59 protein-coding genes (2 of these 59 only partly in view) are annotated in these 55,072 nt (G+C 65.5%); 36 read left to right on the top strand and 23 right to left on the bottom strand.

Going from position 1 to position 55,072, the window contains the following annotated elements:
* On the bottom strand, positions 1 to 1,200 hold the 5' portion of the coding sequence (locus tag DKT70_RS07065; protein WP_111558545.1) for a hybrid sensor histidine kinase/response regulator. 699 nt of this gene lie to the left of the window's left edge; only the first 1,200 of its 1,899 coding nucleotides appear in the window; the start codon lies at positions 1,198 to 1,200; its stop codon lies off the left edge, out of view.
* 180 nt (positions 1,201 to 1,380) lie between these two features.
* Between DKT70_RS07065 and DKT70_RS07060 the strand changes: the two genes are divergently transcribed.
* The 12 genes from DKT70_RS07060 (at position 1,381) to DKT70_RS07005 (ending at position 15,615) form a co-directional block, all read left to right on the top strand.
* Positions 1,381 to 3,357: an AMP-binding protein gene (locus tag DKT70_RS07060; RefSeq protein ID WP_111558481.1), complete on the top strand. Its 1,977-nt coding sequence runs from the start codon at positions 1,381 to 1,383 to the stop codon at positions 3,355 to 3,357.
* The gene (locus DKT70_RS07055; RefSeq protein ID WP_111558480.1) at positions 3,354 to 4,175 is read left to right on the top strand and encodes an ABC transporter ATP-binding protein; all 822 of its coding nucleotides are present in this window, start codon (positions 3,354 to 3,356) and stop codon (positions 4,173 to 4,175) included. Before DKT70_RS07060 ends, DKT70_RS07055 begins: the two co-directional genes overlap by 4 nt.
* A gap of 48 nt (positions 4,176 to 4,223) precedes the next feature.
* A complete protein-coding gene (locus DKT70_RS07050) occupies positions 4,224 to 5,210 on the top strand; it encodes a branched-chain amino acid ABC transporter permease (protein ID WP_199559546.1) in 987 nt (328 codons plus the stop codon).
* Between the two features lie 69 nt (positions 5,211 to 5,279).
* On the top strand, positions 5,280 to 6,356 hold the full coding sequence (locus tag DKT70_RS07045) for a branched-chain amino acid ABC transporter permease (RefSeq protein ID WP_111558478.1): 1,077 nt from the start codon (positions 5,280 to 5,282) through the stop codon (positions 6,354 to 6,356).
* A 55-nt stretch (positions 6,357 to 6,411) separates the two neighbouring features.
* On the top strand, positions 6,412 to 7,695 hold the full coding sequence (locus DKT70_RS07040) for an ABC transporter substrate-binding protein (protein ID WP_111558477.1): 1,284 nt from the start codon (positions 6,412 to 6,414) through the stop codon (positions 7,693 to 7,695).
* Between the two features lie 58 nt (positions 7,696 to 7,753).
* Positions 7,754 to 8,575 carry an ABC transporter ATP-binding protein gene (locus DKT70_RS07035; RefSeq protein ID WP_111558476.1) on the top strand — a complete coding sequence of 274 codons (822 nt, stop codon included), beginning with the start codon at positions 7,754 to 7,756 and terminating at the stop codon, positions 8,573 to 8,575.
* A 12-nt stretch (positions 8,576 to 8,587) separates the two neighbouring features.
* Complete coding sequence (locus DKT70_RS07030; RefSeq protein WP_111558475.1) at positions 8,588 to 9,808, top strand: phenylacetate--CoA ligase family protein; 1,221 nt, start codon at positions 8,588 to 8,590, stop codon at positions 9,806 to 9,808.
* 93 nt (positions 9,809 to 9,901) lie between these two features.
* Entirely contained in the window at positions 9,902 to 10,666 is a 765-nt protein-coding gene (locus tag DKT70_RS07025; protein WP_111558474.1) for a flagellar motor protein MotB, read from the top strand.
* A gap of 73 nt (positions 10,667 to 10,739) precedes the next feature.
* Complete coding sequence (locus tag DKT70_RS07020) at positions 10,740 to 12,041, top strand: flagellar hook protein FlgE (RefSeq protein WP_111558473.1); 1,302 nt, start codon at positions 10,740 to 10,742, stop codon at positions 12,039 to 12,041.
* A gap of 23 nt (positions 12,042 to 12,064) precedes the next feature.
* A complete protein-coding gene (gene flgK / locus DKT70_RS07015; protein ID WP_111558472.1) occupies positions 12,065 to 13,495 on the top strand; it encodes a flagellar hook-associated protein FlgK in 1,431 nt (476 codons plus the stop codon).
* 3 nt (positions 13,496 to 13,498) lie between these two features.
* Entirely contained in the window at positions 13,499 to 14,512 is a 1,014-nt protein-coding gene (locus DKT70_RS07010; RefSeq protein ID WP_111558471.1) for a flagellin, read from the top strand.
* Positions 14,512 to 15,615 carry a flagellar basal body P-ring protein FlgI gene (locus DKT70_RS07005; RefSeq protein ID WP_111558470.1) on the top strand — a complete coding sequence of 368 codons (1,104 nt, stop codon included), beginning with the start codon at positions 14,512 to 14,514 and terminating at the stop codon, positions 15,613 to 15,615. The genes DKT70_RS07010 and DKT70_RS07005 overlap by 1 nt, the downstream gene beginning before the upstream one ends.
* Here the strand turns inward: DKT70_RS07005 and DKT70_RS07000 are convergent, their stop codons facing one another.
* The 10 genes from DKT70_RS07000 to DKT70_RS06955 form a co-directional block, all read right to left on the bottom strand.
* Positions 15,616 to 16,548 (bottom strand): glycosyltransferase, encoded by a 933-nt coding sequence (locus DKT70_RS07000; protein WP_111558469.1) that lies wholly within the window; start codon positions 16,546 to 16,548, stop codon positions 15,616 to 15,618.
* An 86-nt stretch (positions 16,549 to 16,634) separates the two neighbouring features.
* A complete protein-coding gene (locus DKT70_RS06995) occupies positions 16,635 to 17,198 on the bottom strand; it encodes a hypothetical protein (RefSeq protein WP_111558468.1) in 564 nt (187 codons plus the stop codon).
* Positions 17,199 to 17,209: 11 nt separating this feature from the next.
* The gene (gene flgH, locus DKT70_RS06990; protein ID WP_111558467.1) at positions 17,210 to 17,935 is read right to left on the bottom strand and encodes a flagellar basal body L-ring protein FlgH; all 726 of its coding nucleotides are present in this window, start codon (positions 17,933 to 17,935) and stop codon (positions 17,210 to 17,212) included.
* A 14-nt stretch (positions 17,936 to 17,949) separates the two neighbouring features.
* The gene (flgA, locus tag DKT70_RS06985) at positions 17,950 to 18,363 is read right to left on the bottom strand and encodes a flagellar basal body P-ring formation chaperone FlgA (RefSeq protein WP_111558466.1); all 414 of its coding nucleotides are present in this window, start codon (positions 18,361 to 18,363) and stop codon (positions 17,950 to 17,952) included.
* On the bottom strand, positions 18,363 to 19,148 hold the full coding sequence (flgG, locus tag DKT70_RS06980; RefSeq protein ID WP_111558465.1) for a flagellar basal-body rod protein FlgG: 786 nt from the start codon (positions 19,146 to 19,148) through the stop codon (positions 18,363 to 18,365). The genes flgA and flgG overlap by 1 nt, the downstream gene beginning before the upstream one ends.
* A 10-nt stretch (positions 19,149 to 19,158) precedes the next feature.
* Positions 19,159 to 19,875: a flagellar hook-basal body complex protein gene (locus tag DKT70_RS06975; protein WP_072295731.1), complete on the bottom strand. Its 717-nt coding sequence runs from the start codon at positions 19,873 to 19,875 to the stop codon at positions 19,159 to 19,161.
* Between the two features lie 4 nt (positions 19,876 to 19,879).
* Positions 19,880 to 20,146: a flagellar biosynthetic protein FliQ gene (locus DKT70_RS06970; RefSeq protein WP_111558464.1), complete on the bottom strand. Its 267-nt coding sequence runs from the start codon at positions 20,144 to 20,146 to the stop codon at positions 19,880 to 19,882.
* A complete protein-coding gene (gene fliE / locus DKT70_RS06965) occupies positions 20,146 to 20,430 on the bottom strand; it encodes a flagellar hook-basal body complex protein FliE (protein ID WP_072295733.1) in 285 nt (94 codons plus the stop codon). Before fliE ends, DKT70_RS06970 begins: the two co-directional genes overlap by 1 nt.
* A gap of 14 nt (positions 20,431 to 20,444) precedes the next feature.
* Positions 20,445 to 20,837: a flagellar basal body rod protein FlgC gene (flgC, locus tag DKT70_RS06960; RefSeq protein WP_111558463.1), complete on the bottom strand. Its 393-nt coding sequence runs from the start codon at positions 20,835 to 20,837 to the stop codon at positions 20,445 to 20,447.
* A 12-nt stretch (positions 20,838 to 20,849) separates the two neighbouring features.
* Entirely contained in the window at positions 20,850 to 21,239 is a 390-nt protein-coding gene (locus tag DKT70_RS06955) for a FlgB family protein (protein ID WP_111558462.1), read from the bottom strand.
* An 86-nt stretch (positions 21,240 to 21,325) separates the two neighbouring features.
* Between DKT70_RS06955 and DKT70_RS06950 the strand changes: the two genes are divergently transcribed.
* The gene (locus DKT70_RS06950) at positions 21,326 to 22,648 is read left to right on the top strand and encodes a FliI/YscN family ATPase (protein ID WP_407672195.1); all 1,323 of its coding nucleotides are present in this window, start codon (positions 21,326 to 21,328) and stop codon (positions 22,646 to 22,648) included.
* A 119-nt stretch (positions 22,649 to 22,767) separates the two neighbouring features.
* Positions 22,768 to 23,499, top strand: a complete 732-nt coding sequence (locus DKT70_RS06945; RefSeq protein WP_111558460.1) for a Crp/Fnr family transcriptional regulator — start codon at positions 22,768 to 22,770, stop codon at positions 23,497 to 23,499.
* Position 23,500: 1 nt separating this feature from the next.
* On the opposite strand, the gene DKT70_RS06940 is transcribed toward DKT70_RS06945, so the two are convergent.
* Both DKT70_RS06940 and DKT70_RS06935 read right to left on the bottom strand, forming a co-directional pair.
* Positions 23,501 to 24,250, bottom strand: a complete 750-nt coding sequence (locus DKT70_RS06940) for an extensin-like domain-containing protein (RefSeq protein WP_111558459.1) — start codon at positions 24,248 to 24,250, stop codon at positions 23,501 to 23,503.
* Entirely contained in the window at positions 24,247 to 25,542 is a 1,296-nt protein-coding gene (locus DKT70_RS06935; RefSeq protein WP_233490461.1) for a L,D-transpeptidase family protein, read from the bottom strand. The genes DKT70_RS06940 and DKT70_RS06935 overlap by 4 nt, the downstream gene beginning before the upstream one ends.
* 148 nt (positions 25,543 to 25,690) lie before the next feature.
* Here DKT70_RS06935 and DKT70_RS06930 point away from each other — a divergent pair, with 148 nt between their 5' ends.
* The 11 genes from DKT70_RS06930 to DKT70_RS06880 are packed head-to-tail and all read left to right on the top strand — an operon-like array spanning position 25,691 to position 37,624.
* Entirely contained in the window at positions 25,691 to 26,749 is a 1,059-nt protein-coding gene (locus DKT70_RS06930; protein ID WP_111558457.1) for a C4-dicarboxylate TRAP transporter substrate-binding protein, read from the top strand.
* A gap of 4 nt (positions 26,750 to 26,753) precedes the next feature.
* Positions 26,754 to 27,260 (top strand): TRAP transporter small permease, encoded by a 507-nt coding sequence (locus DKT70_RS06925; protein WP_111558456.1) that lies wholly within the window; start codon positions 26,754 to 26,756, stop codon positions 27,258 to 27,260.
* On the top strand, positions 27,260 to 28,588 hold the full coding sequence (locus DKT70_RS06920) for a TRAP transporter large permease (protein ID WP_111558455.1): 1,329 nt from the start codon (positions 27,260 to 27,262) through the stop codon (positions 28,586 to 28,588). Before DKT70_RS06925 ends, DKT70_RS06920 begins: the two co-directional genes overlap by 1 nt.
* Positions 28,589 to 28,592: 4 nt before the next feature.
* Entirely contained in the window at positions 28,593 to 29,420 is an 828-nt protein-coding gene (locus tag DKT70_RS06915) for an IclR family transcriptional regulator (RefSeq protein WP_111558454.1), read from the top strand.
* Between the two features lie 10 nt (positions 29,421 to 29,430).
* Positions 29,431 to 31,521 carry an FAD-dependent oxidoreductase gene (locus tag DKT70_RS06910; protein ID WP_407672194.1) on the top strand — a complete coding sequence of 697 codons (2,091 nt, stop codon included), beginning with the start codon at positions 29,431 to 29,433 and terminating at the stop codon, positions 31,519 to 31,521.
* On the top strand, positions 31,518 to 32,693 hold the full coding sequence (locus DKT70_RS06905) for an acetyl-CoA C-acyltransferase (RefSeq protein WP_111558452.1): 1,176 nt from the start codon (positions 31,518 to 31,520) through the stop codon (positions 32,691 to 32,693). Before DKT70_RS06910 ends, DKT70_RS06905 begins: the two co-directional genes overlap by 4 nt.
* Positions 32,693 to 33,880, top strand: coding sequence for an acyl-CoA dehydrogenase family protein (locus DKT70_RS06900; RefSeq protein WP_111558451.1), 1,188 nt, complete (start codon positions 32,693 to 32,695; stop codon positions 33,878 to 33,880). The genes DKT70_RS06905 and DKT70_RS06900 overlap by 1 nt, the downstream gene beginning before the upstream one ends.
* Positions 33,881 to 33,884: 4 nt before the next feature.
* On the top strand, positions 33,885 to 34,901 hold the full coding sequence (locus tag DKT70_RS06895; RefSeq protein WP_158529964.1) for an acyl-CoA dehydrogenase family protein: 1,017 nt from the start codon (positions 33,885 to 33,887) through the stop codon (positions 34,899 to 34,901).
* 1 nt (position 34,902) lies between these two features.
* Positions 34,903 to 35,310: a PaaI family thioesterase gene (locus DKT70_RS06890; protein ID WP_111558449.1), complete on the top strand. Its 408-nt coding sequence runs from the start codon at positions 34,903 to 34,905 to the stop codon at positions 35,308 to 35,310.
* Positions 35,307 to 36,104 carry an oxepin-CoA hydrolase, alternative type gene (locus DKT70_RS06885; RefSeq protein ID WP_111558448.1) on the top strand — a complete coding sequence of 266 codons (798 nt, stop codon included), beginning with the start codon at positions 35,307 to 35,309 and terminating at the stop codon, positions 36,102 to 36,104. Before DKT70_RS06890 ends, DKT70_RS06885 begins: the two co-directional genes overlap by 4 nt.
* Positions 36,101 to 37,624: a class I adenylate-forming enzyme family protein gene (locus DKT70_RS06880; protein WP_111558447.1), complete on the top strand. Its 1,524-nt coding sequence runs from the start codon at positions 36,101 to 36,103 to the stop codon at positions 37,622 to 37,624. The genes DKT70_RS06885 and DKT70_RS06880 overlap by 4 nt, the downstream gene beginning before the upstream one ends.
* Here DKT70_RS06880 and DKT70_RS06875 read toward each other — a convergent pair.
* Entirely contained in the window at positions 37,621 to 38,376 is a 756-nt protein-coding gene (locus DKT70_RS06875; protein WP_158529962.1) for a GntR family transcriptional regulator, read from the bottom strand. The two genes, DKT70_RS06880 and DKT70_RS06875, sit on opposite strands and share 4 nt — an antisense overlap.
* 192 nt (positions 38,377 to 38,568) lie before the next feature.
* Between DKT70_RS06875 and DKT70_RS06870 the strand changes: the two genes are divergently transcribed.
* The 5 genes from DKT70_RS06870 to DKT70_RS06850 all read left to right on the top strand — a co-directional run bounded on the left by DKT70_RS06870 (position 38,569) and on the right by DKT70_RS06850 (position 43,857).
* On the top strand, positions 38,569 to 39,774 hold the full coding sequence (locus DKT70_RS06870) for an MFS transporter (RefSeq protein WP_111558544.1): 1,206 nt from the start codon (positions 38,569 to 38,571) through the stop codon (positions 39,772 to 39,774).
* 4 nt (positions 39,775 to 39,778) lie between these two features.
* Positions 39,779 to 41,506, top strand: coding sequence for a glycosyl transferase family 90 (locus tag DKT70_RS06865; protein WP_111558445.1), 1,728 nt, complete (start codon positions 39,779 to 39,781; stop codon positions 41,504 to 41,506).
* Between the two features lie 20 nt (positions 41,507 to 41,526).
* On the top strand, positions 41,527 to 42,006 hold the full coding sequence (locus tag DKT70_RS06860) for an ureidoglycolate lyase (protein WP_111558444.1): 480 nt from the start codon (positions 41,527 to 41,529) through the stop codon (positions 42,004 to 42,006).
* Positions 42,003 to 42,635: a ribonuclease HII gene (locus DKT70_RS06855; protein WP_111558443.1), complete on the top strand. Its 633-nt coding sequence runs from the start codon at positions 42,003 to 42,005 to the stop codon at positions 42,633 to 42,635. Before DKT70_RS06860 ends, DKT70_RS06855 begins: the two co-directional genes overlap by 4 nt.
* A gap of 88 nt (positions 42,636 to 42,723) precedes the next feature.
* On the top strand, positions 42,724 to 43,857 hold the full coding sequence (locus DKT70_RS06850) for a site-specific DNA-methyltransferase (RefSeq protein ID WP_111558442.1): 1,134 nt from the start codon (positions 42,724 to 42,726) through the stop codon (positions 43,855 to 43,857).
* 81 nt (positions 43,858 to 43,938) lie between these two features.
* Here DKT70_RS06850 and DKT70_RS06845 read toward each other — a convergent pair whose 3' ends face one another.
* Positions 43,939 to 44,400: an Lrp/AsnC family transcriptional regulator gene (locus tag DKT70_RS06845; protein WP_072295970.1), complete on the bottom strand. Its 462-nt coding sequence runs from the start codon at positions 44,398 to 44,400 to the stop codon at positions 43,939 to 43,941.
* 136 nt (positions 44,401 to 44,536) lie between these two features.
* Here DKT70_RS06845 and ald point away from each other — a divergent pair, with 136 nt between their 5' ends.
* Positions 44,537 to 45,655: an alanine dehydrogenase gene (ald, locus tag DKT70_RS06840; RefSeq protein ID WP_111558441.1), complete on the top strand. Its 1,119-nt coding sequence runs from the start codon at positions 44,537 to 44,539 to the stop codon at positions 45,653 to 45,655.
* A 57-nt stretch (positions 45,656 to 45,712) separates the two neighbouring features.
* Here ald and mscL read toward each other — a convergent pair whose 3' ends face one another.
* The 4 genes from mscL to DKT70_RS06820 form a co-directional block, all read right to left on the bottom strand.
* Positions 45,713 to 46,147 (bottom strand): large conductance mechanosensitive channel protein MscL, encoded by a 435-nt coding sequence (gene mscL / locus DKT70_RS06835; protein ID WP_111558440.1) that lies wholly within the window; start codon positions 46,145 to 46,147, stop codon positions 45,713 to 45,715.
* 97 nt (positions 46,148 to 46,244) lie between these two features.
* Positions 46,245 to 47,357, bottom strand: a complete 1,113-nt coding sequence (locus DKT70_RS06830) for a CaiB/BaiF CoA transferase family protein (protein ID WP_111558439.1) — start codon at positions 47,355 to 47,357, stop codon at positions 46,245 to 46,247.
* Positions 47,354 to 47,983, bottom strand: coding sequence for a DsbA family protein (locus tag DKT70_RS06825; protein ID WP_111558438.1), 630 nt, complete (start codon positions 47,981 to 47,983; stop codon positions 47,354 to 47,356). Before DKT70_RS06825 ends, DKT70_RS06830 begins: the two co-directional genes overlap by 4 nt.
* Before the next feature lie 26 nt (positions 47,984 to 48,009).
* Positions 48,010 to 48,543 carry a DUF721 domain-containing protein gene (locus tag DKT70_RS06820; protein WP_111558437.1) on the bottom strand — a complete coding sequence of 178 codons (534 nt, stop codon included), beginning with the start codon at positions 48,541 to 48,543 and terminating at the stop codon, positions 48,010 to 48,012.
* A gap of 103 nt (positions 48,544 to 48,646) precedes the next feature.
* Here DKT70_RS06820 and DKT70_RS06815 point away from each other — a divergent pair, with 103 nt between their 5' ends.
* Positions 48,647 to 49,654 carry an A/G-specific adenine glycosylase gene (locus tag DKT70_RS06815; RefSeq protein WP_233490467.1) on the top strand — a complete coding sequence of 336 codons (1,008 nt, stop codon included), beginning with the start codon at positions 48,647 to 48,649 and terminating at the stop codon, positions 49,652 to 49,654.
* A gap of 10 nt (positions 49,655 to 49,664) precedes the next feature.
* Positions 49,665 to 50,804: an alkane 1-monooxygenase gene (locus DKT70_RS06810; protein WP_111558436.1), complete on the top strand. Its 1,140-nt coding sequence runs from the start codon at positions 49,665 to 49,667 to the stop codon at positions 50,802 to 50,804.
* A 65-nt stretch (positions 50,805 to 50,869) separates the two neighbouring features.
* Here DKT70_RS06810 and rpsU read toward each other — a convergent pair whose 3' ends face one another.
* Positions 50,870 to 51,076 carry a 30S ribosomal protein S21 gene (rpsU, locus tag DKT70_RS06805; RefSeq protein ID WP_022705914.1) on the bottom strand — a complete coding sequence of 69 codons (207 nt, stop codon included), beginning with the start codon at positions 51,074 to 51,076 and terminating at the stop codon, positions 50,870 to 50,872.
* Between the two features lie 92 nt (positions 51,077 to 51,168).
* Here rpsU and DKT70_RS06800 point away from each other — a divergent pair, with 92 nt between their 5' ends.
* Both DKT70_RS06800 and DKT70_RS06795 read left to right on the top strand, forming a co-directional pair.
* Entirely contained in the window at positions 51,169 to 51,822 is a 654-nt protein-coding gene (locus tag DKT70_RS06800; protein ID WP_111558435.1) for a COQ9 family protein, read from the top strand.
* A 9-nt stretch (positions 51,823 to 51,831) separates the two neighbouring features.
* Entirely contained in the window at positions 51,832 to 52,824 is a 993-nt protein-coding gene (locus tag DKT70_RS06795) for an NAD(P)H-quinone oxidoreductase (protein WP_111558434.1), read from the top strand.
* A 7-nt stretch (positions 52,825 to 52,831) separates the two neighbouring features.
* Here DKT70_RS06795 and DKT70_RS06790 read toward each other — a convergent pair whose 3' ends face one another.
* On the bottom strand, positions 52,832 to 53,467 hold the full coding sequence (locus tag DKT70_RS06790) for a ribonuclease T2 family protein (protein WP_111558433.1): 636 nt from the start codon (positions 53,465 to 53,467) through the stop codon (positions 52,832 to 52,834).
* 185 nt (positions 53,468 to 53,652) lie between these two features.
* Between DKT70_RS06790 and DKT70_RS06785 the strand changes: the two genes are divergently transcribed.
* Positions 53,653 to 54,399, top strand: a complete 747-nt coding sequence (locus DKT70_RS06785) for a DUF1013 domain-containing protein (protein ID WP_111558432.1) — start codon at positions 53,653 to 53,655, stop codon at positions 54,397 to 54,399.
* Between the two features lie 84 nt (positions 54,400 to 54,483).
* Here the strand turns inward: DKT70_RS06785 and DKT70_RS06780 are convergent, their stop codons facing one another.
* Positions 54,484 to 54,741 (bottom strand): GlsB/YeaQ/YmgE family stress response membrane protein, encoded by a 258-nt coding sequence (locus tag DKT70_RS06780; protein ID WP_111558431.1) that lies wholly within the window; start codon positions 54,739 to 54,741, stop codon positions 54,484 to 54,486.
* A 123-nt stretch (positions 54,742 to 54,864) separates the two neighbouring features.
* Positions 54,865 to 55,072, bottom strand: the 3' end of a protein-coding gene (locus tag DKT70_RS06775; RefSeq protein ID WP_111558430.1) for an NAD-dependent succinate-semialdehyde dehydrogenase. 1,265 nt of this gene lie beyond the right edge of the window; 208 of the gene's 1,473 nt are visible here — the last part of the coding sequence; the start codon falls outside the window, past its right edge — the gene reads right to left on this strand; it ends in the stop codon at positions 54,865 to 54,867.

The following is a 55,072-nucleotide window of genomic DNA, read 5'->3' as shown; positions in this document are numbered from 1 at the left end:
CAGCCGCGTCCCGTCGGACAGGGACGGGCGCGCCAAGGTTGCCACCTGCCTGCACAGCGCGGGCAGGTCCACGGGGTGCAGCGACAGGTCGCGTTCGCCGCTGATCCGCGCCAGCCGGTTCAGCAGATCGGCCCCGCGGCGTGCGGCGGCAAGGGTGGCCTGCACGTCCTGGGCCGCATCCGGGGGCAGGTCGCGGGCGGCCAGGCGGCTCTGCAGCCCCAGGATGATCGTCAGCAGGTTGCCGAAATCATGGGCCATCCCCGATGTCAGCTGCGCGGCCAGGCTACGCTTGCCGGCGTGGGCCAGCGCCTCGCGCGCCTGCACCTCGGCGCTGACATCGGTCGAAAGGATATAGACGCCCGCCCCCTGCCGGTCGGGCGTCAGGGCGATGCGGATGCGCCGCCCCGAGGTGGGATGCGTGATCTCGAAAACCTGCGGATCGCCCGCCAGCGCGCGGGTCATGTAGGGCAGCAGCGTGGCAAAGGTCTGCGCCCCAAGTGCGCGTTCCACCGTCAGCCCGACAATGTCATCCGCCGCGCCTGGAAAGATCGACGGCAGCCTGCGGTTCGAGAAGGTATAGCGGAACTGCGCATCCATATGGGCGATATGGGCGGGGACCATCTCGGTCACCTGGCGGGTGCGGGCCTCGGTCCGGGTCAGAATGCGCTGCGCCTCGGACAGGGCGGCGTTGGTCGCGGCCAGCTGGCGGTTCGCGGCGGCCAGCCGTTCGGCGTTTTGCAGGACCTGGTCGGACAGTTCCGCCGAACGGGCGCGCAGCAGCGATTCCTGGCGCTTGATCTCGGTGATGTCGGTATAGACGGTGACCCATCCGCCCTGGGTCAGGGGCGCGCCTTCGACCGCGACCCAACGGCCATCGGCGCGTTCGCGTTCGAAGTAATGCGGCTGGAACTGGCGGGCCTGGGCCACGCGATAGGCGACCGAGGCCTCGGGGTCGTCCTGGGGGCCATATTCGCCGCGCAGGACCAGGAAGCGGATCGTCTCCTCGAAGCTGGCACCGGGCCGGGTCAGCGCGTTGGGCAGGTCGAACATCGCCTGGTACTGGTTGTTGGCGACCGCCAGCTGCAGGTCGGCATCAAAGATCGACAGCGCCTGTCCGATCAGGTTCAGCCCCGAACGCGTCAGGTCGGCGCGGATGCGCGCCTTGGTCAGGGCGCCCGCCTGCTGGTCCTCGTGATGCATCAGCCCCCCACGGATGATCATGCATATCGATAGCATCGGGGCGTCTTCTGCGGAAGCGCCGTAACATTTTGTTGGAATTGGGACAAACTGCGGCAAAGATTGGCCGTGACAGTGAACGCGTCGCCGTGGCGGAGGAGGTCACGGGCGACATTGCGCCTGACGCGCAACGAGGGAGGAGACATGACGGACCGGCAGACGCCTTCGGGCGAATTGCGTTCTATTCCCGCGCTTCTGGCGCGGAATGTGGCCCGTTTCGGCGACCGGCCGGCTTACCGCGAAAAGGAATACGGGATCTGGCAAAGCTGGACCTGGTCGCAAGCCGCCGATGAAATCCGTGCCATGGCGTTGGGGATGCTGGACCTGGGGCTGAACCCCGGCGACCACGTGGCCATCATCGGACGCAACCGTCCGGCCCATTATTGGGGCATGATCGCGGCCCAGATGTGTGGTGCGATCCCCGTGCCCTTGTATCAGGACGCCGTCGCCGAGGAGATGACCTATGTGCTCGGCCATTGCGGCGCGCGCATGGTGATCTGCGGCGATCAGGAACAGGTGGACAAGGTCATTGAGGTCGAACGCACCATCGATGCCATCGACCGCATCATCTATACCGACGCGCGGGGTCTGCGAAAATACGACCATGCCCGCATGACTTCCGTGGCCGACCTGCAGGACCGGGGCCGCAAGGGAGCCAGCCGTCTGGGGGCGGAACTCGACGCGCGGACGGCGGCGTTGGATTACGACAGCACCTGCGTCATGCTGTACACCAGCGGCACCACCGGCAAGCCCAAGGGCGTCGTGCTATCGAACCGCAACATCATCGAAACCGCCAAGAACAGCAGTGAATTCGACCACCTGACCGAGGGAGAGGAGATCGTCGCCTATCTGCCGATGGCCTGGGTGGGCGATTTCATCTTCTCGATGGGACAGGCGGTCTGGTCGGGCTTCACCGTGAACTGCCCCGAGGGCGCGCATACGATGATGACCGACATGCGTGAGATCGGGCCCACCTATTTCTTTGCCCCGCCGCGCGTCTTCGAAACCCAGCTGACATCGGTGATGATCCGGATGGAGGATGCGGGCCGCATCAAGCGATGGCTGTTCAAGCGCGGCATGGATGTCGCGCGCCGCGCCGGACCCGCGATGCTGGACGGCAAGCCGGTGTCCTTCGGGGACAGGCTGGCCTATGGGCTGGGCCGCATCTTCGTCTTCGGGCCGTTGAAGAACACGCTGGGCCTCAGCCGCGTCCGCGTGGGCTATACCGCCGGAGAGGCCATCGGCCCCGAGATCTTCGATTTCTATCGCAGCCTGGGCATCAACCTGAAGCAGCTTTACGGCCAGACCGAGGCATCGGTCTTCATCACCCAGCAGCCCGACGGGCAGGTGCGGTCCGACACGGTCGGCGTGCCCAGCCCCGGCGTCGAGGTCCGCATCGGCGACAACGGCGAGGTTTACTACCGCAGCCCCGGCACCTTCGTCGAATATTACAAGAATGCCGACAGCACCGCATCGACCAAGGACCCCGAAGGCTGGGTCGCAACGGGCGATGCGGGTTTCTTCGAGGAGGCGACCGGCCATCTGCGCATCATCGACCGCGCCAAGGATGTCGGAAAGATGGCCGATGGCAGCATGTTCGCGCCCAAATATGTCGAGAACAAGCTGAAGTTCTATCCCAGCATCCTGGAGGCCGTGGTCATCGGCAACGGGCGCGATTTCTGCACGGCGATGATCAATATCGACCTGTCGGCGGTGGGCAACTGGGCGGAACGCAACAACATCGCCTATTCCAGCTATCAGGAACTGGCGGGGCATCCGCAGGTCTATGCCTCGATCCGCGAGCATATCACGGAAGTGAACCGGTCGGTGGCGCAGGACCCGATGCTGTCGGGCTGCCAAGTGCATCGCTTTCTGGTGCTGCACAAGGAACTGGACCCCGATGACGGAGAGATGACCCGCACCCGCAAGGTCCGCCGCGCCGTCATCAACGACAAATTCGCCGATCTGGTGGGCGCGCTCTATGACGGATCGGACAGCATCCATACCCGTACCGAAGTCACCTACGAAGACGGCCGCAAGGGGCAGATCAGCGCGACGCTGCAGATCATGGACGTGCCGGTCTTTGGCGATGCGGCACAAACGAAGGTGGCGGCGCAATGAACAGCATGACCAGTGACGGCTATATCACCGCTGACGGGCGCCAGATCGGCGGCAAGCTGATGGAGCTGAAGAACATCACCCTGCGTTTCGGCGGCGTGGTGGCCATCAAGGATATCAGCTTCGACATCCGCCAGGGCGAGATCCGCGCCATCATCGGCCCGAACGGCGCCGGCAAGTCCAGCATGCTGAACGTGGTTTCCGGCTTCTATCACCCGCAGGAGGGCGAGGTCTGGTTCAAGGGCCAGCGTCGTCAGGCCATGAAGCCGCACCAGGTGGCGGGCCTGGGCATCGCGCGGACCTTTCAGAACATCGCCCTGTTCGACGGGATGAGCGTCTTGGACAACATCATGACCGGCCGCCTGAAGAAGATGAAGGCGGGCTTTCTGTCCCAGGCCCTGTGGTGGGGTCCGGCCGAGCGCGAGGAGAACGAGAACCGCGCCGCCGTCGAACGGATCATCGACTTTCTGGAAATCCAGAACATCCGCAAGACGCCCGTCGGTCGCCTGCCCTATGGCCTGAAAAAGCGGGTCGAACTGGCGCGCGCGCTGGCCGCGGAACCGCAGCTGCTGCTGCTGGACGAACCGATGGCCGGCATGAATGTCGAGGAAAAGGAGGACATGTCCCGCTTCATTCTGGACGTGAACGACGAATTCGGCACCACGATCTGCCTGATCGAACATGACATGGGCGTGGTGATGGACCTCTCGGACCGCGTGGTCGTGATGGATTACGGCCGCAAGATCGGCGACGGCACCCCCGACGAGGTCCGCAACAACCAGCAGGTGATCGACGCCTATCTGGGGGTGGCCCATGAATGACCGCCGCACCGAACCCCGCCCGATCGAACCCCGCATGAAAAGGAGCCTCTGATGGAGCAGCTGATCTTCGCATCCGAGGTGATGCTGAACGGGTTGATGACGGGCGTGATGTACGCGCTGGTGGCGCTTGGCTTCGTCCTGATCTTCAAGGCCTCGGGGGTGTTCAACTATGCCCAGGGGGTGCTGGCGCTGTTCGCGGCGCTGACGCTGGTGGGCATCCAGAACGGGCAGGTGCCCTTTGCGCATCTGATCAACGCGGCCTTCGGCACCAGCCTGCATCATTTCGGCTGGACGGTGCCATCCATCCTGGCCGTCGCGCTGACGGCGCTGGTCATGGTGGGGCTGGCCTTCCTGATCGAGAAGCTGGTCCTGCAGCACCTTGTCGGACAGGAACCGATCATCCTGTTCATGGCGACGATCGGCCTGGCCTATTTCCTTGAGGGGCTGGGCGACGTCATGTGGGGTGCCGACATCAAGACGCTGGACGTGGGCCTGCCGCAGGGCATTTCCGAAAGCATCGAAAGCGTGACGGACAGCTGGTTCGGCTATGGCTACTTCATCGACCGGCTGGACATCTGGGCCACGGTGATCGCGGCGCTTCTGGTCGCGGCCCTGGTCGCATTCGCCCAATACACCAAGCAGGGCCGCGCCATGCGCGCCGTGGCCGACGACCATCAGGCGGCGCTGTCGGTGGGCATCAGCCTGCGCTTCATCTGGGTGATGGTCTGGTCGATCGCGGGCTTTGTCGCGCTGGTCGCGGGTATCATGTGGGGCACGAAATCTGGCGTGCAGTTCAGCCTGTCGCTGATCGCGCTGAAGGCGCTGCCGGTGCTGATGCTGGGCGGCTTCACCTCGATCCCCGGCGCCATCGTCGGCGGGCTGATCATCGGTGTGGGCGAGAAGCTGTTCGAATTCTCCATCGGCCCGATGGTCGGTGGCGCCACCGAGAACTGGTTCGCCTATGTGCTGGCGCTGCTGTTCCTGGTCTTCAGGCCCCAGGGCCTGTTCGGCGAACGCATCATCGAGCGGGTGTGAGGGTGGATATCGCGCGGGGCTGCGGGGGCGATGCGCCCCTGCGAAAGGACGCATTAGAGGAGAGCCGCGATGCTGTATCGTGAGGCAGGCGATTTCAAGACAAGCTACCGGGACGACAGCCAGACCTTTCCGATCAAGCTGGAACGCTGGGGTTACTACGCGGTGGTCGCGGTGGCCTTCGGGATCGTGCCCTTCGTCATCAACGACTATTGGGCCAGCGCGGTCCTGGTGCCCTTCCTGATCTATGCGATCGCGGCCCTCGGGCTGAACATCCTGACGGGCTATGCGGGTCAGGTCAGCTTGGGGACCGGCGGTTTCATGGCCGTGGGCGCCTATTCGGTCTATAAGATGATGACCGCGTTTCCCGATGTCAGCCTGCTGATCCATGTGGTGCTGGCAGGCATCATCACCGCCATCGTGGGTGTGCTGTTCGGCCTGCCGTCGCTGCGCATCAAGGGGTTCTATCTGGCTGTCGCCACGCTGGCCGCGCAGTTCTTCCTGGTCTGGCTGTTCAACAAGGTGCCGTGGTTTTACAACTATTCGGCCTCGGGGCAGATCACCGCGCCGACGCGCACCTTCATGGGCGAGGCGATCAGCGGTCCCGCCGCCACCGCCCCCGCGAAGTACCTGACCTGCCTGGTCTTCGCCTTCCTGCTGGCCTGGATGGCGCGCAACCTGACGCGCGGCAGCATCGGCCGCAAGTGGATGGCCATCCGCGACATGGACATCGCCGCCGAGATCATCGGCGTGAACCCCCTGCGCGCGAAACTGTCGGCCTTTGCCGTCAGCAGCTTCTTCATCGGCATCGCCGGCGCGCTGCTGTTCGCGGTCTATCTGGGCGCGGCCGAGGTGGGCGAGGCCTTCGGCATCAACAAGAGCTTCCTTGTCCTGTTCATGATCATCATCGGCGGCCTGGGCAGCATCTTCGGCAGTTTCGCGGGCGCGGCCTTCCTAGTCCTGCTGCCGGTGCTGCTCAAGAACCTGCTGGTCGGCAACCTTGGCTGGCCCACCGATCTGGCCGCCCATATCGAATTGATGATCGTCGGCGCGCTGATCGTGACCTTCCTGATCGTCGAGCCGCACGGGCTGGCCCGTCTGTGGTCGCTGACCAAGGAAAAGCTGCGGCTGTGGCCGTTCCCGCACTAAGTTTTCATCGAAGAACCGGGCAACCGGCATCGCATATCTCTGGGAGGAGACCCGCATGAAACTGACGTTCCCCGCACTGGTTGCCGCAGCCCTGACGGTCGCAGCGCCCGCCATGGCCGATCTGGTCGTGCCCAACATGTCCTATCGGACCGGTCCCTATGCCGCCAACGGCATCCCCTATGCCGACGGCTTTGCCGATTACTTCACGCTGCTGAACGAACGCGACGGCGGCATCGGCGGGCAGAAAGTCCAGGTTCCCGAATGCGAAACCGCCTATAACACCGAAAAAGGGGTCGAGTGCTACGAGGCGCTGAAATCCCAGAACCCGCTGGTGCTGAACCCGCTGTCCACGGGCATCACCTATCAGCTGATCCCGAAGGTCAGCGTGGACGGCATCACGCTCTACACGCCGGGCTATGGCCGGACCTCGGCCAAGGACGGGTCGGTCTTCGAATGGGTGTTCAACGCGCCCGCCAACTATTGGGACGGCGCCTCGGTTGCGGTGAAGCACATCCTGGATCAGGAGGGGGGCGACCTGACCGGCAAGAAGATCGCGCTGGTCTATCACAACAGCGCCTATGGCAAGGAACCGATCCGCACCCTGCAGGAACTGTCCAAGAAGCACGGGTTCGAGCTGTCGGAACTGCCCGTCGATGCGCCCGGCCAGGAACAGAAGTCGCAATGGCTGCAGATCCGCCGCAACAAGCCCGATTATGTCATCATGTATGCCTGGGGCGTCATGAACCAGGTCGCCATCCAGGAGGCCGTGAACATCCGCTTTCCGATGGACAAGTTCATCGGCATCTGGTGGTCGGGTTCGGAAAACGACGTGAAGCCCGCAGGGGCCGGGGCGGAAGGATACAAGGCGCTGACCTTCCACGGCGTGGGGCAGGACTACCCGCTCTATGACGATCTGAAGCAATATGTCTATGACGCGGGCAAATCCGCGGGGGCGGGCGACCAGACGGGAACCGTGCTTTATTCGCGCGGCGCCTATGCCGCGCTGGTCATCGCCGAGGCGATCGCCAAGGCGCAGGAGCTGGCCGGCACCGCCGAGATCAACGCCGCTCAGATGCGCGACGGTTTCGAGGCGCTGAACATCACCGCTGAACGCATGGTCGAGCTGGGCCTGCCGGACTTCGGTGCGCCGATCCAGCTGTCCTGCGAAAACCACGGTGGGGAGGGCCTTTCCCGTATCCAGCAATGGGACGCCGCGGCCGGACAGTGGAACCTGATCACCGACTTCATCGCGCCCGATGCCGAGATCCTGGATCCGCTGATCAAGGAAGACAGCGCCGCCTATGCCAAGGAAGCCGGCAAGACCCCGCGCTGCAACTGATCCCTGTCCGGCGGCGGGGTCATCCGCCGCCGGTCCCATCATCAAGAGGGGCCGCCCCATGTTCGACGCCGAACACCGCGAGACGCTGCTGGAAGTCAACAATATCGAGGTGATCTACAATCACGTCATCCTGGTGCTGAAGGGCGTCAGCCTGTCCGTACCCAAGGGCGGGATCACCGCGCTGCTGGGGGGCAACGGGGCGGGCAAGACGACCACGCTGAAGGCCATTTCGAACTTGCTGGCCAGCGAACGGGGCGAGGTGACCAAGGGCAGCATCACCTACAAGGGCGAAAAGGTCGCCCGCCAGAACCCGGCCGCCCTGGTCAAGAAGGGCGTCATCCAGGTGATGGAGGGCCGCCACTGCTTCGAACACCTGACGGTCGAGGAAAACCTGCTGACCGGTGCCTATACCCGTGCCGATGGCGGTGCCGCGGTCAAGCGCGACCTGGAGATGGTCTATGACTATTTCCCGCGCCTGCGCGAACGCCGGAAAAGCCAGGCGGGATACACCTCGGGGGGGGAACAGCAGATGGTCGCCATGGGTCGCGCCCTGATGTCGCGCCCCGAGATGATCCTGCTGGACGAGCCTTCCATGGGCCTGGCCCCGCAGCTGGTCGAACAGATCTTCCAGATCGTCAAGGCCGTGAACGAAGGCGAAGGCGTCACCTTCCTTCTGGCCGAACAAAACACCAACGTCGCCCTGCGCTATGCCCACGAGGGTTACATCTTGGAAAATGGCCGCGTCGTCATGGAGGGGCTGGCCAGCGAGCTGCGCGAGAACCCCGACGTCAAGGAATTCTATCTGGGCATGTCCGACGAAGGGCGCAAATCCTTCCGCGACACGCGCAGCTATCGCCGCCGCAAGCGCTGGCTGGCCTGAGGGGATCCGATCATGGCATCATATTACGACGAACTGGAAACCCGTGATCAGGGCGAACGCGACAGCGCATTGGCGGTGGCCCTGCCGCTGGCCATCACGCGGGCCAAGACCGCGCCGGCCTTGGCGCGGTTGCTGCGCGACGTGGACCCCGCACAGGTGACCGACCGCGCGGCCTTGGCGCGCCTGCCCGTGATCCGCAAGGCGGAACTGTCCGAGGCGCAGCGCAAATCGCCACCTTTCGGCGGCTATACGACACGCTTGGCGGCTGAATTCGACCATGTCTTTCAAAGCCCCGGTCCCATTTACGAACCGGGGCGGCGCGACGGCGACTGGTGGCGGTTGGGGCGGTTCCTGCATGCTGCGGGCGTGGGACGCGGTGACATCGTGCAGAACTGCTTTGGCTATCATCTGACGCCTGCGGGGATGATGTTCGAATCCGGGGCGCGGGCGGTCGATGCCGCCGTGCTGCCTGCGGGGACCGGCCAGACCGAATTGCAGGTCCGCGCCGCGGTCGATATCGGCACCACCTGCTATGCCGGGACGCCCGATTTCCTGAAGGTGATTCTGGATCGCGCCGATCAGATGGGCGAGGTCCTGTCCTTTACCCGCGCTGTCGTCGGTGGCGGCGCGCTGTTCCCGTCGCTGCGCCAAGCCTATGCCGACCGGGGCATCGTCACGCGGCAATGTTATGCCACCGCCGATCTGGGCAACATCGCCTATGAAAGCGATGCGCTGGAGGGGATGATCGTCGATGAGGGGGTCATCGTCGAGATCGTTCGTCCCGGCACCGGCGACCCCGTCGCGGAGGGCGAGGTGGGCGAGGTTCTGGTCACCACGCTGAACCCCGATTACCCGCTGATCCGCTTTGCGACGGGCGACCTGTCGGCGGTGATGGGCGGCACAAGCCCTTGTGGCCGCACCAATATGCGCATCAAGGGGTGGTTGGGCCGTGCCGATCAGACGACCAAGATCAAGGGGATGTTCGTGCGCCCCGAACAGGTCGCGGCGCTGGTCGCCCGCCATCCCGACATCGCCCGGGCCCGCGTCATCGCCGATCGGCGCGACCAGATGGATGTGATGACGGTCCAGCTGGAAACCACCTCGGACAACGCATCGGGATACGAGGGAAGCATCCTGGATACGCTGAAGCTGAAAGCCGAGGTTCAGCTGGTTCCCGTCGGCAGCCTGCCCAATGATGGCAAGGTGATCGAGGACCGGCGCAGCTATGACTGAGGCCCGCCAAATAGCGCGCATTTGATGCGTTAACTTGTTTGCAACCCTGTCAGGGGCGACATTGGTCCGTGACATTTAGGAAGGGTTGGCGACATGGCTGGGGGCAAGGGTGCAAATGGTGCGCCGATCATCATCAAACGGATCGAGGCCGCCCCGGAGGGCGGCCATCATGGCGGCGCATGGAAGGTCGCCTATGCGGATTTCGTGACGGCCATGATGGCCTTCTTCCTGCTGATGTGGCTGCTGAACGCCACCAGCGAGGAACAGCGCAAGGGGCTGGCCCAGTATTTCACGCCAAGCGTCGCCCGCAGCATGGGTGCGGCCGGTGACGGCACCGAAGACGGCGTTCGCCACGCCATTCAGGCCGCCTTGCCCGATAGTCAGAATGCCGGCGATTTCGACCAGGTCGCCAAGGCGGTCCAGGACAGCCTGACCGGGACGGGCGCGGAATCCATGCAACTGACCAACCTGCTGAAGCATGTCGTGACGCGCATGACCGACGAAGGGCTGGTCATCGAGCTGACCGACCTGACAGACGCCCCTCTGTTCGTCGAGGATACCGGTCAGCCCATGCCCGAACTGACAGATCTGGTCGCGGTGATCGCCCGGGTCATCGGCCGCACGCGCAACCAGATCGCGTTGTCGGGCCATGTGCGCGCCTATCCCGAAATGATGGTCGCGAACCCGGTCTGGCCCCTGTCGGATGCCCGCGCGCATACCGTGCGCAACCTGCTGGAACGGGCGGGCTTTGACGAAAAGCGAATCCAGCGGGTCAGCGGATATGCCGACCGCAAGAACCGTTCGGGCAATCCGATGGCCCCGGAAAACAACCGGATCGAACTAATCCTGCTGCGCTGATCCGGCATTATCCGAATCTTAAGCCTTGTCGGACAGATTGGTGGACAACACTGAACCGGAAGGGTGTCTGTCCATGTCCATCTCCTCTGCAATGAATGCCGGCGTGGCCGGGCTGGCGGCAAACTCGTCGCGGCTCGGGACCATCTCGGACAATATCGCGAACGCCTCGACCTATGGCTACAAGCGCGTCGAAACCGAATTCGACTCGATGGTCGTGGGGCAGGGCACCGGGCTTTACACGGCGGGGGGCGTCAGGGGCGCCACGCAGCGCATCATCTCTCAGGATGGGGCGGTCGTGACGACCTCGAATCCGCTGGACCTGGCGATGACAGGGCGCGGGTTTCTGCCGGTCGCCGGGGTGGCGGATGTCGCCAGCGGCAACCAGCCCAACCTGCTGATGACCCGCACCGGCTCTTTCCGCCCCGATGCACAGGGCCTGTTGCGCACCGAAAGCGGGCTGGTGCTGATGGGATGGCCCACGGCGTCGGATGGCAGCATGCCCCTGGTGTCGCGCGACACCCCGACGGCGCTTGAACCGATCCGTATCGACGCGAACAAATCCGTGGGCGACCCGACGACGCAGGTCCGCATCGGTGCGAACCTGCCGGCCACCGATACCGGCCCCAATGGAACCGGTGCGACTCTGCCGCTCAAGGTCGAATATTTCGGAAACCTAGGGACGTCGGAATCGCTGGACATGTCCTTTACGCCCGTCGCAGGTCAGAATGGCCAGTTGTCGAACACCTGGATGGTCGAAATCCGCGACAGTGCCTCGGGCAACGGGGTTATCTCATCTTTCCAGATCGAATTCGACGACAGCCAGGAGGCCGGGGGAACCATCAAGGAGGTCACGCAGATTTCGGGCCTGCCCTATGATGTCGACACAGGAACGGTCCCCTTGGAGGTCGGCGGCGGGGCGCTGGACATGTTCATCGGCATTCCGGGCAGCGATGCGGGGCTGAAGCAGCTTGCGACCAGCTTCTCGTCCTCGAACATCTCGCGCAACGGCTCTCCCGTGGGGCAGCTGGTCACGGTCGAGGTCGATGCCGAGGGCAAGGTGAACGCCACCTATGACACCGGCTTCGTCAAGACATTGTACCGGGTGCCGGTCGTGAACGTGTCGAACCCCAACGGGTTGATCGCGCTGGAAGGCCAGGCCTTCAAGCCGTCCTTGGCCTCGGGCAGCTTCTTCCTGTGGAATGCGGGCGACGGACCGACGGGGGCGATCGCGGGCTATGCGCGCGAATCCTCGACCACGGATATCGCGCAGGAACTGACGGATCTGATCACCACGCAGCGGGCCTATTCGTCGAACGCGAAGATCATCCAGACCGTCGATGAAATGCTGCAGGAAACCACCAACATCAAACGCTGATCGTCGCCAGCAGGAGGCCATGAATGAGCATTGCCAAGGCCATATCCAGCGCCATGTCAGGTCTGACCGCGACGGCGCGCGGCACCGAAACGGTGGCCGCAAACCTGTCGAACGTCATGACGCCCGGCTATGCCCGTCGCGACATGCAGGTCAGTTCGCAGACCGTCACGGGCGGGGTCCGGGTCGATGGCATCGTCCGGATCGTCAACTCCAGCCTGTTGACGGAATCGCGTCTGGCCGGATCCGCCCTGTCGGCCGCCAGTACGAAGAACGCCTTTCAGGTTCGGATGGAGGCCACGGTCGGCCTGCCGGGACAGACCGGATCGCTTGGGGCGGCGCTGAACGATTTTCAGGCGGCCTTGGGGGCGGCGGCGACGCGTCCCGATGATGATCTGCGTCTGGCGCAGGTCATCACGACGGCGGGCAGCCTGGCGAACCGATTGAACGATGCCTCGACCGCCATCCAAGAGGCGCGCAGCACCGCGCAACAGGGGATCGCCTCGGATGTGGCGGTGCTGAATGCGTCGCTGGAGCGGGTGGCCTATCTGAACGCGCGCATCGCGGTGCTGGATGCGGACGGGACCGACGCCTCTCCGCTGATGGATGAACGCCAGCAGGTGATCGACCGCATTGCGGGCATCGTTCCCGTGCAGGAGGTGACGCGCGATGCGGGGCGGGTGGCTCTTTTCACCGCCGAAGGGGCGGTGCTTCTGGATGGCAGCCTGCCGGCTCGGATCGAATTTCAAGGCGCGTCCCAGGTCACGGCAGGCCAGACGGTCGGCGCACCGCTTCAACTGCTGACCTTCAATGGCACGCCCCTGAGCCAGGCCCAGATGCGCCTGTTCAGTGGTGGTTCGTTGCAGGCGAATTTCCAGATCCGCGACCAGCTGGGCCCGGATCTGCAAGCCGACCTGGACGCCCTGGCCTTCGACCTTCAGGAACGCCTGGCGGCACCGCAGGTTGACCCCACCCTTGCCGCAGGGGATGCGGGGTTGTTCACGGATCAGGGCGCCAAGGCTGCCGTCGCCACGATCACGGGTCTTGCCGGTCGGCTGACCTTGAATGCCGCCCTTGATGGTGCAGCCTGGCGTCTGCGCGACGGCCTGCAGGCCGCAACGCAGGGTCCGGTAGGGGCTTCGGGCATCCTCAACGGGATGATTGCCGCCTTAGATGCCACGCGCGCACCGACATCCGACGGTTTGCAGGGCACGGCCACGCTGGGGACGCGCTTTGGCACCTTGGAGGCGAAAGTGTCGACGGGCCGCGTGAATTCGGATGCGGACCTGGCCATTCGCAGCAGCCGCCAATCGACCATCCAGTCCAGCATTCTGGCCGACGGCGTGGATAGCGATGCCGAGATGCAGAAATTGCTGCAATACGAACAGAGCTATGCCGCCAATGCGCGTGTGCTGCGTGCCGTGGACGAGATGCTAGACCAGATTCTGGGGATTTGAATCATGAGCTTGAACAGTATCGGCGATCAGGCCCGCAACTATGCGATGCAGCAGGCGACCAACAGGCTGAAGACCACGATGACGACCCTGACGCAGGAAATGTCCTCGGGCGAGGTCGCGGATGTGGGGCAAAGGCTGGAGGGGAACACCCGCGCCTTGCATCAGATCGAAGGCCGCCTGTCGCGGACCACGCAACTGCAGCAGAACGCCGCCGAGGCGGCGGTCCAGCTGCAGGCCATCCAGGATGTCTTCAGCGGGGTCCGTTCGGTCACGAACGATCTGGGCGTGAACCTGCTGAGCGATCCCTTTGCGGCCAGCACCGCCCAGCTTGGCACCCGCGCGACCGAAGTCGCCAATGCCCTGAACACCGTCATCCAGCGCCTGAACGGGATGGATAGCAACCGCTATCTGCTGTCGGGTCTGGCCAGCGACCAGCCGCCGCTGGTTCCGGCCGATCAGCTGCTGGACAGTCTGGAGGCTGTCACGGCGGGGCTGACCACCGCCGATCAGATCGGTGCTGCGATTGCGGATTGGTTCGATGCACCGGCAGGGGCGGGCGGTTTTCTGGACAATGCCTATCGCGGCACGACCGGCGAGGGCGCGACCATACCCGTGACTGAACGCGAAACCGTGCAGGTCACGACCTCGGCGGCCGCGCCTGCGGTGCGCGATCTGCTCAAGGGGCTGGCGACGGCGGCGATCCTGGATCGTGGCGCGTTGGCAGGCCAAACCGATGAACGAGCAGCGTTGCTGCGGCAAAGCGGTCACGCCCTGATCGCCGCCGATGCTGGGCTCTTGGGCGAAATGGGCCGGGTCGGATTGGAACAGCAGGCCGTGACCCGGGCGCAAACGGAAAACGCCTCGGTCCTCAGCACGCTTGAAGTGTCGCGCAACGACATCCGGCGCGCCGACCCCTATGAGACCGCGACCGCCCTGACCGAGGTCCAGACCCAGATCGAAACCCTGTTTGCCGTCACCGCGCGCCTGTCGCGCCTGAACCTGGTGGATTACCTGTGATGCGGGCCCTTGTCACAGCCTTCATGGTCTGGCTGATCGTCGCGACCTCGGCCATGGCGATCCCGGTCCGTATCAAGGACCTGGCCGATTTCGACGGCGTGCGCGGAAACGACTTGGTGGGATATGGCCTTGTGGTCGGCTTGGACGGGTCCGGCGACGGGATGCGCAACGCGCCCTTCACCGAGGAAATGCTGGCAAGCCTGCTGGAACGCCTTGGCGTCAACGTCACCGACGAGGCGCTGCGGTCCAAGAACGTGGCCGCGGTCATCGTGACCGCTGCCCTGCCGGCCTTTGCACGATCGGGCAGCCGCATTGATGTCAGCGTCTCGGCCATTGGTGATGCGAAAAGCCTGCTGGGTGGGACGCTGGTGATGACGCCGTTGAAGGCGGCGGACGGGAACATCTATGCCGTTGCGCAGGGGTCGATCATCGCGGGTGGCGTCGCGGCCCAGGGTGACGCGGCCCGCGTCGTCGAAGGCGTCCCCACGACCGGCAGCATCCCCGTCGGCGCGCGGGTCGAGCGCGAGGTCGAGTTCGACTTTGCCGGCATCGACGATATCCGCATCGCCCTGCGCAACGCCGATTTTACCACCGCCACCCGGGTCGAGGACGCGATCAACCGCGACTTCAACAAGGCGCTGGCCGTGACCTTGGACAGCGGCACCGTGGTCGTGAATTTCCGCAGCCTGGGCGACGTGAACCCCGCGCGGGTCGTCGGCCGCATCGAAAATCTGCTGATCGAGCCCGAGGATCGCGCCAAGGTCGTGATCGACCACAAATCCGGCACCATCGTCGTGGGCGAACGGGTGCGCATCTCGCGCGTGGCGGTGTCCCAGGGCAACCTGACCCTGCGGGTCAGCGAAGCGCCGCTGGTGTCGCAGCCCAATCCCTTCGCCGAAGGAGAGACCGTCACCGTTCCCCGCACCAATGTCGAACTGCGTCAGGAACCCGGCATCGGCTTTGTCGAAGTGGCGGGCGAAACCAACCTGTCCGATCTGGTGGATGGGCTGAATTCGCTGGGGGTGCGGCCGCGCGACATGATCGACATCCTGAAATCGATCCATTCGGCCGGGGCGCTGCACGCCGACCTGATCATCGAATGATCAGCGGCGGCGCAGCCGCCCTGCCGCCACCGTCGCGGCCAATGCCGCATTGCCCGGACGCGTCTGACGATAGAGCCCTGCCTGACGCATCGTCAGCAGGGCTTTTGGTCCTGGTTGCGACAGCATCTTGTCGACACGAGCCAGAATGTCACGGTTCTGCGCGGTCAGATGGTCCTGCATCGGAACCACAGCCGCGTGATTGGCGGCCATCCAGGCACCAAAATCGCCGACCAGCAATTTGCGCAGTCGGGCTGCCAAGGCGGGCAACGTATCGTTGCGTCCGACCTCGGCGCGGTCATGCTGGCGATAAAGCAGTGCGGGGCGCGGATCGTGCCACATCGCCGCCCCTACCCCCGAGGTCAGCTGATACGCCCACCAGTCATGCGAGAGGACGCCGGCCTTCAGCGCGAAAGGCGCACCTTGGCGCAGCAGATCCGCTGCGGCGGCGTTGAAGACCGAGGTGTTGCCCGCCATGATCGCCTGCACCACCGCGTTGCGAAAGCCCAAGGGCCGCGGAAAGTACCGCGATTGGGTCAGTGGACGCAGCTGCCGGTCGGTGATGATGGTGCGGGCGGCGTAATGCGCGGGGCCGTTCTGCCGGGACAGGTATTCGACGGCCCATTCCAGCTTTTGCGGCAGCCAGTGATCGTCCTGATCACAAAATGCGATCATTGCCCCGCGCGGCGCATGGTCCAGCAAGGTCAGGAAATTCGCGGTCGCCCCCTGCGCTGGTCCCTGGACCAGTTGCACCTGCCCCGGGCGCATGCGTCCCGCAAAGTCGCGCACGACCGCGCAGGTGTCGTCGCGCGAACCGTCATCGGACACGATCAGCGACCAATCCGCATGCGTCTGCCGCGCGATGCTGTCCAGCTGCGCGGCGATGTGGTCGCCGCCCTGATAGCTGGCCAGCAGGATCACGACATGGGCGGACATGAGAAACCTCGGGTGCGGAACGCGGAAAGGCCGGGACGCCGCCCGGCCTTTTGGGTTCTGACCTGTCACCCGCCCGGGGGCAAGGCCTAGCCCTGCTGGCGGGCGATATCCTCGATCAGGACCGCCTTGATTGGCAGGTCGGTCACACCCGTCGCCGCTTTGGCCAGTTCCTGACGCAAGACCACCAGATTGCGGTCGGCCGTGAAATTGCCGTCGAAGCCCCCGGTATTGGCATGGATCAGCAACTGGCGCAGCAGGGCGTCGCGCAGGGCGTGTTCCTTCTTGCGCAGCGCCTCCAGGCTGGCGCCGTCGGTTTGCAGCGTCAGCGTGATGATCATCAGGTCGCCCATGTCGCCCTGCCGGACCAGGGGGACGAAGAACTGGGTGGGAAAGGTGAACCACCCGTCTTCGCCGGCGGCAGCATGGTCATCGCCGCCCCCGTGATCGTCGCTGGCCGCGGCATGATCGTCGGGGGCTGGGGCGTGGTCGTCCGCGGGCGCGGCGTGATCATCGGCGGGCGCGGCGTGGTCGTCCGCGGCGGCTGCATCATGCGCGGCCGGGTCTGCGGGTGCGCGCAGCATGTCGCCGCCGAAGGCACCGCCGACAAGGGCCAGGACGGGCAGGGCGATGGGGATCAGTTTGCGGATCATGCGGGCGTTCCTCAGTAGGGCAGCAGGATATCGGCGATCTGCTGGCCATAGCGCGGCTGCTGAACGTCGGTGATCTGGCCGCGCCCGCCATAGGAGATGCGCGCCCCCGCGATGCGGTCATAGGCGATCTCATTGCTGCGATCGACATCGCCGGGGCGCACGAAGCCGCTGACGGTCAGTTCGCGCAGTTCGAAATTGACGCGGACCTCCTGCGTGCCTTCGATCTGCAAGGTGCCGTTCGGAAGCCTGTCCACGACGGTCGCCGCGACGCGCAGGGTCATCTTGTCCCGGCGCGAGATGTTGCCGCTGCCCTTGTAGCTGGAAGAGGATGAGGCGTCGGCCAGATCGTCGAAGCTGGCCCCTTCGGGCAGCTTGTCGGCCAGACGCTGCGGAATGCCGGCCATATGCGGGATCGACACGCTCTCGCCCGCCGATCGGTTGCGCCCCGAGCTGTTGCTGATCTCGGCCTGGTCGTCGATCTGGATGACGACGGTCAGGATATCGCCGCGGACCGCCGCGCGCCGGTCGCTGATCAGCGAGGATTGCGTCCCCGCCCACAGCGAGGCCGCGGCCTCGGGGCGGCCCGAATCGGGGACCAGGTCCAGCGGCGGGTTGGTCATCGCCAGAAACTCCTCGGTTTCGCGGGGTGAGGTCAGCTCGGGCGGCTGGCCGACATTTGCGGCGCGCGAACATCCGGCAACCGACAGGGCAAGGCACAGAAGATGGGCGGGTTTCATCGGGGATTTCCTTGTCAGTTGATGACGGCCAGGGTGCCGTCGGGCATCACCTGCGCGGTGATGGTGCTGCGCGATCCGACATTCATCACGCGGATCATGTCGCCCGTCGCACCGTCATCCATGGCGCGCCCTTCGGTGTCGATGCGCAGGCCGCCGCGCAGGAAGGACAGGCGGACGACCTGATTGCGGGCGACCACGCGGGGCGGGCGCAGCATGTTGGCGTGCAGGGGGCGGCCTTCATAGACGGTGATGCGGGTCTGCATGCCGATGGCGGCTGAAGGGTCGGTCAGGCCGGGACGGTCGGTGTCGATGACGCGCAGATCGCCCGCCGCGATGACATGACCGGCGGGCAGGGTGTGGGCGGCGCCAAGCCCCCCAGCCCATGCCCCCGCGGGCAGCAGCGCCAGTGCCAGGATCAGGGCGCGCATCACCGCACCTGCGTGGTTGCGCCAAGCATCTGGTCGGCGGCGGTGATGACCTTGGCGTTCAGTTCATAGCCGCGCTGTGCCTTGATCAGCTCGGTCACCTCGCGCACCGCGTCGACCGAGCTTTCCTCCAGATAGCCCTGCCGCAGGGTGCCCAGACCGTCCTGGCCCGGATTGACGACCTGCGCCCCCCCGGACGCGGCGGTTTCGATAAACAGGTTCGATCCGATCGCCTCGAGGCCCTTTTCGTTGGAAAATCCCGCCAGGGTCAGCTGGCCCAGCAGTTCCGGTTCGACCCGGTCGTTGAAATAGGCGTTCACCTCGCCGCCTGCGCTGATAGAGATCGACCGCGCATCATCGGGAATGGTGATTTCCGGCACGACCGGATAGCCGTCAGAGGTCACGATCAGCCCGTCGGGCGACCGCTTCAGCCCGCCATCGCGGGTATATCCAGGTAGGCCCGAGGGCAGCGTGACCTCCAGATAGCCGTCGCCTTCAATGGCCAGGTCCAGATCGCCACCCGTCGCGGTCAGCGCGCCCTGTTGCAGGTTGACGCTGACAGCGGTGGGGCGCACGCCCAGGCCCAGCTGAACGCCCGCGGGAATGACGGTCCCGTCGGCGGCGGTCACGCTGCCGGGGCGGGCGGCCTGCTGGTAATGCAGGTCGGCGAATTCGGCACGACGCGCATTATAGCCGGTCGTGGACATGTTCGCGAGGTTGTTCGACACGACCTCGACGCGGGTTTGCTGGGCGCTCATGCCGGTGGCGGCGATCTGCAGGGCTCTCATGGCTGGTTCCTTATCGGGTCATCGAGGTGATCGCGCTGCGGATGCGCTGATCTTCGCGGTCAAGGAAGGACTGGCCCAGCTCGTATGCGCGCTGGACCTCGATCATGCGGGTGATCTCCATGATCGGGTCGACGTTGGACTCCTCCAGGAAACCCTGCCGGATGCGGGGCTCCTCGGTGGGTTGCGGGTCGCCTTGGACGCTGAACAGCGTACCGCCCGCCTGGGTGGGCGTTTCGCCTTCGGGCGCCGCGAAGACCCCGATGCGACCAAAGGGCAGACCGTTCGACGACAGCGTGCCGTCCGCCCCGATCGACACCGAACTGGCCCCTGCGGGCAGGATGATCGGCGCTTGGCCTTCGTCCAGCAGGCGGTTGCCGTCGGCATTCATCAATTCGCCCTCGGGGCCGGGCATGAAGGCCCCGGCGCGGGTCAGGCGGATGCCTTCGGGGGTCTCGACCATGAAGAAGCCGTCGCCCTCGATCGCCAGGTCCAGGTTGTTGTTCGTCTGCGTCAGCACGCCCTGGTTCAGGTCCAGCATCCGTCCGCGGGCATCGGCCATGGACAGCGTGCCGCCCTGACGGTCCAGCGCCGACAGGTGTTCGGCAAAGATCACCCCCTCGCGGCGAAAGCCGGTGGTGCTGGCATTGGCGATGTTGTTGGCCACGACGCGCATTTCGCGCATCAGGCCGGATTGGCGGGTCAGGCTGGCATAGATGGCGTTGTCCATGGCGTCAGCTTTCCGCGATCAGGGGGATGATCTGCCCCAGGTAGAAATCCGACAGCGCCGTGGTCATGAAGCTCATCGAGACCCAGAACACGACCAGCATCAGCCCCACCTTGGGCACGAAGGTCAGCGTCATCTCCTGGATCGAGGTCAGCGCCTGAAAGAGGCCGATCACCACGCCCGCGATCAGCGCCACCCCCAGAAGCGGGGCCGAGATCCGCACTGCGATCAGCAGCGCCTGCCGCAGCATGTCGAAAAGAATGGTTTCCGGCATCACACGGGCATCCGCAGGATTTCCTGATAGGCCTCGACGACCTTGTCGCGGATGGCCACGACCGTCTCCATGGCCATCTGCGCCTCGGCGATGGTCTGGACCAGCTGGTGGGTGTTGACCTGGCCGGTCATCGCGCCCGTGGCGACCTGGTCGACCTGGTCCATGTGGGCGGCGAAATCCTGCGCCATCTGGCCCAGCTTGGCGGTGCCCGATGCCTGCCCGTCAGGGGCCACGGCGCTGCGGGCGGCGGAATATGCGTTGGCGGCGTTCAATCCGGAAATCATCTGCTGTTGCCTTTCTAGCGACGGAGGATGTCAAGCAGCGCGCTGCCCATCTGGCGGCTCTGTTCGAACATGCGAAGGTTGGCTTCGTAACTGCGACCGGCCTCGCGGCTGTCGGCGATCTCGATGACGACATCGACGTTCGAGCCTTGGAAATAGCCCTGTTCATCGGCCATCGGATGGCTGGGGTCGTGGATCTTGGGCAGCGGGGTCTGGTCCAGCTGCAGGCGACCTGCCTGAACCTCGCCCGTGGGGCGGCCGAAATCGGTGGCCTGTTCAAAGGTGACAAGCTTGCGGCGATAGCCGGGCGTGTCGGCATTGGCCATGTTTTCGGCCGTGTGGCGCATGCGTTCGCTTTGCGCGCGCATGCCGGATGCCGCAAGGCGCAGCGCGCTGATCTGTTCGGTCATGATTTCGTTCCCTTATCGGCGGCCAAGGCTGGTCCGCATCAGGTCCAGCGCGGACCGATAGATGCCAAGCGACAGGTCGTTGTCCCGCTTGATCTCGGCGGCGCGGACCATCTCCTCCTCCAGCGACACGGTGTTGCCGTTGGGGGATGCCTGCTGGCCGGTATCGACGACACGCCCCGCCTGCAGCGCCCATTCGGGGCTGGGCAGATGGCGCGGGCTGGTGACCCGCAGATCCCCGCCCAGGGACGCCTGACGATAGCTTTCGTCGAAATCCTGCATGTCGGCGGCCCGATATCCGGGCGTGTCCGCATTGGCGATGTTGCGCGCCACCACAAGCTGGCGCTGCGACACGTGTTGGCCCATGGCATGGACCATCCGCATCATTTCGATCTTCTCAAACATGAGGCTTCTCCTCATTCACGATAAACCCGGTCTTAACCCCGATTCCTTTAGAAACCCTTTCATGAGGACGAAAAGATCGGGGTGAAGTGATGGACAGGTTGGAATCGATTGCGGGGCGCCTGGCGCGGATGCGGCTGGTCACCCATTACGGGCGGGTCCAGTCGATCCGCGCGGGCCTGATCCGGGTCGAGGGTCTGAACGGCTGCGCCTCGCTTGGGGACCGGGTGGCGATCACGCTGAGCGCCGACACCCTGACCGGAGAGATCGTGGGCCTGGCCCCGGACCATGCCGAGGTGCTGCCCGAAGGCGGCACCGAGGGTCTGTCGGTCGGCGCGCAGGTCGAATTGCTGCACGCGCCGCGCATCGCGCCCTGCGATGCCTGGGTGGGGCGCATCGTCGATCCGCTTGGCCGGCCGCTGGACGGTCGCCCGCTGCCGCAGGGTGTGCAGGAACGCGGGTTTCGCACCGATGCCCCGCCCGCCGTCACTCGCAAGCGGCTTGGTGCGCGGCTGGACACGGGGCTGGCGGTCTTTGACACGCTGCTGCCCTTGGTGGCGGGACAGCGCGTGGGTTTGTTTGCGGGGTCGGGGGTGGGGAAATCGACGCTGCTGTCGATGATGGCCAAGGGGGTTCAGGCGGATGTCGTGGTCATCGCCATGATCGGCGAAAGGGGCCGCGAATTGCGGGAATTCGTCGAAAAGACGATGGGCCCCGAAGGCATGAAGCGCGCCGTCATCGTGGCTGCCACGTCGGATCAGTCACCGCTGCTGCGCCGCCGCTGCGCCTGGGCCGCCATGAGCGTGGCCGAACATTTCCGCGACCAGGGCAAGCATGTGCTGTTCCTGGCCGACAGCATCACCCGCTTTGCCGAAGCGCATCGCGAGATCGCGCTGGCTGCGGGCGAACCGGCCAGCTTCCGCGGCTTTCCGCCCTCGGTCTCGGGGCTGATCATGGGTCTGGCCGAACGGTCCGGCCCCGGTCCCGAAGGCGCGGGCGACATCACCGGCATCTTCAGCGTCCTTGTCGCGGGGTCCGACATGGAGGAACCGGTGGCCGACATCCTGCGCGGCACGCTGGACGGGCACGTGGTCCTGGACCGGGCCATCGCGGAACGTGGCCGCTTTCCCGCCGTCGATGTCGTCAGATCGGTGTCGCGATCCCTGCCGGATGCCGCCAGCGCACCGGAAAACGCGTTGATCATGCGGGCGCGCGCGGCCCTTGGCGCCTATGCCGAATCCGAGCTGATGATTCGCGCCGGTCTTTATGCGCCGGGTTCGGACCCCAAACTGGACGAGGCCGTCCGGCTGTTCCCCAAATTGGACGATTTCACGACGAAGAAAACTGCTACGGTCGCCGAAAGCTTCACCGCGCTGGAACTGGCCCTGCGCCAAGTGGGGCCAAGACGTTGAAACCAAACGCTGCGAAAACTGTTTAACTGCTTAATCATTGTTAAACATCATGCGGGAGCTATTGCGCGCAGAATCGCGATTTGCAAGTGTCCCGAAGCCTTGGAAAGGAGGTGGGTAAAATGGCGATCACTGAATATTTTATCCGTTTTCTTCAAAGACGTGACACCCTTTCCCCGCGCGATCTGGAGTGGCTGCGCGCCGTTCCGACCCAGCATGCCAGCTTTGCACCGGGCGAGGTCATCGTTCCCGCCGATCGGTCCGCCACACGCAGCTGCATGATGCTGCGCGGTCTTTCGGCGCGGTCCCACAGTTTGGTCGGTCGCCCCAAGGAACGGGTCATTACCGCCTTGCACGTTCCGGGGGATTTCGTCGACCTGCACGGCTTCGTGCTGGCGGGCCTTGAGCATGCTGTCGTCGCTGTCGGTTCGGTCGAGGTCGAGTTCATCGATCATTCCGAACTGGTCGAGATGACCGAGAATTTTCCCCACCTGACGCGGCTTTTGTGGATGGCGACGCTGATCGACGCGGCGATCCACCGGCAATGGCTGGTGGCAGCGGCCTCGCTGCGCTCAAGCGCCCATCTGGCCCATCTGCTGTGCGAGATCTATACCCGCCTGAACGCCGTGGGCGCGGCCAGCGATTATCAGTTCTCCTTGAATCTGCTGCAGCGGGAACTGGCGGATATTCTGGGATATTCGCCCATTCACGTGAACCGGGCGGTGCGCGATCTGCGCGACCGGAACCTGATCCGTTGGTCGGGGGCGGACATCACCATCCTCGACTGGCAGGGTCTGGCCAGCCTGGCGCGGTTTGATCCCACCTATCTGGATCTGGAACGCCAGAGCCGCTGATCTATTCGCAAAGCCGCCAGCCGCCGTTGCGCGACGCAAGGTCAAGGTGCAGGTGGTTGTCATGGGCGGCATTCGCGCCCGGTCCCAGCACCGTCGTGAACAGCAGACAGGCGGTGCCGCGCGCGGCGCGCTGAAAGCTTTCCTCTTGGCTGCCGCTGTCGGTGCGCGGTTCGACCGTAATCACCGATCCGTCGTCGAATTCGAAACCTGCGATGTCTATGGCGCTGCCATAGGCGTGTTCCGACTGCTTGGGCTGGTCGGCGCCGGTGCCGATCCTGGCACGACAGTTATATCCGGGTCCGGTCTGGATACCGCTGAGGCGCGGCGCATCATCCAGCAAGGCGGCGGCAGGGCGCAGAAAGTCGCGCGTCCAGAACCCCAAGGCCCGCGCGGTGTCGCAGCGCATCACCGGCTCTCCGGACAGGGGAACGCCGGGGATGATCTGCCGCACCTGCAGCGGGCGCGCCATGCCGCAATCGGGGTCATCGGCGTCACTCTGCGGCGGCAGCAGGGTATAGCTGGTGCCCAAAAGCGCAAGCGCCAGGCGGCAGGCGGCGAAGTCCTGATCGTCCTCGGTCGCGCCCACCCCGTCCGGCGTTGCGGATGGCGGGGCGGGCGGGCCCTGCATCTGTCCGGTCGTGACGGGCGGGGTGGGGCGCAGCGGCGGGCGTTCATCCTGCGCCGCCGCCCCCGCCGCCCAGGCCATGACCGCAAGGGTCAGGGCCGGCGTCAGGACCGCCTTGCTCCTCACGGCTGGGGCTCGGACACGGGCGGCACGACGAAGCCTTGGGGCAGAACCTCGTCCAGGGCATCGGTCAGGGGATCGCCTGCGGGCGCCTCAGGCTCGGGTGCCGCATCGGTGGGCGTGGCCGGGGCGGGCAGGGTCGTCGCCTCGGGGGCGGTGGCGGCGGCCGGTGCCGTCGGGTCCGGCAGAGCCAGCGGTTCGGCGGGTTGTGGCAGCGTCGGTTCGGTCGTGCCCTCGGGCATGGCGATGTCGGCGACCGGCGGCGTCGTGGCCCCCGAAGCGCCCGTGACATCCGCGATGGTCACGCCCGGTTCCAGAAACTCGACCGAGGTGCCGCCGATGCGGACCATGCCGGCCAGTTCCTGGGCGTCCCAGTTGGTCAGGCGGACGCAGCCGCTGGACTGGTTGCTGAACAGTTGCGACGGGGTCGGGGTGCCGTGGATGCCATAGGTCGGCTTGGTCAGGCCAATCCAGACAGTACCCACGGGACCGTTCGGCCCCGGCGGCACGATCAGCGGCTTGTCATTGCCGGCCTGCCTGAAGTTGACGTCCGGGTTGTAGGTATAGTTCGGGTTCAGCGCCACGGTCTTCACATTATGCGACCCCGCGGGCGACGGCGTGGCAGTTGATCCGATGGTGGCGGGATAATCCACGACCATGCGGCCATTGGCGTCATAACCGGCCACGCGGCGGTTGGCCTTGTCGATGATGATGCGGGCGACCTGGCCGCGAATCGGGCTGTTGGGGGCCATGACCTGAATGGTCGATCCGGGAACCAAGGGCACGCCGGGGTTCAGAAACTGGATAAATTTTTCATCCATGTGAAAACGCTCGCCCAGGCGTTCGGCCACGCTGGTATGGGCCATCGCCGCCATCTGCGCCTTTTCGGCATAGTCGGTGGGGATGGCATCGACCAGCCCTTCGGCGTCTTCGGGGGTGATGACATAGGTCTGGGTCACGGGGCGCGTGGCAAAGGCCTGCAGCAGGTTCCAGACATGCGGGTCCATCACGCCGTCCTGGGGCAGTCCCGTGCGCCGTTCGAATGCCTTGATCGCGCTCTGGCTCATGCCGCCCTTGAAACCGTCGATCACGCCAGGCGACGTGCCCGAACGGTCCAGCAGAATCTGCACCTTGGCGGTCAGCGGTGTCCGCCCGCGGGGCAGGTCGCCGCCGCCATATTGCGCGGCTTCGATCTGGGCCGCGTCGAAGGGGGTGTCGTCCTGGGCCAAAGCTGGGCCTGCCGGGGCCATTGCGGTCAGCAGGGCCATCGCAAGGAAGGTGGCGCGGTGCGGGGTCATCTGAAAGCTCCGATCATGCAGCATGCAACATCAGCCATTAGGCGAAAGACCGCCAGATACATTGCTGCTCACGTTTCGGTCAATTCGGGATTGCGTTCCGCACTGCGGAATGGCAGCCTGCATATTGAAACAGGGAGGAGGTTTCACGATGACCACGCAGTCTTGCAAGACGGCGCTGATGGCAGCTGGGCTGACCTTGGCGCTCGCCGCTCCGTCATTTGCCGAAAAGGTTCTGATCTATGGCGAACCGGGTCCGAACCGCGGCGCGCGCGCCGAGGCAACGCAATGGTTCGCCGACCAGGTGGCCGAACAATCCGGCGGCGACCTGCGGCTGGACATCAACTGGGGGGGCGCGCTGTTTTCCGAAAAGGCGGCCGTTCAGTCGCTGCGCGACGGCGTGGCCGATCTGGGCAGCGTCATCGGCGTCTATTTCCCGCAGGACATGGTCGCCTATGGCATCGCCGACCTGCCGATGAACAATCCCGACCCTTGGGTGGGCATGAAGGCCACCGACGATCTGATGCGCAACAACGAATCGATCAAGGCGAACCTGGCCGCGCAGAACCTGGTCTATGTCGGGACCTACACCACCTCGGCGGTTCAGATGGGCTGCAAGGGCCCGGCCGTGAAGACGGTCGACGACATCGCGGGCAAGAAGGTCCGCGGTGTCGGCGCCTATGGCCAGACCTTCCGCGACATGGGGGCCAACCTGGTCGACATGTCCGTCTATGAGGCCTACCAGGGTCTGGAAAGCGGGCTGATCGATTGCACGCAGACCTATTCCTATCTGGTCGCGGCGCTGAAATTCGACGAAGTCTTCGATAGCTATACCTTCATCGACTGGGGCCAGATCGGTGCCTTGGGCATCATGATGAACAAGTCGATGTTCGACGCCCTGACCCCCGAGGAGCAGGAGGTCATCATGACCGCCGGCGAGGGGCTGGCCGACGAATTTGGTCGCATCATCGGCCAGGCGAATGAAGAATCCATCAAGATCCTGGAAGACAAGGGCAAGGAAATCGTCCGCTTTTCCGACGAGGACCGCACAAAGCTGACCGAGGCAGGCCAGAAATACCTGGACGAATGGGCCGGGCGCGCCGACGCCGCAGGTCTGGACGGTCAGGCGCTGCTGCAGGAATATCAGGATCTGATCGCCAAATACGCCGCCGAGAAGGACGAACAGGGCTATCCCTGGGAACGCGGGTGATCCCATGAAACTGATCGAGCGGACCCTGTTGGACCTTGCAGTGCTGGCCCTTGTGTTGCTGGGCGGCGTCATCTTCGTGAACGTGGTGATGCGCGCGGCCTTCGGAACGGGTCTGCCCGATGCCATCATCATGGTGCGCGAACTGATGGTCGCGGCCGTGATGCTGCCCATGGCGGCGGCGACTGCCGCGCGCAGCCACGTCGCCGTCACCTTCCTGAGCGATCGCATGCCGCAGGCGGTGCAGGCGCGTCTGATCGTGCTGGGCCATCTTGTGGGCGTGCTGGCGCTGTTGCCGCTGATCTATGCGGCGCAACGGATGCTGGGCCAGACCTGGACGTCCGGGGAATTCTACTATGGCGACCTGAACCTGCCGCGCTGGCCGGGGCTGGCGCTGTTCTTTGCGGGGCTGGCGCTTATGTGGGTGCGGCTGGTCATCCTGCTGGTGGGCGACCTGCGGCAGGTCGCGACCACGGGGCGCATCGTGGACGCTGACGGACAAGAGGTGAACTGATGGATGCCATGACGATCGGCTTGGCCGCGCTTGCGCTGGTCCTGATCCTGCTGGCGATGCGGGTTCCCATCGCCTTCGTGCTGGCGGGGGTCGCCAGCCTTGGCACCTTCCTCGTCTATGCCACTCGCACCGGCGGCTGGTCGCCGGACCGGGCGCTGAACCCGACCAGTTCGGTCGTGCTGTCGAATTTCTTCGATCTGGTTCATTCCTATGACCTGTCGATGGTGCCGCTGTTCGTGGCGCTTGGGAATATCGCCTTCTATGCCGGGATCACGACGCGCATCTATGACGCGGCGGCGGTCTGGCTGCGGACGGTGCCGGGGGGCGTGGCGATGGCGTCGGTCCTGGGTTGCGGCGGGTTTTCTGCCATCTCGGGGTCGTCCATCGCCTGCGCATCGACCATGGGCCGCATCTGCGTCCCGGAAATGCTGCGCATGGGCTACGACCCGCGTCTGGCCACGTCATCGGTGGCGGTGGGCGGCACCTTGGGGTCGCTGATCCCGCCATCGGTGCTGTTCATCCTCTACGGCATCTTCACCGAGACCTCGATCGCGCAGCTGTTCCTGGCCGGGATCCTGCCGGGGCTGCTGTCGCTGGCCGGGATGCTGCTGGTCATCGCATGGTGGGTGTCGCGCGATCCGTCGGCCGCGCCGCGCGGATCGTCGGATGGCGCCAGCAAGACCGAGGCCGCGATCGCCGCGTGGCCCGCGCTGCTGCTGTTCGTCGTCATCGTCGGCGGCATCTATGGCGGCATCTTCACCGCGACCGAGGCCGCGGCCGTCTGCGTCGTGCTGACCACCGCCATCGGTTTCGCCCAACGCCGCCTGACCCTGGATGTGCTGTGGCGCGCCATCCGCGAAAGCCTGGTCCAGACCTCGGCCATCTTCCTGATCGCGGGGGCGGCCAAGATCTTCGTCAGCTTCGTGGCGCTGACCGGGGTCGCGGGCGCCGTCGTCGGCATGGTCGAGGATGCGCAGCTCTCTTATGTCATGCTGCTTTTCGTGATCGTGGTCATCTATCTGGTGCTGGGGATGTTCCTGGACCCGATCGGCATCATGGTCCTGACGCTGCCCTTCATGATCCCGCTGGTCGAGGGTTATGGCATGGACCTGATCTGGTTCGGCGTCATCGTCGTCAAGCTGCTGGAGATCGGGCTGATCACGCCACCTGTCGGGCTGAACGTCTTCGTCGTCAGCAACGTCACCAAGAATGTCGGCATCGACAAGATCTTTGCCGGGGTCAGCCGCTTCCTGCTGATCGATTTCGTGGTGCTGATCATCCTGCTGGCCTTCCCGATCATCTCGATCATCATCCCGGCCTCGATGTGACGACATGAGCGAACACCCCCGCCCCGACTACGCGGATGACCGCAACTTCGCCACGACGCTGGCGCGGGGGCTGTCGGTGCTGCGCGCCTTCCGGGCGGGGGATGACGGTCTGACCAATGCCCAGATCGCGGAACGCACGGGCCTGCCGAAATCGACCGTGTCGCGGCTGACCTTCACGCTGGGTTGCCTTGGCTACCTGACGCAGCCGCAGCGGGCCGACCGCTATCGCCCCGGGCCGACGCTGTTGGCGATGGGCCATGTCGCGGCGGCGTCGCTGTCCTTCCTGGACCCCGCCCATGACATGATGCAGGCGCTGGCCGACGAAACCGGGACGCTGGTCCTGTTCGCCGTGCGCGACCGCGACAAGATCGCGCTGATGCGGACCTGGCGTCCGCGCCGCGCGGCGTCCATCTGGCTCGAGGTCGGGCACCGGCTGCCCATCGGCGGGTCGTCCTCGGGGCTGGGTTGGCTGGGGGCCAGCACGCGCGAGGAATTCGCGGGGTTGCACGCCGATCACCCCGAACCGCCCTTGGATGGCGGCAGCCTGGCCGACCTGCGGATGGAAGGGCGCAGCCAGCTGATCGCCCAAGGCTATGCCGTGGTGCGCAACAACCTTCGCTATTCGCGCAACATCTCGGCGGTGGCGGTGCCCTTCCGGTCGTCGCGTCTGGCGGGACCGGTCACCTTTTCCTGCGGCGCACTGGACGATGTCCTGCCCGACGCCCGCATCCATGCCGAGGTCGGCCCGCTGCTGCGCGACGCCGTGACTCGGCTGCAACGTCTGATCGGACAGGAAGGGCATCCCGCCTGGTCTGGATCACCCAATGACTGAAGGAGGCCTCATGCCCGTGACCTATCACCGCGATGGCGCGGTCGGCGTCATCACCATTGCCAACCCGCCCGTGAACGCCATGTCCCATGCTGTCCGTGAAGGTCTGGCCACGGCCATCGACACCTTTGCCGGCGACGATCAGGCGCTGTCCGCGGTGCTGCTGTGCGATGGACGCACCTGGGTGGCGGGGGCCGATATCTCCGAATTTGGCAAGCGTCCGGTCGAACCCTATCTGCCCGACCTGATCAACCGGCTGGAGGCGGTGGATAAGCCCGTCGTCGCCGCGATCCACGGCACCGCCCTTGGCGGCGGTCTGGAACTGGCGCTTGGCGCCCATGCCCGCATCGCCGCACCCCAGGCCCGGATGGGCCTGCCCGAGGTGACGTTGGGCCTCTTGCCGGGCGCCGGTGGCACGCAGCGCCTGCCGCGCCTGACGGGCTTGGCCCCGGCGTTGGACATGGTCAGCTCGGCCCGCCAGGTCGCCGCCCCCGAGGCGCTTGATCTGGGCCTGATCGACCGCCTGTCGCAGGGCGACCTGACCGCCGATGCCATGGATCTGGCCCGCGAACTGGCCGGCACCGCGCCGCGCCGGACGGGTGACCTGCCGGCCCCCGCCAATGATCCGGCGCTGGTCGAACAGATCAAGGCCAAGCTGGCGCGCAAGGTCCCCGGACAGGTGGCGCAGGCCCGCGCCATCGATGCGGTGATCGAGGGTCTGGACCTGCCCTTGGCCAAAGGCATCGCGCAGGAACGCGCCAAGTTTCTGGAACTGATGCAGACCCCGCAGCGGGCCGCGATGATCCACGCCTTTTTCAGCGAACGCGCCGTGGCCCAACTGCCCGAGATCGCGGGCGTCACGCCGCGCGCCATCGACCGGATCGGCGTGATCGGCGGCGGCACGATGGGGGCGGGCATCGCCGTGTCGGCGCTGCTGGCCGGATTGGACGTCACGCTGGTCGAACGCGATGACGCGGCCGCGGAAAAGGCCGCCGAAGGCGTGGCCAAGATGCTGGAGGGCAGCGTCAAGCGTGGCAAGCTGAAGGCCGAGAAACGCGACGCGATCCTGTCGGGCCGCTTCCGCGCCGCGGGCGATTACGCCGCCCTGTCGCAGGCAGACCTGATCATCGAGGCCGTCTTCGAGAAGATGGAGGTCAAGGAGGAGGTCTTCACCCGCCTGGACGCCATCGCCAAGCCCGGCGCAATTCTGGCCACGAATACATCCTATCTGGACGTGAACCGCATCGCCGCCGTGACCGGCCGTCCGCAGGACGTGATCGGACTGCATTTCTTCTCCCCTGCCCATGTGATGCGTTTGCTGGAGGTGGTGGTCGCCGAAAAGACCGCCCCCGATGTCACCGCGACCGGCTTTGCCTTGGCCCGCAAGCTGAAGAAAATCGCCGTGCGCGCGGGCGTCTGCGACGGCTTCATCGGCAACCGCATTCTGTCGCATTACCGGGCGGCGGCGGATGCGATGGTGCTGGACGGGGCATCGCCCTATCAGATCGACCGCGCGCTGACCGATTTCGGCTTTGCGATGGGGCCCTATGCCGTGTCGGACCTTGCGGGGCTGGACATCGGCTATTTCACCCGCCAGCGGAAGGCGGCCGATCTGCATCCGCGCGACCGCGTGCCGGTCTTTGCCGATCGCCTGTACGAACAGGGCCGTCTGGGGCGGAAATCGGGGCAGGGTTACTACATTTATGATGCGGACAGCCCGAACGGGCGGCAGGACCCGGCGCTGGAGGATCTGCTGACGCAGGTCCGCGCCGATCTGGGCATCACGCCGCGCGATTTCACCGATGCAGAGATCGTGGCCCGTTACATGGCGGCGATGGTGAACGAATCCGCCCGCGTCGTGCAGGACGGCACCGCCCTGCGCCCGCTGGATGTCGATGTGGTGCTGCTGAACGGATACGGCTTTCCGCGCTGGCGCGGCGGCCCGCTGCATTGGGCCGACCGGCAGGGTCTGGCCAGCATCGTGGCCGATATCGAAGGCTTTGCCGAAACCGACGACCATTACTGGCAGGTGGCCCCCCTGCTGCGCGATCTGGCGCAGCGCGGTGGCAGCTTTGCCGAACTGAACGAAGGGAAACCCGCATGAAACAGCCGGTCATCGTCTCGACCGCCCGCACGCCCATCGGCAAGGCCGGGCGTGGAGCCTTCAACATGACCCACGGGGCCGTCATGGCGGGTGCCGTCGCGCGCGCCGTGGTGGACCGCGCGGGCATCGACCCCGCCCTGATCGAGGACAGCATCTGGGGCTGCGGCTATCCGGAATACGTGACGGGCGGCAATATCGCCCGTCAGGCCGTGATCCGCGCGGGCCTGCCCGACAGCGTCGCAGGCACGACTGTCAACCGCTTCTGCGCATCCGGCCTGCAGGCGCTGGCGATGGGCGCGCATATGGTCGCGCAGGAAGATGCGCGCGCCATTCTGGTCGGTGGCGTGGAAAGCATTTCCATGGTTCAGCCCCCCGTGCGCAATTCGCGCGAAGCCTGGATCGAGGCGAACCGCCCCGACCTCTATGTCACCATGATCGAGACCGCCGACAATGTCGCCGCGCGTTACGACATCAGCCGCCAGGCGCAGGACGAATATGCCGTCGAGTCGCAGGCCCGCACCGCCGCGGCGCAACAGGCCGGTATCTTCGACGATGAGATCATTCCGATGACCGTCACCAAGAAGGTCACCGACAAGGCCACCGGCGAAACCCGCGAGGAAGAGGTCACCATCTCTGCCGACGAAGGCAACCGGCCCGGCACCACGCTGGAGAACCTTGCCAAGCTTGAACCCGTGCGCGGGCCCGGCAACTTCATCACCGCAGGCAATGCCTCGCAGCTGTCGGACGGAGCGGCGGCGCTGCTGGTCATGGACGCCGATCTGGCGGCCGCCGAGGGGCTGACTCCGCTTGGTGCCTTCCGTGGTTTCGCGGTCGCAGGCTGCGCGCCCGATGAAATGGGCATCGGCCCGATCTTCGCCGTGCCGCGCCTGCTGGAACGCGCGGGCCTCAGCGTCGACGACATCGACCTTTGGGAACTGAACGAGGCTTTCGCCAGCCAGTGCCTCTATTGCCGCGACGTGCTGGGCATCGATCCGGCGAAATACAACGTCAATGGCGGGGCGATCTCGATCGGGCATCCCTTCGGCATGACGGGCGCGCGGGCCGCAGGGCACATCCTGCGCGAAGGCCAGCGTCGCCGCGCCAAATGGGGCGTTGTCACGATGTGTGTGGGCGGGGGCCAAGGCGCCGCCGGACTTGTGGAGTTCTTCTGATGGATATGCGTTTCACCCCCGACGAACAGGCTTTCGCCGCCGAGGTTCGCGATTTCCTGCAGGCCGAGCTGGACCCGGCGCTGGCCGAAAAGAACCGCCTGCACAAATCCCTGACCAAGGCCGAGATGGAAGGCTGGCACGCCAAGCTGCATTCCAAGGGCTGGCTGGCGGGCAACTGGCCGCGCGAATTCGGCGGCGCAGGCTGGACCGCCATCCAGCGCCACATCTTCGAGGAGGAATCCGCCAAGGCCCATGCCCCGCGCATCGTGCCCTTCGGCATCGCCATGCTGGGGCCGGTCCTGCAGAAATTCGGCAGCAAGGAACAGCAGGACTATTGGCTGCCGCGCATCCTGAACGGCGATGACTGGTGGTGCCAAGGCTATTCCGAACCTGGGGCGGGGTCGGACCTTGCGGGCCTGCGCTGTCGCGCGGAACGTCAGGGTGGCCATTACGTCGTCAACGGGCAGAAGACCTGGACCACGCTTGGCCAGCACGCCAACATGATCTTCTGCCTCGTGCGCACCTCGACCGAGGGCAAGAAGCAGGAAGGCATCAGCTTCCTGCTGATCGACATGGAAACGCCGGGTGTCAGCGTCCGTCCCATCGTGCTGCTGGACGGCACCGCCGAGGTGAACGAGGTCTTTTTCGACGACGTCAAGGTTCCGGTCGAAAACCTGGTCGGTACGGAAAACGAAGGCTGGACCTATGCCAAGTACCTGCTGACCCATGAACGCACCAATATCGCGGGCGTCGGTTTCGCGACGGCGGCGCTGGACAACCTGAAGCGTGTGGCCAAGGCGCAGACCCATCGCGGCAAGCCGCTGGACCAAGACCCGCTGTTCGCAGCTCAGATCGCCACTACGGAAATCGAGCTGATGGCCATGTCCACCACGAACCTGCGCATGTTGTCGGCCGCGGCTCAAGGGCAGGCACCGGGCGTCGAAAGCAGCATGCTCAAGATCAAGGGCACCCAGATTCGCCAGCAGCTGGATGCGCTGACGCGGCGCGCCTATGGCGGATGGGCGCAGGCCCTGCCGATGGAGACGGGCAATCAGGGCCAGCCGCTGGAGGCCGATGACGTCCTTTCGGCCACGGCCAGCTATCTGAACAACCGCAAGCTGTCGATCTATGGCGGCTCGAACGAGATCCAGCGCGGCATCATCGCCGGCACTCTGGCGAAAGGATAAGGCGATGGATTTTGCGCTTTCCGATGAACACCGCATGCTTCAGGACACGCTGCGCGGGTTGCTGACCCGCCATCAGGGCGACGACCTGTGGCCCGCGCTGGCCGAGGCCGGCGTCATCGGCGCCCTGCTGACGGAAGATGAGGGCGGCTTTGACGGCAGCGGTGCGGCCATCGCCCTGACCTTCGAGGAACTGGGCCGCGCGGGCGCCAGCCTCCCGCTGGTCGCGGCGATGATCGGGGCATCCGTCCTGGCCGCGGCGGGGCAGGGCGATCTGGCGGCCGAGGTGGCCGAGGGCACCGCGCGCGTGGCCTTCGCCGATGCCGAGCCCGGTACGCGATACGATCGCGGCGTGGCGATCCGCGCCGAGGGCGACAGCCTGACGGGCCGCAAGACCATGGTGGCCGGGGCCGAGGATGCCCGCGCCATCATCGTCACCACCGCCGATGCGCTGTGGCTGGTTGATGCCAATGCCTCGGGGCTGACGCTGAACGCCTATCCGCTGATGGAAGGCGGACGCGGCGCCGATCTGACCTTCGAGGCCACCCCCGCCACCCGCCTTGGCGCGCTGTCCGATTTCGGCGGTGCCCTGTCGCGCGGCGTGCTGGGCCATTCGGCCTTTGCACTGGGCGGCATCATCGCGGCGACCGAGCTGACGCTGGATTACCTGAAAACCCGCAAGCAGTTCGGCCGCGCGATCCTGGAATTCCAGGCGCTGGCCCATCGCGTCGCCGACATGGCGGTCGAGGTCGAACAGGCCCGTTCCGCCGTCACCAATCTGTCCGGGCACCTGACCGCCGATCCGGCCATCCGCGACCGCCACGTGCAGGCCTGCAAGGCGACCGTGGGCCGCGTCGCCCGCTTGGTGGCCGAGGAATCGGTTCAGCTGCATGGCGGCATCGGCATGACCGAGGAATACGCCCTTGCAGGCATGATCCGCCGCCTGCTGGCCGCCGATACGGCGATGGGAGATGCCGATTACCATCTGGAGCGGTTTGCGCTTGGCGAACCGGTTTGGGGCTGAGATGGGCGTGATCCGCGACGAAACGGGCACGCAGCGGCTGTTGGGATATGTGCTGGACGTGGGCGGCGATGATCGCCGCGCCCGGTGCAGCCTGGATCTGGACGACCGCCACCTGAACCGCCAGGACATCCTGCATGGCGGGATCGCAGCGACGCTGCTGGACAATGCGATGGGGGCGACGGCCAGCCTGTCGGTCGATGACACTGGCCGGCATCCCTTCACCACGCTGGCCCTGACGGTGAACTATCTGGCGCCGGGACGGCCGGGCCAGGTTCAGGCCATCGGGCGCATCACCGGGGGCGGCAGCAGCACCTTGTTTGTCGAGGGCGAATTGCGCCATCAGGACGGCACGCTGATCGCCACCGCGACCGGCGTGTTCCGCAAGTCCAGACCCCCGGAGGCCCGATGAACCCTCATTGTGAAATCAGCGATCTTGGCGACCGCCTTGTCGTCGAGAACCGCAACGCCGCGCGGCGCAACGCGCTGACCCATGAATTCTATGACGGCCTGCACGAGGCGTTGCAGATGGCCGCCGAACAGCCGCGCATCGGGGCCGTGATCCTGATGGGCGAGGGAGACTTCTTCTGCGCCGGGGGCGATCTGAATGCCCTGATCACCGCCCAGCAGATGGACGAGGATCAGCGCCGCGCCCGGATCGACGCGCTGAACGACCTGATCCGCGCCGTCGTGCATTGCCCGCGCCCCGTCATCGCCGTGGTCGAAGGCGGTGCGGCGGGTGCCGGCCTGTCGCTGGCGCTGGCCTGCGACATGGTGATTTCCGCGCATGACGCCAAGTTCACCGCCGCCTATGTGAACGCGGGGCTGGTGCCCGATGGCGGGCTGACCGCCGCATTGGGGGCTGCCCTGCCGCCGCAGATCGCCGCCGAGATGTGCCTGACCGGCCAGCCCGTCACCGCCGGACGCCTGCACGCCCTTGGCGTCGTGAACCAGCTGACCGAACCCGGCGAGGCGATCATGGCCGCCATGGCCATGGCCGACCGCCTGGCCCAAGGTCCCGCCGAGGCGCAGGCCGCGATCAAGCGCTTGCTGACTGGCTGGCGCGCCACCGCCTTCGAGGCGCAGCTGGCGGCCGAACGCGATGCCATGGCCCATGCCCTGGCCGCCCGCGAGGCCGGCGAAGGCATCAGCGCCTTCTTGGCCAAGCGCCCCCCCGATTTCCGCAGATTGCGCGAGGCGACATGACGACACCGACACGTATCCACCACCTGCTGGACCAGAGTCTGGCCGACCATGCCGACCGTCCCGCCCTGCGCGACGGAACGGGCGACGCGCTGAGCTATGCCCAGCTGGACGGCCGCATTGAACAGGCCATCGGCGAATTGCGCGCCCTTGGCGTGCGGCCCGGCGACAGGTTGGTGATCGTGTCGGAAAATTCGGTCTCGATCCCCGTGCTGCTGATGGCGACCAGCCGGATGGATGCGGTGTCGGTACCGGTCAATGCGCGGATGACGGGGCCGGAACTGGCCAAGATCGTGGACCACACCGACCCGCGGCTGGTGATCTATCTGTCCGATGTCAGCGAACCGGCGTTGGCCCATGCGATGGCGGCAAAGGCAGCGCCCACCCCGATCGGCGGCGCCATTCTGCACGTCGGCGCCGCCCGCGACTGCACGCCCGAGCCCGTCGTGGCGGGCGGTGACATGACGGCGGTGATTCTCTATACCACTGGCACGACGGGCATGCCCAAGGGCGTGATGCTGAGCCACGGGAACCTTGTCTTCGGGGGGATGTCGTCGGCCAAGCTGCGGCGGATCGTGCCGTCGGACCTGATCTATGGCGTGCTGCCGATGACGCATGTCTTCGGGCTGACCTCGATGCTCTGTGCGGGGATCGGCAAGGCGGCGCAGATCTGGCTGGTGCCGCGCTTTTCGGCGGCCGCCGTGCTGGACGCACTGCAGGCGGGCGTCACCGTCCTGCCCGCCGTCCCGCAGATGCATGCTGCCATCATGGCCGAGGCCGCCGCACGCGGCATGACCCGTCTGATGGGACCCCTGCGCTATGTCAGCAGCGGTGCGGCCCCCCTTGACCCGGATTGGAAACGCCGGGCCGAGGCCTTTTATGGCATCGCCCTGCAGAACGGTTACGGCATGACCGAAACCACGGCGGGCGTCACCATCACCGACAATGGCATCGGTGATCCCGATCCGTCGGCCGGGCATCCCCTGCCGGGCGTCGAGATCCGCCTGGACGAAACGGTCGGACGCGAACCCGGCACGGGCGAGGTTCTGACCCGCGGCCGGCATGTGATGCTGGGTTATTTCCGCAACCCCGAGGCCACGGCCCAGGTGCTGGACGATCAGGGCTTCATGCATACCGGCGATCTGGGCCGCCTTGATCCGCAGGGCCGGCTGCACATCGTCGGGCGCTGCAAGGAGCTGATCATTCGAGGCGGTTTCAACGTTTATCCCCCCGAGGTCGAGGCCGCGTTGAACGATCACCCGGCCGTCCTGCAGACGGCGGTCATCGGGCGCAAGCGCGATGGCGGGGATGAGGAGGTTCTGGCTTTCTGCCAGCTGCTGCAGGAAGGCGGCACCACCGCCGAGGCGCTTGCCGCCCATGCGGCCGAGCGATTGTCAGCCTATAAGCGGCCGACGCATATCCTGCTGGTGGGCCCCCTGCCGGCGGCCGCGACGGGAAAGGTGCTGAAGCACAAGTTGATGGAGCACTTTGCCGATCTGCTGAAATCCGGCAAAGTCAGCTAATCATCGAAGACCAGCCGATGCTGGGGCGGATAGAATTGCCGCGCAAAGCTGACCGGCACCGCATCCATCGAATTCACGCGCTCGATCGCAAGGACGGGCGTGCCGCATTCCAGCCCCAGGCTGGCGGCGCAGGCGCCTGACGCCTCGTCGGCAAGGATCGTGAAGCGGGTCTGCTGGACGGGAAGATGGCGGGTCAGCCATTCCTGCGGCGGCTCGGTCGCGAATAGCTTGGGGTCGGGCAGATCGACGGCTTGGGGGTTCAGCCAGATCGCCTCGCAGCAATAGGGTTCGCCATTGGCCATATAACGTGTCTTGACCTGCATCAGGACATGGCCTTGATCGACCTGCAGCGCGCGCATCGCGCCCTCGGTTCCGGTGAGCATCTCGACCTCGATAAGGGCATAAAGATATTCCGCGCCGAGCGCTTCGATCTCGTCGCGGATGACCGGCAGGCTCAGCGTGGTGCGGCGGGAAGAGGTTGACGCGACCCTGGTACCGACTTTGCGGCGCCGCTGGATGATGCCGCTATTGGCCAGTTCGCGCAACGCCCGGTTGACCGTTGCGCGGGCGCATCCCATCTCGATCGCCAGATCCTGTTCGGTCGGGATGAGGGCGCCGGGCGGCCATTCGCCGGATTTGATGCGGGCCAGGACATCCGCCCTGATGGCCTGCCACGTGTTCAGCCGCTTTTTTGGATGATTCGAAGACCGGGATTTCAGCGAGGAAGACGATTCGTGGTTCACAATAAGCATCCCGAACATAAAATGAGATGGAGGGCACATTTAAAAAATCGCTAGACCTCAAATGTTACCTTAAAGACCCCAAAATAGACAAGACATATCGTCGCACTTGCACAAAAAGCGGTTTTAGTCCAAGATAATTGCATTTTTATTTTTAAATGCTGCGCGATACCTTGCGCTCTGCACAGGATCGGAGGCGGCATGATGCAGCAGGCGAAAACCCCCGTCGCGGGCATTGCGGGATTTGGTTCACCCACCGCCTGGGGCATTCTTCTGGCGATCAGCCTGTGCCACATGATCAATGACGTGATGCAGTCCATGCTGTCGGCGATCTATCCGCTGCTGCGTAATGAATTCGACCTCAGCTATGCCCAGATCGGGGTGATGACGTTCGCCTTCCAGTTGACCGCATCGCTTCTGCAGCCGCTGATCGGCATCGCGACCGATCGGCGTCCCCAGCCCCGGTCGCTGCCCCTTGGGATGGGGTCGACCTGCTGCGGGGTGTTGCTGCTGGCCTTCGCGACACATTACCAGATGTTGCTGGTGGGTGCGATGATGATCGGCATCGGCTCGGCGGTGTTCCATCCCGAAAGTTCGCGCGTGGCGCGGTTGGCGTCAGGGGGGCGGTTCGGCACGGCGCAGTCGCTGTTCCAGTTGGGCGGCAATTTCGGCCAGTCGCTGGGGCCCTTGTTGGCGGCCTTCATCGTGGTGCCGCTGGGGCGTTCCGCGGTGGCTTGGTTCGCAGTGGCCGCGGCCCTGGGCGCCGCGATGCTGTGGCATGTGGGGGCTTGGGCCGAGGATCGCCGCAAAGCCAGCGCCGCCCGCCCCGACACAACCCTGCGCCTGCCCCGGCCGGTCGTCATGCGGGCCATCCTGGTGCTGACGATCCTGGTATTCACCAAGAACATCTATACCGCATCCATGAGCAGTTATTTCACCTTCTTCACCATCGAGAAATTTGGCCTTGGCACCCAGGCGTCCCAGATCATGCTGTTCCTGTTCCTGCTGGGCATGGCGGGGGGTGTCATGCTGGGCGGGATCATCGGCGACCGAGTTGGGCCGCTGACAGTGATCTGGGTGTCGATCCTGGGGGTGCTGCCCTTTACGCTGGCGCTGCCGCATGTCGGGCAGCAGGCCACGGGCGCGCTGGCGGTGGTGATCGGGCTGATCCTGGCCTCGGCCTTTCCGGCGATCGTGGTCTTTGCCCAGGAACTGGTGCCGGGGCGGACGGGGACCATCGCGGGGATCTTCTTCGGGTTCTCCTTCGGCATGGGCGGGATCGCCGCGGCGGCGCTTGGCCTGCTGGCCGATCGCATCGGCATCCAGATCGTCTTCCAGCTCTGCTCGGTCCTGCCGGTGCTGGGCCTGCTGACCATCCTGCTGCCACGGCGCGCGCAGATGGCACATTAGGGCGATGCCCAAGCCTGTCTTCATCCATATCGGCCCCGACGGCGTGGCCGATGAGGCGCTGGTGCAACTGTTCGCGGCCAACGGCTACAAGACCGTCTGCCACGAAAAGGGCGCCCTGGCGTCCGAGATCATCTTTGCCGAAAGCCGCGAACAGCGCCCTTTGCGCCAACGTCCGGGCATCCGCCTGTTCGCGGGGCTGTGGCGGGCCGTCCCCCATTGGCGCCCCCCGTTGGAGGCATGGCGCTGCTTTGCGCATCTGGCCCGGCGGATCCCCCATGCCCACTTCATCCTGACGCGCCCCGATCCCGACCAATGGGTGATCGAACGCCTGACCCGCGACGAAGGCGCCGTCGCGCGCTGTCACGCCTTTCACCGCAATGTCGACGAACTGGCCCTACCGGATCTGTGGCAGGCGGAACTGGCGGCGCATCAGCGCGCGGTGCTGGATCATTTCGGCGATGATCCCCGGCTGATCGTGGTCGATCTGCCGCAGAACGACCCCGCGACGCTGGCCGCCCGGATCGATCCGATGCTGCCGATGCCGCACCCGCCTTTCGCGCAATGGCCCGCCCGCGCGGGGTCGCCGATCGAAACGGCGATGCTGGCCTTGTACGACCGCGCACAGGACCGTCCCCGGGCCCCCAAGGATTGGGCCGCCGATGTCGCCGCGTTCTGCCTGCAGGGTGGGCGGCCTGGTCCGGGTGGCGGCACGCAGGGGTTTTCGGGATATGCCTGCACATGGGATGGCGGGCCGCTGGTCCATGATCCGGTCATGGGCGGCGTGCGCCAGGTTGCGGTGCACACCCCGCAGGGCGGCACCCCCGTCGCCACCGGCCCCGAAGGGCGCCACTTCAAGGTCATCCGCGCCGAGGGCGTCATCAACGACATCCTGCGCCTTGGCCGCCGCGATCCGGTCTGCATCGACATGGAGGATTCGCGCTGGATGGGATCGCCGCAGGGGGCGGCCCCGGATCGGCCTGTGCTGTGTCACAACCGGCGCGCTGGCGCGGTGGGGCCGGTCCTGTGGCCCTTGCCCGACCAGCACGCGATCGGGTTGGCGGGCTTTGACCCGGCCGCCGCCCCCGACCCGACCAACTTTGACGACAAGGAGGATCAGATCGTCTGGCGGGGCATGATCTCGGGGAATGAGATGCGCGAGGGCGTGCGCCCCGGCCCCGCATCCCATGTCTGGCTGGCGCAGCTGTTGAAGGTGGGCGAGGATGCGGATGCACGCGACGCGGCATGGCAGGGCCTGTGCCGCACCAGCCGTCTGAACTTCGTGCAACGTTTCATGGGTCATCCCGATTTCGACATCGGCGTGGTGATGGCCTTTGCCTATCGCCATTTCGCCCAGGACCCGCTACTGGCGCCTTATTGCGGGCCAAGGCGGGGGCGGACCTTTTTCCAGCGCTTCCGGTACCAGCTGTGCCTGACCGGATATGATCACGGGTCGAACTTCATCTCGGCGCTGGACAGCCAGTCGGTGCTGTTCGCCGAAGATGACGGCTGGCAGGTCTTTTATTCCGGTCGCTTTCGCCCTTGGGAACATTTCATCCCGGTCGCGCGCCATGGCACCGACATCCTGGACAAGCTGGACTGGGCGCGGTCCCATCCAGCCGAATGCAAGGCCATGTCCCGTGCCGCCCGGACCGAGGCCGCCCATCTGCGCGACGCCCACGCGCGCCGGCAGATGATGACGCATATCCTCGACGGGCTGGCCGGGGCGCGATAGACCGCCGACAGGAGAATGTCATGACCCAGATCCGCATCGAACCCCTGACCGCCGACGCCTTCGCCCCCTTTGGCGATGTGCTGGCCCCGAAACCCGCGCCCGATCGCATGATCAATGCGGGGCGCTGCGAACGCCACCACGCGCTGGCCACCGTCGAACGCCACGGCGGCGAAGCCATCATCAGCATCTTCCGGTCCGATCCGGTCAGCCTGCCTTATGAATGCGCGCTGCTGGAACGCCATCCGTTCGGGTCGCAGGCCTTCATGCCGATGGGGCAGGGGGCGTGGCTGTCGGTGGTGGCCCCGGACGTGGATGGCCACCCCGGCACGCCGCGCGGTTTCCTGGTGCCGTCGGGCGTGGGGGTGAACCTGCGCGCCGGCGTCTGGCACGGGGTGCTGACGCCGCTGGACCACGCCGCCGATTTCCTGGTCGTCGACCGCGAGGGGGACGGCGTGAACCTGCAGGAGGTGACCATCCCGCCGGTGGTCTTCTACCGATGAGCGGCCCCGATTTCAGCTTTGAGGCCGCGGCCATCGCGCGGGGCGCGCGCCACGTCGCCGGCGTGGACGAGGTCGGGCGCGGTCCCCTGTGCGGCCCGGTGACGGCGGCGGCGGTCATTCTGGACCCGGACATGATCCCCCCCGGCCTGAACGATTCCAAGAAGCTGTCGGCCAAACGCCGAAACGAGCTGTTCGACTGGCTGACGCAGAATTGCGACTGGTCGGTGGCCCATGTCGGCGTCGAGGAGATCGACCGCCTGAACATCTATCACGCCTCGCATCTGGCGATGTGCCGGGCGGTGGCGGGGTTGAAACAGCGGCCTGATCACGTGTTGGTCGATGGAAACAAGCTGCCGCGCGACCTGGGCCTGCCTGCCGAAGCCATCGTCAAGGGTGACGCGCGTAGCGTGACGATCGCCGCGGCGTCCATCCTGGCGAAGGTCCTGCGCGACCGCATCATGGAGGATTTGGCGCAACACTATCCCGGTTACGGGTGGGAGGTGAACGCCGGATACCCCACCCCGGCGCATAAAAAGGCGCTGCTGGACTTGGGCGTGACCCCACATCATCGGCGCAGCTTCAAGCCTGTCCACAACATCTTGTGTAAATCCCCGCTGCCAAGCAATTGATTCAAAAAACAAATTGACGCCGATTCTCGTCTGAATCATTTTGAGGGATCACCAGATCGGTCAAAGCCGGCGTTCCCAGAGGCAGAAAATGACGAAAACCAGAAGCTCGCGCGCGGATTCCGTGCCGCCGTCGCTGCCGCTAAACCAAATTCTGGCCGGCGACTGCATCGAGGTGATGAATGCCCTGCCCGAGGCCAGCGTCGACCTGATTTTCGCCGATCCGCCCTATAACCTGCAGCTGAAGGGCGATCTGCACCGGCCCGACAATTCCAAGGTCGACGCGGTCGACGACCATTGGGACCAGTTCGCCAGCTTTGCCATCTATGACGCCTTCACCCGCGACTGGCTGGCCGCCGCGCGCCGCCTGCTGAAGCCCAACGGGGCAATCTGGGTGATCGGCAGCTATCACAACATCTTTCGCGTCGGCGCCGAGATTCAGAACCAGGGCTTCTGGATCATGAACGACGTGATCTGGCGCAAGTCGAACCCGATGCCGAATTTCCGCGGCAAGCGCCTGACCAACGCGCATGAGACGCTGATCTGGGCCGCCAAGTCCGAGACGTCGAAATACACCTTCAACTACGAGGCGCTGAAATCGCTGAACGAGGGTACGCAGATGCGCAGCGATTGGGTCATCCCGATCTGCAATGGCGGCGAAAGGCTGAAGGACGGCAAGGGCGACAAGGCCCACCCGACCCAGAAGCCCGAGGCACTGCTGCACCGCGTCATCATCGGCACGACCAATCCCGGCGATGTGGTGCTGGACCCGTTCTTCGGCACCGGCACCACGGGCGCGGTCGCCAAGATGCTGGGCCGCGACTTCATCGGGATCGAGCGCGAGGAGGCCTATCGCGAGGCGGCGACCAAGCGTCTGGAACGCACCCGCCGCCTGGATGCCGAGGTGATCGCGACCACGCGCGCCAAGCGGGCCGAACCGCGCATCCCCTTCGGCCAAGTGATCGAACGCGGCATGCTGCGCGCCGGAGAGGAACTGTTTTCACTCGGCAACCGGCACAAGGCCCGCGTGCGTGCCGATGGCAGCCTGATCGGCAATGACGTCAAGGGCAGCATCCATCAGGTGGGGGCTGCGCTGGAAGGCGCGCCCAGCTGCAATGGCTGGACCTATTGGCATTTCCGGCGCGAGGGCAAGATGATCCCGCTGGACATCCTGCGCCAGCAGATCCGCGCCGAAATGGAGGGCGACACCGCCCGCCCGAACTGAGCCATTCCCGTTCGCCGACGCCCCGCATCTGCCATTCTGGCGGGGCCACCTTGACCCGCCATCTCCGGATGGCGGGTCCTTTCAGACCGGGATAGCGGTGGTGCGGAAGACGGTCCGCAGGGCAAAGCTGGAATGCATCTGCGCCACGCCCGGCAGGCGCGACAGGTGCTGGCGGTGGATGCGGGCGAAATCGTCGGTATCCTCGACCACGATCTTCAGCAGATAATCCGCCGTGCCCGCCATCAGGTGGCATTCCAGCACGTCGGGAATGGCACGCACGCCCTTTTCGAAGGCGTCCAGAACCTCGTCCGCTTGGCCCGAAAGGGTGATTTCGACGAAGACGGTCGTCTGGCGGCGCAGCGCCCGCGCATCCAGCAATGCGACATAGCCCGAGATGACGCCCGCCTCCTCCAGCCGCTGCACGCGGCGGTGGCAGGCCGATGGCGACAGGTGAACGCGCAGCGCCAGTTCGGCATTGCTGATTCGCCCTTCGGATTGCAGAAGGGCAAGGATTCGTCGGTCTATTGCGTCAAGTTCGGCCATGGCCGCAGGTTCTTCGATAAGGGCAGGGCATTCCAGTGGAATCTTCGCGCGTTGTCGCCATATGGGCCACAGCTTCGCAGCACATTCGCGCGGCTTCGTCGCAGGATGGATCATCAAGAACTCTGGGAGGAGTGCCATGAAGATCGGATGCCCCAAGGAAATCAAGCCGCAGGAATTCCGCGTCGGCCTGACCCCCGCCGCCGCGACCGAGGCCGTGGGCCGCGGTCACCAGGTGCTGGTCCAGACCGGCGCCGGGATCGGTGCGGGCTTCACCGACGAGGATTACCTGAAAGCCGGCGCAAAGATCGCGCCCGACGCGGCTTCGGTATTTGACGCAGCGGATCTGGTCATCAAGGTCAAGGAACCGCAGGCGGGTGAACGCAAGATGCTGCGCAAGGGCCAGATCCTGTTCACCTATCTGCACCTTGCGCCCGATGCCGACCAAACCCGCGACCTGCTGGACAGCGGCGTCACTGCCATCGCCTATGAGACCGTGACCGATGCGCGCGGCGGGCTGCCGCTGCTGGCGCCCATGTCCGAGGTCGCGGGCCGTCTGGCCCCGCAGGTCGGGTCCTGGGCCTTGCAAAAGGCCAATGGCGGGCGGGGCGTTCTGATGGGAGGCGTGCCGGGCGTGCGTCCTGCGAATGTCGTCATCATCGGCGGCGGCGTCGTCGGTGCGGCGGCGGCCCGTGTGGCTGTCGGGATGGGGGCGAACGTGACGGTCATGGACCGGTCGGTGCCGCGGCTATCCTATCTGGACGACATCTTCATGGGCAAGCTGACCACGCAATTCGCCAGCGCCGCCGCGACCGAGGCCGCCATCACGACCGCCGACATGGTGATCGGCGCGGTGCTGATCCCCGGTGCCGCCGCGCCCAAGCTAGTCGGCCGCGCGCAGCTGTCGCTGATGCCGCAGGGTTCGGTGCTGGTGGACGTGGCCATCGACCAGGGCGGCTGTTTTGAAACCTCGCGTGCCACGACCCACCAGGACCCGATCTATGAGGTCGACGGGATCGTGCATTACTGCGTGGCGAATATGCCGGGCGCCGTGGCCCGCACCGCCACGCAGGCCCTTGGCAACGTCACCATGCCGCATCTGCTGGCCTTGGCCGACAAGGGATGGCGTCAGGCGATCACCGATGACCCGCATCTGCGCGCTGGCCTGTCCACGCATGAGGGGCAGCTGACATCCGTCCCGGTGGGGCAGGCCCTGGGGCTGGACGCGATCACGCCGGAAGCCCTGTTGGATCAGTGATGTTAAGGGATCGCGTCGCGTCATGCGGCGCGGCCCCCTGCCGGTCGGATGACCTGATCAGGCCCGCGCGGCCAGAAGGTCGCGGATCTGGGCCAGCAGTTCTTCCTGGCTGGGGCCGGCGGGGGCTTCCTCGGCGGCCTCTTTGGCCGGGACGATGCGCGATTGCAGCTTGTTGACCAAGCGCACGATCAGAAAGACCACCCAGGCGATGATCAGGAAGTTGAGGACCGCCATGGCGAAGGCGCCGTAGGCGAAGATGGCCGCGCCGGATGTGCGCGCGACCTCGAGGCTGGCACCGGCGGGAACCTCGCCGGACAGGACCACGTATTTGTCGGTGAAATCGACGCCTCCGGTCAGCAAGCCGATGATCGGGTTGATCAGGTCGACCACGACCGAGTTCACGATGGCCGTAAAGGCCGCCCCGATGATGATGCCGACCGCCAATTCGATGACGTTGCCGCGGGCGATGAAGGTCTTGAATTCCGAAAACATGCTGCCCCTGTCCCTGCCAAGCTTCGCGGCGCAATGCCGCACGCGCAGATTGCCGCGACGGCAGGCGGAAATCAACGATCGCGTCGGGAAGGGACCGTCAGTCGTCCTGTCCAAGGCCGGGTGATGCCCGGTCCAGCGACAGTTCCGCATCCGAAAAGGTGATCGGCAGGCGCAGGCCTGGAACGCCCTGGGGATCGATGCGCATCTTGCGGGCGATCACCTGCGGATCGGCAAAGACATCGGCCATGTCGTTGATGGGCCCGGCGGGAATGCCCTGATCCTCCAGCGCGGCCAACAGCCGGTCGCGCGGCCAGGTGACGGTGACCGAATATAGCAGATCGCTGAGCGTGTCGCGGTTGGCGATGCGGTCGGCATTGGTCGCATAAGCCGGGGCATCGGCCAGCGCGGGCAGGCCCAGTACCGTGCAGAGCCTGCGATATTGCGCGTCGTTGCCGGTGGCGATGATGATCCAGCCATCCGCGCAATCGAAGACGGCATAGGGGACCAGATTGGGGTGGGCATTGCCCATCCGCCCCGGCACATTCCCCGTCGTCAGGTAATTCATCGCCTGATTGGCCATGACCGAGGTCGCCACGTCCATCAGCGCCATGTCCACGTGCTGGCCGCGCCCGGTCCGCTGGCGCTGTTGCAGCGCGGCCAGGATGCCGACCGCGGCATAGACGCCGGTTAAGATGTCGGTGACCGCGACGCCGACCTTCTGGGGCTGGCCTGCGGGGTCGCCCGTCACGCTCATCATGCCGGACATGCCCTGGATGATGAAGTCATAGCCTGCGCGATGGGCATAGGGGCCGGTCTGCCCGAACCCCGTCACGCTACAATAGATCAGCCGGGGGTTCAGCGCCGACAGGCTGGCATGGTCCAGCCCGTATTTGGCCAGTCCGCCGACCTTGAAATTCTCGATCAGGATATCGGCATCGGCGACCAGGTCGCGGACCTTCTGCTGCCCCTGCGGGGTCGTGAAATCGGCGATGACCGACTGCTTGCCGCGATTGGCAGCGTGGAAATAGGCGGCACTGCGGTCGCCCTGATGGTCGATGAAGGGCGGCCCCCAACGTCGCGTGTCATCGCCTTGGGGGGATTCGACCTTGATGACCTGCGCGCCCAGATCGGCCAGGATCTGACCGGCCCAGGGGCCGGCCAGAATGCGCGCAAGTTCGACGACCTTCAGGCCGGCCAGTGGTGCTGTCACTGGTCGGCGGCTTCCGTTCCGGTGTCGGCTTCGGCCAGCTTGGAGTCGATGATCTCCTTCATGCTGTCCCAGGCCTGGTTCGGCACGGTCTCGCCGCCGATGATGAAGGTCGGGGTCGCCTGGATATCGTCGGCCTTGGCGTTTTCCTGGAAGGTCGCGATCAGCTGTTCCACCTTGGCGGTGTCGTCCCAGCAGGCGGTCATCTGGTCATCGGTCATGCCGGCCTTCAGGCCGATCTTGCGCAGGTTCGCGGCCACTTCGTCGCCCGAACCGCCCGACAGCCATTCCTGCTGTTCATCGAACAGCATGTCGGCGACGGGATAGAACTTCTCGCCCTCGCCGCAGCGGGCCATGATGCCTGCCCAAAGGCCGGGCTGATCGAAATAGATGTCGCGCTGGACAAACTTGACCTTGCCGGTGTCGATGTAATCCGCCTTCAGCTGCGGAAAGACATCCTTGTGGAAATTGGCGCAATGCCCGCAGGTGAAGCTGGCATATTCGACGATGGTCAGGGGCGCATCCTCGGCGCCCAGGGCGATGTCGGGCAGGGTTTCGGGGGCATCCTGCGCCATCACGGGGGCGGCCAGGGCCAGCGCGAAAACGGTCACGGCAGAGCGGAGAAACATGGGAAGTCCTTTCGGGTCTTGTCGGATCAGGGCTTGCGGGATTGTCTGGTGGCGACGTTCAGGGCCAGCGTGGCCATGGCCTGCGCCAATGTCGGGTCGGTAAACTGCGCGCCGATGCTGTCAGCTTGGGCGACCTTGGTAGGGTCGGGGGCCTTGGGGGGCTTCGGCGCGTGGGAAAAGCTGGCATGGCCTTCGGCAAAGCCGCTGGCGGCGGTCTGGGTCAGGGTGATGCGCTGGATGGCATTATAGCCATAGCAAGCATTCACCTTGTCGCGCAGCGTCGGCAGCTGCATCTCCACCATCGGTGCCATGGGGCCGGTCGTCAGCAGGGTCAGCGTCGCCCCGAAGGCACCGCGGCTGTGGCTGATCTTGACGGGCCGGGTGGCTGCGGCCAGCTGGGGGCCGGCGATCTCGGGCCAATGGGTCAGCAGGCGGGCAACGGCAAAGCCGCGACCCTCAGCCGCCTTCTGGACACGGGTGGCCAGCAGCGATGACGCCGCCTGAAAGCCGCGGCTGCGACGACGGGTCTTGGAATATGTGGGTCCGGGTGCCTGTGCCATCGTTCCATGATCTGTTATCACGCCCATAGTCTTAGCCAGCCAACGGCAAGGATGAAAGCGCACCCATTCACACGAGGCCACATAATTGCGTGACAGCAAGGTGATCGCAGAAACGCTGCTGGACTGGTACGACCGCCATGCCCGCGTCTTGCCATGGCGCGTGCCGCCGGGGGGCGCGCCCGCCGACCCCTATCGCGTCTGGTTGTCCGAGGTGATGTTGCAACAGACGACCGTGGCTGCCGTCAAGGAATACTTCCTTCGATTTACGCGCATCTGGCCCACCGTCCAGGACCTGGCCGCGGCGCCCGATGCACAGGTGATGGGCGAATGGGCGGGGCTTGGCTATTATGCCCGCGCCCGCAACCTGCTGGCCTGCGCGCGGGCGGTGTGCGAACGCGGCGGTTTTCCCGACACGCGTGAGGGGTTGCGCGAACTGCCGGGGGTGGGGGCCTATACCTCGGCGGCGGTGGCGGCGATCGCCTTCGACCTGCCGGAAACCGTGGTGGACGGCAATGTGGAGCGCGTGGTGTCGCGCCTGTTCGCGGTCCGCACGCCGCTGCCGCGGTCCAAGCCGGAACTGACGGCCCTTGCCGAGACCCTGACGCCCCGAACCCGCCCCGGCGATTACGCGCAGGCGATGATGGATCTTGGCGCCACGATCTGCACCCCGCGCAAGCCCGCCTGCGTCATCTGCCCGCTGTCCGCTTCCTGCGATGCCCGCGCGCAGGGCATCGCCGCCGACCTGCCCGCCAAGACCCCCAAGGCCCCCAAGCCCGAACGCGGCGGCATCGCTTGGATCGCGCGCAGCGGCGACCGCATCCTGCTGGAGGAGCGGCCGGCCAAGGGCTTGCTGGGGGGGACGACGGGCTTCCCCTCGGCGGGGTGGGACGGGCGCGACCTGCCGCCCCCCGGCCCGGCGGATTGGCGCCCCATCGGCGAGGTGCGCCACGTCTTCACCCATTTCAGCCTGACCCTGACGGTGATGATCGGCGATCTGACCGGCAATCCCGAACGCGGCCAGCTGATTCCCCTGCGTCAGATCGACCGCGATGCATTGCCGGGACTGATGCGCAAGGTCTGGGATATGGCGCAAAGCGAAATCGCCGCGTAGCATCGCGGGCATGAGCGATTCACCAGACCGACGCCTTCCCCCCGCCGCTCCTTTCTGGATGTCGGCACTGATGATCCCTCTGGTGGCCTTGGCAGCCATCAGGGGTGGCATGTGGTGGGCGTTGCTGCCGCTCTATGCCTGGTACCTGACCACGGTGCTGGACGGCATCCTTGGGACGAACGACGAGAACCCCGACCCGCAGACTGAAACGGCGCAGCTGTTCTGGCACCGCGCCATCACCATCATCTGGTTTCCGCTGCAATTCGCGGCGATCTTCGGATCGATCTGGTATGTCCGGGCGACGGGCCATCTGTCGGGCTGGGAACAGCTGGGCCTGTTCTTCGGCATCGGCGTCCTGTCGGGCAGCATCGGCATCGTCTATGCCCACGAATTGCTGCACCAGAAGACCGCGCTGGAACGCTGGCTGGGCGATCTGCTGCTGGCCAGCGTGCTTTATTCGCATTTCAGGACGGAACACCTGCTGGTGCATCATTCCTGGGTCTCGACCCCGCGCGATGCTGTTTCGGCCCGCTATAACGAGGGCTTCTATCGGTTCTTCATCCGTGTTCTGGCCGATGGCCCGCGCAGCGCATGGCGGGCTGAAACGCGGATGCTGGCCCGCGCGGGGCGCAGCCCCCTGGACCGGCGCAACCCGTTCTGGCGCTATGCGGCGCTGCAGCTGGCCATGCTGGCGCTGGCGCTGATCCTTGGCGGTTGGGCGGGGCTGGGGCTGTTCGCCTTTCAGGCCTTCATCGCCGTCTGGCAGCTGGAGCTGACGAATTACGTCGAACATTACGGCCTGTCGCGCAAGCATCTGGGGGATGGGCGCTATGAACATATCCTGCCGCGGCACAGCTGGAATGCCAGCCACAAGGCCTCGAACTGGCTGCTGATCAACCTGCAGCGCCATTCGGACCACCATTACAAGCCCGACCGCCGCTTTCCCCTGCTGCAGACCTATGGAAAGGACCAGGCCCCGCAATTGCCGCGCGGCTATCCGACAATGACCTTCATCGCGATGGTGCCGCCGCTGTGGCGCCGCAGGATGAACCCGCTCGTGCGCGCCTGGCGCAAGCAGTTCTATCCCGAGATCACCGATTGGGCCGATTACAACCGCGGTACCCTGCCGATGCCCCGCAATGCGCTGTGATCACAACGTAAAACCCCCGCGACATGGTGCCGCGGGGGTTTTTCGATAACGCTGAACGCGTCGTCTTACAGTGCGCCTTCGCGCTGTGCCTTTTTACGGGCCAGCTTGCGGGCACGGCGGACGGCCTCGGCCTTTTCACGGGCTTTCTTGACCGACGGCTTCTCGAAATGTTGCCGAAGCTTCATTTCACGGAAGACACCTTCGCGCTGAAGTTTCTTCTTCAGGGCGCGGAGCGCTTGCTCGACGTTGTTGTCGCGAACATTGACCTGCATGTGGTTGTCACCACCTTCCTAGGTTAGAGTTGCAAGATTGCAGGAAGCGTCCCCCTAACAGCCGTGGGCGCGTTTGTCCAGATAGGTGTGCCATGACCCAGACCGACCGCGAAGCCCTTCTTGATGCCGCCCTGACCCATGTCCCTTTCGAAGGCATGAACGATATCGCCCTGATGGCGGGCGCCCGCGATATCGGCATGTCGCCCGCGCTGGTGCGGGTGCATTTCCCCCAAGGGGGCGCGGGGCTTGCCGCCGCCTATCACCGGCGCGCGGATCGCAAATTGCAGGAATCGCTGGCCGAATCCCCGCCCGAGGGACGGTTCCGCGACCGCGTGGCCCAGGCCGTCTGGCGCCGGCTGCAACTGGTCGACCCGGAACTGGTGCGGGCGGGCGCATCGACGCTGGCCCTGCCGCAGAACGCCGCCCTTGCCGCGCGGCTGGTCTGGGAAACCGCCGATGTCATCTGGACGGGGCTGGGCGACCGGGCCGATGACGTGAACTGGTATTCCAAGCGGGCGACGCTTTCGGCAGTGATCTCGGCCAGCGTGCTGTTCTGGCTGGGCGACGATTCGCCCGACCATGCCGAAACCCGCGCCTTCATCGACCGCCGCATCGACGGGGTGATGAATTTTGAAACCATCAAGGCGCGTCTGCGTAGTCTGCCGGGGGCCGAGGCGTTGACCAAGGCCGCCTTCGGCTGGATCCGGGCGCCCCGCGCCAAACCGCTGCCCGGCAAGACCCATTAAGGAGAGACCATGTTCCCTGATTCGATGACCGCGATCGAGATCGCCTCGGCCGGCGGCCCTGACGTGCTGCGCAAGGTGACGCGTCCCGTGCCCGTTCCTTGCCACGACCAGATCCTGATCAAGATCGCCTATGCCGGCGTGAACCGTCCCGATTGCCTGCAGCGCGCGGGCGCCTATGCGCCGCCGCCGGGGGCATCCGACCTGCCGGGACTGGAAGCCTCGGGCGAGATCGTGGGCATGGGCGCCGGGGTCACGCGCTGGAAGAAGGGCGAAAAGGTCTGCGCCCTGCTGCCGGGCGGGGGGTATTCCGAATACGCCGTCTGCCACGCCGACCACGCGTTGCGCATCCCCGAGGGCCTGTCGATGAGGGAGGGTGCCTGCCTGCCGGAAACGGCTTTCACCGTCTGGTCGAATGTCGTCCAGCGCGGCCAATTGACAGGCGGGGAACGGTTCCTGGTGCATGGGGGCACGTCCGGCATCGGCATGATGGCCATCCAGATCGCCCATGCGCTTGGCGCGCGCGTCTTTGCCACGGCGGGCAGCGATGACAAATGCAAGGCGGTCGAGGACCTGGGTGCCACGGCCATCAACTACAAGACGCAGGATTTCACCAAAATCCTGACCGGCGCGGGCGGGGCAGACCTGATCCTGGACATGGTGGGCGGCAGCTATATCCCGCGCAACATTGCCAGTCTGGCCAAGGATGGCCGTCTGGTGATGATCGCCTTTTTGGAAGGGCCCAAGGTCGAACTGAATTTTGCCCATATCATGATGAACCGCCTGACCGTGACCGGCTCGACCCTGCGGCCCCAATCCGACGTCGCCAAGGCCGAGATCGCCGACGAGATCCGCAAGAAGCTGTGGCCGATGATCGCCGCAGGTTCGGTGGCGGTGACCATCGACAGCGAATTTGACCTGACAGACGCGGCCGATGCCCATCGCCGGATGGAATCCAGCGGCCATATCGGCAAGATCGTCCTGAAGGTCGCCGAAGCCGACTGATCGGCGGTCAGCGCACCGATTCCATTAGGACGCTGCGGCGGCTGCAGTCGCGGCGGGCATCGGGGGCGCAATCCCTTGGCTGCAGGTCGCGGGTCAGGCAGATCCGCACCTCGGTCAGGACGTCGTCGCGGCAGGCGACGGTGATCGCGTCGCGCGTCAGGTCCGGGTTCACCTCGATGAAGGCCTCCTCGATGACCGCGGGCGGCACGGCGATGTCGCGGGCCAGGTCGTCAAAGACCGCAGGGATGGTGATCGCGTCCAGCGCGTCACGCGTCGCCTGGAAATAATCCGCCGCCGACAGCCCCGAACAGCGGCCATGCTTCTGCCACTGGTGCCAGGCCAGCCCGCCGGACCCCATTACATCGGCCATGGCCTGGCTTTCGCGCCGCGACGGGTCGCGTTCGCGCGTCTGGCAGTAATCGGGCCAGCCCCGTTCATATTGCGGCCAAAGCCCATGGACGCTGAAGTCGCGCCCGGTGCCCACATCGCATTCCTTCGCGTCGCGGGCATCGCCCGTGCTGCTGCACCATGACGGCTGCCAACTGAGCGCCAGGACATAGTAATCGAACTGCCCGGCGATATCGCGGGCCGCCAGGGGCAGGGGGATCAGCAGGGCCACAAGGGCGGGAATGAAGGCGCGCATGGGGGCAGGTTAGCGCGGTGCCGCGGGCGTTGCACCCGCGATCTGCGCGAATCCTCTTTTCTCCGGGGGCCGGAAACGCTATATCACGCGGCAATTCCCCCCCGAGAACGAGGAATGGCGTCCGCCAAAGCCGTTTTTCCGGCGTAAGCCCCTATGTTCGGGACAGACATGCGAAGGAGACTGACATGAGCAAGCCGCTGATGGCCAAGGCCACCGCCGTCTGGCTGGTCGATAACACGACGCTGAGCTTCAAGCAGATCGGTGATTTCTGCGGTCTGCACGAGCTTGAGGTCCAGGGCATCGCCGATGGCGATGTCGCAGCTGGCGTGAAGGGTTTCGACCCGATCGGCTCGTTGCAGCTGGACGCAGCCGAGATCGAGCGCGCCGAGGCCAGCCCCACCTACAAATTGCGCCTCAAGCACAATCCCGCCTCGGAAGGCGAGGAAAAGCGTCGCGGCCCGCGCTATACCCCCCTGTCCAAGCGTCAGGACCGTCCGGCGGCCATCCTGTGGCTGGTCAAGTTCCACCCGGAACTGGCCGATGCCCAGATCGCCAAGCTGGTGGGCACGACCAAGCCGACCATCGGTTCGATCCGCGAACGGACCCACTGGAACATTCAGAACATCCAGCCGATCGACCCGGTCGCCCTGGGCCTGTGCCGCCAGACCGAACTGGACGCCGCCGTCCAGAAGGCCGCCAAGAAGCGCGCAGCCGAGGGCATCGTGATGACCGACGACGAGCGTCGCAAGCTGGTCAGCACCGAGACCTCGTTAGCAATGTCCGAGGAACCGCGCCTGCCGTCCTCGATCGCGGGTCTGGAAAACTTCAGCCTCAGCCGCGACGAAGACGAAAAGCCCGAGGCGCCTCTGGATGCCGAAAGCTTCTTCAACCTGCCCGACAGCAAGGATGACGACGAGGACGACGATCGCTGAGGCGATCCGGTCCGCCGACAGGCAGTCAGACATGAAAAAGGCCGGCGCAATGCCGGCCTTTTGTCGTTTCCGATCCTGCGCCGATCAGGTGCGGCCGCGCACCAGGCGAACCAGCCAGATCAGAATACAGGCGCCGATGACGGCGATGATCAGCTGACCGATGATGCTGCCTTCGGCGCTGGTGCCAAGCACCAGGTCGAACAGGAAATTACCGATCAGCGCGCCGATGATGCCGACGACGATGTTCATCAGCAGGCCCATGTTGGATTTCATCACCTTTTCGGCGATCCAACCTGCCAGCGCGCCCAGAATGATGGCGAGAATCCAGCCGATACCTTCCATGAGTAGTCCCCTTGATCAAGAAATCTGCGACCACCACATTTGGTGACCCTTCCGAGTCAAAAGTCCCGGCCGCGCTTTACGTTCCCGTGAAATTTCGCGATCGGGCATTTTGTGGGAAATCTGTCACACCGACAGGCAGATGTATTTCATTTCCAGATAATCATCGATGCCATGATGGCTGCCTTCACGGCCCAGCCCCGACTGCTTGACGCCGCCGAAAGGGGCCACCTCGGTCGAGATCAGGCCCGTATTCACGCCGACGATGCCGTATTCCAGCCCCTCCTGGACGCGGGTGATGCGGCCGATGTCGCGGGCATAGAAATAGGAGGCC

It is taken from the genome of Paracoccus sediminilitoris (assembly GCF_003259195.1).
Lineage (GTDB): Bacteria > Pseudomonadota > Alphaproteobacteria > Rhodobacterales > Rhodobacteraceae > Paracoccus > Paracoccus sediminilitoris.
Note: the sequence above shows the minus strand (reverse complement) of the source record. Positions and strands in the feature narration are given on the sequence as shown.

Bases quoted from the DNA above. Each gene is read 5' to 3' on its own strand.
- DKT70_RS07060 (WP_111558481.1), top strand. From the start codon at position 1,381: ATGACGGACCGGCAGACGCCTTCGGGCGAATTGCGTTCTATTCCCGCG.
- DKT70_RS07055 (WP_111558480.1), top strand. From the start codon at position 3,354: ATGAACAGCATGACCAGTGACGGCTATATCACCGCTGACGGGCGCCAG.
- DKT70_RS07045 (WP_111558478.1), top strand. From the start codon at position 5,280: ATGCTGTATCGTGAGGCAGGCGATTTCAAGACAAGCTACCGGGACGAC.
- DKT70_RS07040 (WP_111558477.1), top strand. From the start codon at position 6,412: ATGAAACTGACGTTCCCCGCACTGGTTGCCGCAGCCCTGACGGTCGCA.
- DKT70_RS07035 (WP_111558476.1), top strand. From the start codon at position 7,754: ATGTTCGACGCCGAACACCGCGAGACGCTGCTGGAAGTCAACAATATC.
- DKT70_RS07030 (WP_111558475.1), top strand. From the start codon at position 8,588: ATGGCATCATATTACGACGAACTGGAAACCCGTGATCAGGGCGAACGC.
- DKT70_RS07025 (WP_111558474.1), top strand. From the start codon at position 9,902: ATGGCTGGGGGCAAGGGTGCAAATGGTGCGCCGATCATCATCAAACGG.
- DKT70_RS07020 (WP_111558473.1), top strand. From the start codon at position 10,740: ATGTCCATCTCCTCTGCAATGAATGCCGGCGTGGCCGGGCTGGCGGCA.
- flgK (WP_111558472.1), top strand. From the start codon at position 12,065: ATGAGCATTGCCAAGGCCATATCCAGCGCCATGTCAGGTCTGACCGCG.
- DKT70_RS07010 (WP_111558471.1), top strand. From the start codon at position 13,499: ATGAGCTTGAACAGTATCGGCGATCAGGCCCGCAACTATGCGATGCAG.
- DKT70_RS07005 (WP_111558470.1), top strand. From the start codon at position 14,512: ATGCGGGCCCTTGTCACAGCCTTCATGGTCTGGCTGATCGTCGCGACC.
- DKT70_RS07000 (WP_111558469.1), bottom strand. From the start codon at position 16,548: ATGTCCGCCCATGTCGTGATCCTGCTGGCCAGCTATCAGGGCGGCGAC.
- DKT70_RS06995 (WP_111558468.1), bottom strand. From the start codon at position 17,198: ATGATCCGCAAACTGATCCCCATCGCCCTGCCCGTCCTGGCCCTTGTC.
- flgH (WP_111558467.1), bottom strand. From the start codon at position 17,935: ATGAAACCCGCCCATCTTCTGTGCCTTGCCCTGTCGGTTGCCGGATGT.
- flgA (WP_111558466.1), bottom strand. From the start codon at position 18,363: ATGCGCGCCCTGATCCTGGCACTGGCGCTGCTGCCCGCGGGGGCATGG.
- flgG (WP_111558465.1), bottom strand. From the start codon at position 19,148: ATGAGAGCCCTGCAGATCGCCGCCACCGGCATGAGCGCCCAGCAAACC.
- DKT70_RS06975 (WP_072295731.1), bottom strand. From the start codon at position 19,875: ATGGACAACGCCATCTATGCCAGCCTGACCCGCCAATCCGGCCTGATG.
- DKT70_RS06970 (WP_111558464.1), bottom strand. From the start codon at position 20,146: ATGCCGGAAACCATTCTTTTCGACATGCTGCGGCAGGCGCTGCTGATC.
- fliE (WP_072295733.1), bottom strand. From the start codon at position 20,430: ATGATTTCCGGATTGAACGCCGCCAACGCATATTCCGCCGCCCGCAGC.
- flgC (WP_111558463.1), bottom strand. From the start codon at position 20,837: ATGACCGAACAGATCAGCGCGCTGCGCCTTGCGGCATCCGGCATGCGC.
- DKT70_RS06955 (WP_111558462.1), bottom strand. From the start codon at position 21,239: ATGTTTGAGAAGATCGAAATGATGCGGATGGTCCATGCCATGGGCCAA.
- DKT70_RS06945 (WP_111558460.1), top strand. From the start codon at position 22,768: ATGGCGATCACTGAATATTTTATCCGTTTTCTTCAAAGACGTGACACC.
- DKT70_RS06935 (WP_233490461.1), bottom strand. From the start codon at position 25,542: ATGACCCCGCACCGCGCCACCTTCCTTGCGATGGCCCTGCTGACCGCA.
- DKT70_RS06930 (WP_111558457.1), top strand. From the start codon at position 25,691: ATGACCACGCAGTCTTGCAAGACGGCGCTGATGGCAGCTGGGCTGACC.
- DKT70_RS06925 (WP_111558456.1), top strand. From the start codon at position 26,754: ATGAAACTGATCGAGCGGACCCTGTTGGACCTTGCAGTGCTGGCCCTT.
- DKT70_RS06920 (WP_111558455.1), top strand. From the start codon at position 27,260: ATGGATGCCATGACGATCGGCTTGGCCGCGCTTGCGCTGGTCCTGATC.
- DKT70_RS06915 (WP_111558454.1), top strand. From the start codon at position 28,593: ATGAGCGAACACCCCCGCCCCGACTACGCGGATGACCGCAACTTCGCC.
- DKT70_RS06910 (WP_407672194.1), top strand. From the start codon at position 29,431: ATGCCCGTGACCTATCACCGCGATGGCGCGGTCGGCGTCATCACCATT.
- DKT70_RS06905 (WP_111558452.1), top strand. From the start codon at position 31,518: ATGAAACAGCCGGTCATCGTCTCGACCGCCCGCACGCCCATCGGCAAG.
- DKT70_RS06900 (WP_111558451.1), top strand. From the start codon at position 32,693: ATGGATATGCGTTTCACCCCCGACGAACAGGCTTTCGCCGCCGAGGTT.
- DKT70_RS06895 (WP_158529964.1), top strand. From the start codon at position 33,885: ATGGATTTTGCGCTTTCCGATGAACACCGCATGCTTCAGGACACGCTG.
- DKT70_RS06890 (WP_111558449.1), top strand. From the start codon at position 34,903: ATGGGCGTGATCCGCGACGAAACGGGCACGCAGCGGCTGTTGGGATAT.
- DKT70_RS06885 (WP_111558448.1), top strand. From the start codon at position 35,307: ATGAACCCTCATTGTGAAATCAGCGATCTTGGCGACCGCCTTGTCGTC.
- DKT70_RS06880 (WP_111558447.1), top strand. From the start codon at position 36,101: ATGACGACACCGACACGTATCCACCACCTGCTGGACCAGAGTCTGGCC.
- DKT70_RS06875 (WP_158529962.1), bottom strand. From the start codon at position 38,376: ATGCTTATTGTGAACCACGAATCGTCTTCCTCGCTGAAATCCCGGTCT.
- DKT70_RS06870 (WP_111558544.1), top strand. From the start codon at position 38,569: ATGCAGCAGGCGAAAACCCCCGTCGCGGGCATTGCGGGATTTGGTTCA.
- DKT70_RS06865 (WP_111558445.1), top strand. From the start codon at position 39,779: ATGCCCAAGCCTGTCTTCATCCATATCGGCCCCGACGGCGTGGCCGAT.
- DKT70_RS06860 (WP_111558444.1), top strand. From the start codon at position 41,527: ATGACCCAGATCCGCATCGAACCCCTGACCGCCGACGCCTTCGCCCCC.
- DKT70_RS06855 (WP_111558443.1), top strand. From the start codon at position 42,003: ATGAGCGGCCCCGATTTCAGCTTTGAGGCCGCGGCCATCGCGCGGGGC.
- DKT70_RS06850 (WP_111558442.1), top strand. From the start codon at position 42,724: ATGACGAAAACCAGAAGCTCGCGCGCGGATTCCGTGCCGCCGTCGCTG.
- DKT70_RS06845 (WP_072295970.1), bottom strand. From the start codon at position 44,400: ATGGCCGAACTTGACGCAATAGACCGACGAATCCTTGCCCTTCTGCAA.
- ald (WP_111558441.1), top strand. From the start codon at position 44,537: ATGAAGATCGGATGCCCCAAGGAAATCAAGCCGCAGGAATTCCGCGTC.
- mscL (WP_111558440.1), bottom strand. From the start codon at position 46,147: ATGTTTTCGGAATTCAAGACCTTCATCGCCCGCGGCAACGTCATCGAA.
- DKT70_RS06825 (WP_111558438.1), bottom strand. From the start codon at position 47,983: ATGTTTCTCCGCTCTGCCGTGACCGTTTTCGCGCTGGCCCTGGCCGCC.
- DKT70_RS06820 (WP_111558437.1), bottom strand. From the start codon at position 48,543: ATGGCACAGGCACCCGGACCCACATATTCCAAGACCCGTCGTCGCAGC.
- DKT70_RS06810 (WP_111558436.1), top strand. From the start codon at position 49,665: ATGAGCGATTCACCAGACCGACGCCTTCCCCCCGCCGCTCCTTTCTGG.
- rpsU (WP_022705914.1), bottom strand. From the start codon at position 51,076: ATGCAGGTCAATGTTCGCGACAACAACGTCGAGCAAGCGCTCCGCGCC.
- DKT70_RS06800 (WP_111558435.1), top strand. From the start codon at position 51,169: ATGACCCAGACCGACCGCGAAGCCCTTCTTGATGCCGCCCTGACCCAT.
- DKT70_RS06795 (WP_111558434.1), top strand. From the start codon at position 51,832: ATGTTCCCTGATTCGATGACCGCGATCGAGATCGCCTCGGCCGGCGGC.
- DKT70_RS06790 (WP_111558433.1), bottom strand. From the start codon at position 53,467: ATGCGCGCCTTCATTCCCGCCCTTGTGGCCCTGCTGATCCCCCTGCCC.
- DKT70_RS06785 (WP_111558432.1), top strand. From the start codon at position 53,653: ATGAGCAAGCCGCTGATGGCCAAGGCCACCGCCGTCTGGCTGGTCGAT.
- DKT70_RS06780 (WP_111558431.1), bottom strand. From the start codon at position 54,741: ATGGAAGGTATCGGCTGGATTCTCGCCATCATTCTGGGCGCGCTGGCA.